Source organism: Thiocapsa roseopersicina, from assembly GCF_900106925.1.
Lineage (GTDB): Bacteria > Pseudomonadota > Gammaproteobacteria > Chromatiales > Chromatiaceae > Thiocapsa > Thiocapsa roseopersicina.
In genome coordinates this window covers 1-55,921 of the sequence record NZ_FNNZ01000015.1, presented here as the reverse complement: position 1 = coordinate 55,921, position 55,921 = coordinate 1, and the positions used below count along the sequence as shown (strand labels likewise).

54 protein-coding genes and 1 pseudogene (1 of these 55 cut by a window edge) are annotated in these 55,921 nt (G+C 64.5%); 10 read left to right on the top strand and 45 right to left on the bottom strand.

Annotation, left to right across the window (positions count from 1 at the left end):
* The 7 genes from aroB to BLV04_RS15695 all read right to left on the bottom strand — a co-directional run.
* Positions 1-355, bottom strand: the 5' portion of a protein-coding gene (aroB, locus tag BLV04_RS15725; protein ID WP_093034168.1) for a 3-dehydroquinate synthase. Its footprint begins 728 nt before the window's first position; only the first 355 of its 1,083 coding nucleotides appear in the window; it begins with the start codon at positions 353-355; its stop codon lies off the left edge, out of view.
* A gap of 65 nt (positions 356-420) precedes the next feature.
* Entirely contained in the window at positions 421-945 is a 525-nt protein-coding gene (gene aroK / locus BLV04_RS15720) for a shikimate kinase AroK (RefSeq protein ID WP_093034165.1), read from the bottom strand.
* A gap of 309 nt (positions 946-1,254) precedes the next feature.
* Positions 1,255-3,570: a type IV pilus secretin PilQ gene (locus BLV04_RS15715; protein ID WP_093034162.1), complete on the bottom strand. Its 2,316-nt coding sequence runs from the start codon at positions 3,568-3,570 to the stop codon at positions 1,255-1,257.
* A gap of 19 nt (positions 3,571-3,589) precedes the next feature.
* Positions 3,590-4,072 carry a pilus assembly protein PilP gene (locus BLV04_RS15710; RefSeq protein WP_175534658.1) on the bottom strand — a complete coding sequence of 161 codons (483 nt, stop codon included), beginning with the start codon at positions 4,070-4,072 and terminating at the stop codon, positions 3,590-3,592.
* Positions 4,073-4,116: 44 nt separating this feature from the next.
* A complete protein-coding gene (locus BLV04_RS15705; protein ID WP_093034156.1) occupies positions 4,117-4,722 on the bottom strand; it encodes a type IV pilus inner membrane component PilO in 606 nt (201 codons plus the stop codon).
* 22 nt (positions 4,723-4,744) lie between these two features.
* Complete coding sequence (locus BLV04_RS15700; protein ID WP_093034153.1) at positions 4,745-5,362, bottom strand: PilN domain-containing protein; 618 nt, start codon at positions 5,360-5,362, stop codon at positions 4,745-4,747.
* Positions 5,363-6,448: a pilus assembly protein PilM gene (locus tag BLV04_RS15695; protein ID WP_093034341.1), complete on the bottom strand. Its 1,086-nt coding sequence runs from the start codon at positions 6,446-6,448 to the stop codon at positions 5,363-5,365.
* Positions 6,449-6,646: 198 nt separating this feature from the next.
* Here BLV04_RS15695 and BLV04_RS15690 point away from each other — a divergent pair, with 198 nt between their 5' ends.
* Positions 6,647-7,255, top strand: coding sequence for a hypothetical protein (locus tag BLV04_RS15690; protein ID WP_093034150.1), 609 nt, complete (start codon positions 6,647-6,649; stop codon positions 7,253-7,255).
* A gap of 27 nt (positions 7,256-7,282) precedes the next feature.
* Here the strand turns inward: BLV04_RS15690 and BLV04_RS15685 are convergent, their stop codons facing one another.
* The 7 genes from BLV04_RS15685 to uvrD form a co-directional block, all read right to left on the bottom strand.
* Positions 7,283-8,578, bottom strand: a complete 1,296-nt coding sequence (locus tag BLV04_RS15685) for a citrate synthase (protein ID WP_093034147.1) — start codon at positions 8,576-8,578, stop codon at positions 7,283-7,285.
* A gap of 213 nt (positions 8,579-8,791) precedes the next feature.
* Positions 8,792-9,730, bottom strand: coding sequence for a malate dehydrogenase (gene mdh, locus BLV04_RS15680; RefSeq protein WP_093034144.1), 939 nt, complete (start codon positions 9,728-9,730; stop codon positions 8,792-8,794).
* A 365-nt stretch (positions 9,731-10,095) separates the two neighbouring features.
* Positions 10,096-10,296 carry a 50S ribosomal protein L31 gene (gene rpmE / locus BLV04_RS15675; RefSeq protein ID WP_007193408.1) on the bottom strand — a complete coding sequence of 67 codons (201 nt, stop codon included), beginning with the start codon at positions 10,294-10,296 and terminating at the stop codon, positions 10,096-10,098.
* Between the two features lie 138 nt (positions 10,297-10,434).
* Positions 10,435-11,643 carry a radical SAM family heme chaperone HemW gene (gene hemW, locus BLV04_RS15670; RefSeq protein WP_175534657.1) on the bottom strand — a complete coding sequence of 403 codons (1,209 nt, stop codon included), beginning with the start codon at positions 11,641-11,643 and terminating at the stop codon, positions 10,435-10,437.
* Entirely contained in the window at positions 11,640-12,725 is a 1,086-nt protein-coding gene (locus BLV04_RS15665) for a TRAP transporter substrate-binding protein (protein WP_093034141.1), read from the bottom strand. The genes hemW and BLV04_RS15665 overlap by 4 nt, the downstream gene beginning before the upstream one ends.
* A gap of 108 nt (positions 12,726-12,833) precedes the next feature.
* Positions 12,834-14,048 carry a 30S ribosomal protein S1 gene (locus BLV04_RS15660; RefSeq protein ID WP_093034138.1) on the bottom strand — a complete coding sequence of 405 codons (1,215 nt, stop codon included), beginning with the start codon at positions 14,046-14,048 and terminating at the stop codon, positions 12,834-12,836.
* 395 nt (positions 14,049-14,443) lie between these two features.
* The gene (gene uvrD, locus BLV04_RS15655; RefSeq protein WP_093034135.1) at positions 14,444-16,624 is read right to left on the bottom strand and encodes a DNA helicase II; all 2,181 of its coding nucleotides are present in this window, start codon (positions 16,622-16,624) and stop codon (positions 14,444-14,446) included.
* 581 nt (positions 16,625-17,205) lie between these two features.
* Here uvrD and hemE point away from each other — a divergent pair.
* Positions 17,206-18,270 (top strand): uroporphyrinogen decarboxylase, encoded by a 1,065-nt coding sequence (gene hemE, locus BLV04_RS15650; RefSeq protein ID WP_093034131.1) that lies wholly within the window; start codon positions 17,206-17,208, stop codon positions 18,268-18,270.
* Between the two features lie 261 nt (positions 18,271-18,531).
* On the opposite strand, the gene BLV04_RS15645 is transcribed toward hemE, so the two are convergent.
* Positions 18,532-19,965, bottom strand: coding sequence for an FAD-dependent oxidoreductase (locus tag BLV04_RS15645; protein ID WP_093034128.1), 1,434 nt, complete (start codon positions 19,963-19,965; stop codon positions 18,532-18,534).
* A gap of 393 nt (positions 19,966-20,358) precedes the next feature.
* Between BLV04_RS15645 and BLV04_RS15640 the strand changes: the two genes are divergently transcribed.
* Positions 20,359-21,294 carry a DNA ligase gene (locus tag BLV04_RS15640; RefSeq protein WP_093034125.1) on the top strand — a complete coding sequence of 312 codons (936 nt, stop codon included), beginning with the start codon at positions 20,359-20,361 and terminating at the stop codon, positions 21,292-21,294.
* Positions 21,295-21,311: 17 nt separating this feature from the next.
* On the opposite strand, the gene BLV04_RS15635 is transcribed toward BLV04_RS15640, so the two are convergent.
* The 5 genes from BLV04_RS15635 to BLV04_RS15615 are packed head-to-tail and all read right to left on the bottom strand — an operon-like array spanning position 21,312 to position 27,517.
* Positions 21,312-21,614, bottom strand: a complete 303-nt coding sequence (locus tag BLV04_RS15635; RefSeq protein ID WP_093034122.1) for a DUF3240 family protein — start codon at positions 21,612-21,614, stop codon at positions 21,312-21,314.
* Positions 21,615-21,669: 55 nt separating this feature from the next.
* The gene (locus BLV04_RS15630) at positions 21,670-22,068 is read right to left on the bottom strand and encodes a hypothetical protein (RefSeq protein ID WP_093034119.1); all 399 of its coding nucleotides are present in this window, start codon (positions 22,066-22,068) and stop codon (positions 21,670-21,672) included.
* A 57-nt stretch (positions 22,069-22,125) separates the two neighbouring features.
* Positions 22,126-25,212, bottom strand: coding sequence for an efflux RND transporter permease subunit (locus BLV04_RS15625; protein ID WP_093034114.1), 3,087 nt, complete (start codon positions 25,210-25,212; stop codon positions 22,126-22,128).
* Positions 25,212-26,300 (bottom strand): efflux RND transporter periplasmic adaptor subunit, encoded by a 1,089-nt coding sequence (locus BLV04_RS15620; RefSeq protein WP_093034109.1) that lies wholly within the window; start codon positions 26,298-26,300, stop codon positions 25,212-25,214. Before BLV04_RS15620 ends, BLV04_RS15625 begins: the two co-directional genes overlap by 1 nt.
* Positions 26,297-27,517: a TolC family protein gene (locus BLV04_RS15615; RefSeq protein WP_093034106.1), complete on the bottom strand. Its 1,221-nt coding sequence runs from the start codon at positions 27,515-27,517 to the stop codon at positions 26,297-26,299. The genes BLV04_RS15620 and BLV04_RS15615 overlap by 4 nt, the downstream gene beginning before the upstream one ends.
* A 163-nt stretch (positions 27,518-27,680) precedes the next feature.
* Here BLV04_RS15615 and BLV04_RS25910 point away from each other — a divergent pair.
* From BLV04_RS25910 to BLV04_RS15600, 3 genes and pseudogenes are all read left to right on the top strand, one after another.
* Positions 27,681-27,878, top strand: a pseudogene (locus BLV04_RS25910) (type II toxin-antitoxin system HicA family toxin); the annotation flags it as partial.
* Positions 27,879-28,028: 150 nt separating this feature from the next.
* Positions 28,029-28,502 carry a helix-turn-helix domain-containing protein gene (locus tag BLV04_RS15605; RefSeq protein WP_217633711.1) on the top strand — a complete coding sequence of 158 codons (474 nt, stop codon included), beginning with the start codon at positions 28,029-28,031 and terminating at the stop codon, positions 28,500-28,502.
* Positions 28,495-29,064 (top strand): nucleotidyl transferase AbiEii/AbiGii toxin family protein, encoded by a 570-nt coding sequence (locus BLV04_RS15600; protein WP_217633710.1) that lies wholly within the window; start codon positions 28,495-28,497, stop codon positions 29,062-29,064. Before BLV04_RS15605 ends, BLV04_RS15600 begins: the two co-directional genes overlap by 8 nt.
* A gap of 356 nt (positions 29,065-29,420) precedes the next feature.
* On the opposite strand, the gene BLV04_RS15595 is transcribed toward BLV04_RS15600, so the two are convergent.
* Entirely contained in the window at positions 29,421-29,630 is a 210-nt protein-coding gene (locus tag BLV04_RS15595) for a hypothetical protein (RefSeq protein WP_093034103.1), read from the bottom strand.
* Positions 29,631-29,830: 200 nt separating this feature from the next.
* Between BLV04_RS15595 and BLV04_RS15590 the strand changes: the two genes are divergently transcribed.
* The gene (locus BLV04_RS15590) at positions 29,831-30,481 is read left to right on the top strand and encodes a DUF2202 domain-containing protein (protein ID WP_093034100.1); all 651 of its coding nucleotides are present in this window, start codon (positions 29,831-29,833) and stop codon (positions 30,479-30,481) included.
* A gap of 108 nt (positions 30,482-30,589) precedes the next feature.
* On the opposite strand, the gene BLV04_RS15585 is transcribed toward BLV04_RS15590, so the two are convergent.
* From BLV04_RS15585 to BLV04_RS15495, 18 genes are all read right to left on the bottom strand, one after another.
* Positions 30,590-31,927 carry a sigma-54-dependent transcriptional regulator gene (locus BLV04_RS15585; protein ID WP_093034097.1) on the bottom strand — a complete coding sequence of 446 codons (1,338 nt, stop codon included), beginning with the start codon at positions 31,925-31,927 and terminating at the stop codon, positions 30,590-30,592.
* A 52-nt stretch (positions 31,928-31,979) separates the two neighbouring features.
* Positions 31,980-33,536: a sensor histidine kinase gene (locus BLV04_RS15580; protein WP_093034094.1), complete on the bottom strand. Its 1,557-nt coding sequence runs from the start codon at positions 33,534-33,536 to the stop codon at positions 31,980-31,982.
* Positions 33,526-33,957, bottom strand: coding sequence for a hypothetical protein (locus BLV04_RS15575; protein ID WP_093034090.1), 432 nt, complete (start codon positions 33,955-33,957; stop codon positions 33,526-33,528). The genes BLV04_RS15580 and BLV04_RS15575 overlap by 11 nt, the downstream gene beginning before the upstream one ends.
* The gene (locus BLV04_RS15570) at positions 33,945-34,868 is read right to left on the bottom strand and encodes a hypothetical protein (RefSeq protein ID WP_093034087.1); all 924 of its coding nucleotides are present in this window, start codon (positions 34,866-34,868) and stop codon (positions 33,945-33,947) included. The genes BLV04_RS15575 and BLV04_RS15570 overlap by 13 nt, the downstream gene beginning before the upstream one ends.
* A gap of 281 nt (positions 34,869-35,149) precedes the next feature.
* Complete coding sequence (locus tag BLV04_RS15565) at positions 35,150-36,484, bottom strand: sensor histidine kinase (protein ID WP_093034084.1); 1,335 nt, start codon at positions 36,482-36,484, stop codon at positions 35,150-35,152.
* Entirely contained in the window at positions 36,481-37,143 is a 663-nt protein-coding gene (locus BLV04_RS15560; RefSeq protein ID WP_093034081.1) for a response regulator transcription factor, read from the bottom strand. The genes BLV04_RS15565 and BLV04_RS15560 overlap by 4 nt, the downstream gene beginning before the upstream one ends.
* A 197-nt stretch (positions 37,144-37,340) precedes the next feature.
* Complete coding sequence (locus BLV04_RS15550) at positions 37,341-37,652, bottom strand: PepSY domain-containing protein (RefSeq protein WP_093034075.1); 312 nt, start codon at positions 37,650-37,652, stop codon at positions 37,341-37,343.
* Positions 37,653-37,902: 250 nt separating this feature from the next.
* A complete protein-coding gene (locus BLV04_RS15545; protein WP_093034072.1) occupies positions 37,903-38,274 on the bottom strand; it encodes a helix-turn-helix domain-containing protein in 372 nt (123 codons plus the stop codon).
* 17 nt (positions 38,275-38,291) lie between these two features.
* Positions 38,292-38,594 (bottom strand): type II toxin-antitoxin system HigB family toxin, encoded by a 303-nt coding sequence (locus BLV04_RS15540; RefSeq protein ID WP_093034069.1) that lies wholly within the window; start codon positions 38,592-38,594, stop codon positions 38,292-38,294.
* A gap of 72 nt (positions 38,595-38,666) precedes the next feature.
* Positions 38,667-39,653 (bottom strand): TonB-dependent receptor domain-containing protein, encoded by a 987-nt coding sequence (locus BLV04_RS15535; RefSeq protein ID WP_281241856.1) that lies wholly within the window; start codon positions 39,651-39,653, stop codon positions 38,667-38,669.
* 209 nt (positions 39,654-39,862) lie between these two features.
* Positions 39,863-40,792, bottom strand: coding sequence for a cation diffusion facilitator family transporter (locus BLV04_RS15530; RefSeq protein ID WP_093034066.1), 930 nt, complete (start codon positions 40,790-40,792; stop codon positions 39,863-39,865).
* A 191-nt stretch (positions 40,793-40,983) separates the two neighbouring features.
* Positions 40,984-42,039, bottom strand: a complete 1,056-nt coding sequence (locus BLV04_RS15525; protein ID WP_093034063.1) for an ethylbenzene dehydrogenase-related protein — start codon at positions 42,037-42,039, stop codon at positions 40,984-40,986.
* A 219-nt stretch (positions 42,040-42,258) separates the two neighbouring features.
* Positions 42,259-42,972 (bottom strand): class III cytochrome C family protein, encoded by a 714-nt coding sequence (locus tag BLV04_RS15520; RefSeq protein WP_093034061.1) that lies wholly within the window; start codon positions 42,970-42,972, stop codon positions 42,259-42,261.
* Positions 42,969-43,547 (bottom strand): hypothetical protein, encoded by a 579-nt coding sequence (locus BLV04_RS15515; RefSeq protein ID WP_093034058.1) that lies wholly within the window; start codon positions 43,545-43,547, stop codon positions 42,969-42,971. The genes BLV04_RS15520 and BLV04_RS15515 overlap by 4 nt, the downstream gene beginning before the upstream one ends.
* 2 nt (positions 43,548-43,549) lie before the next feature.
* On the bottom strand, positions 43,550-44,857 hold the full coding sequence (locus tag BLV04_RS15510; protein WP_093034055.1) for a 2Fe-2S iron-sulfur cluster-binding protein: 1,308 nt from the start codon (positions 44,855-44,857) through the stop codon (positions 43,550-43,552).
* A 108-nt stretch (positions 44,858-44,965) separates the two neighbouring features.
* On the bottom strand, positions 44,966-45,568 hold the full coding sequence (locus tag BLV04_RS15505) for a diheme cytochrome c (protein ID WP_093034052.1): 603 nt from the start codon (positions 45,566-45,568) through the stop codon (positions 44,966-44,968).
* A 16-nt stretch (positions 45,569-45,584) separates the two neighbouring features.
* Positions 45,585-45,941: a DUF1924 domain-containing protein gene (locus BLV04_RS15500; RefSeq protein WP_093034332.1), complete on the bottom strand. Its 357-nt coding sequence runs from the start codon at positions 45,939-45,941 to the stop codon at positions 45,585-45,587.
* 8 nt (positions 45,942-45,949) lie between these two features.
* A complete protein-coding gene (locus tag BLV04_RS15495) occupies positions 45,950-46,564 on the bottom strand; it encodes a cytochrome b/b6 domain-containing protein (RefSeq protein WP_093034049.1) in 615 nt (204 codons plus the stop codon).
* Positions 46,565-46,709: 145 nt separating this feature from the next.
* Here BLV04_RS15495 and BLV04_RS15490 point away from each other — a divergent pair, with 145 nt between their 5' ends.
* The 3 genes from BLV04_RS15490 to BLV04_RS15480 all read left to right on the top strand — a co-directional run bounded on the left by BLV04_RS15490 (position 46,710) and on the right by BLV04_RS15480 (position 49,297).
* Positions 46,710-47,069 carry a PepSY domain-containing protein gene (locus BLV04_RS15490; RefSeq protein ID WP_245731917.1) on the top strand — a complete coding sequence of 120 codons (360 nt, stop codon included), beginning with the start codon at positions 46,710-46,712 and terminating at the stop codon, positions 47,067-47,069.
* The gene (locus BLV04_RS15485) at positions 47,069-47,731 is read left to right on the top strand and encodes a response regulator (RefSeq protein WP_093034043.1); all 663 of its coding nucleotides are present in this window, start codon (positions 47,069-47,071) and stop codon (positions 47,729-47,731) included. Before BLV04_RS15490 ends, BLV04_RS15485 begins: the two co-directional genes overlap by 1 nt.
* 186 nt (positions 47,732-47,917) lie before the next feature.
* Positions 47,918-49,297, top strand: coding sequence for a sensor histidine kinase (locus tag BLV04_RS15480; protein ID WP_093034040.1), 1,380 nt, complete (start codon positions 47,918-47,920; stop codon positions 49,295-49,297).
* A 296-nt stretch (positions 49,298-49,593) separates the two neighbouring features.
* Here BLV04_RS15480 and BLV04_RS15475 read toward each other — a convergent pair whose 3' ends face one another.
* The 6 genes from BLV04_RS15475 to BLV04_RS24980 all read right to left on the bottom strand — a co-directional run.
* On the bottom strand, positions 49,594-49,971 hold the full coding sequence (locus tag BLV04_RS15475; RefSeq protein ID WP_175534656.1) for a hypothetical protein: 378 nt from the start codon (positions 49,969-49,971) through the stop codon (positions 49,594-49,596).
* A 56-nt stretch (positions 49,972-50,027) separates the two neighbouring features.
* Positions 50,028-50,648 (bottom strand): hypothetical protein, encoded by a 621-nt coding sequence (locus BLV04_RS15470; protein WP_093034034.1) that lies wholly within the window; start codon positions 50,646-50,648, stop codon positions 50,028-50,030.
* Between the two features lie 263 nt (positions 50,649-50,911).
* Complete coding sequence (locus BLV04_RS15465) at positions 50,912-51,571, bottom strand: response regulator (protein ID WP_093034031.1); 660 nt, start codon at positions 51,569-51,571, stop codon at positions 50,912-50,914.
* Complete coding sequence (locus BLV04_RS15460; protein WP_093034028.1) at positions 51,568-53,391, bottom strand: two-component system sensor histidine kinase NtrB; 1,824 nt, start codon at positions 53,389-53,391, stop codon at positions 51,568-51,570. The genes BLV04_RS15465 and BLV04_RS15460 overlap by 4 nt, the downstream gene beginning before the upstream one ends.
* A 99-nt stretch (positions 53,392-53,490) precedes the next feature.
* On the bottom strand, positions 53,491-55,173 hold the full coding sequence (locus BLV04_RS15455; RefSeq protein ID WP_139191945.1) for a hypothetical protein: 1,683 nt from the start codon (positions 55,171-55,173) through the stop codon (positions 53,491-53,493).
* 145 nt (positions 55,174-55,318) lie between these two features.
* Positions 55,319-55,921, bottom strand: a 603-nt coding sequence (locus BLV04_RS24980; protein WP_175534655.1) for a hypothetical protein, incomplete at its 5' end; no start/stop codon positions are given.

Genomic DNA, 55,921 nt, shown 5'->3' with positions numbered 1-55,921 from the left:
GCTGATAACAGGCGGCCGCGAAGCCCGCCATGTCCCCCACCACGCCCCCGCCGAGCGCCACCAGGGTGCAGTCACGTCCGAAACGCGCCTGGAGCAAGGCATCGAAGATCCGGTTCCAGACCTCCATCGTCTTATACTGCTCGCCGTCGGGCAGCACCACCTCGCCGACTTGGTAACCCTCCAGCGCCGAGCGAACCGCTTCCAGATACAGAGGCGCGACCGTCTCGTTGGTCACGACCATGACCTGCGAGCCGAGCAGATGCGGCCGGTAGAGATCCGGGTCCGAGAGCAGACCGGAACCGATGTGAATGGGATAAGCACGCGCCCCGAGGGCGACGGTGAGGCTCCAGGACATGGCGTTTCTCCGATCATGCTGCCCGGACGTGAGCGGTGCTCTCGTCCAGGTCTTCGGGGCGCGGTTCAGATCTCTTCGGACTCCAAGCGTCGCGAGATCTCCTTGACCACGGAGCTGGTGCCGCGCTTTTCGGTCGACACGACCATATCGGCGACTTGGCGATAGAGCGGCTCGCGCTCCTCCATCAGCTCGCGCAGTTTTGCGAGCGGATCTTCCGTATCCAACAAGGGGCGATTCCGGTCACGAGCGGTGCGGGCGTATTGCTGCTCCGGGCTGCAATGCAGATAGATGACGACGCCGCGCGCCGCCAAGTCTTGACGATTCTCCGCCGACAAGATGACCCCGCCGCCGGTCGCGAGGACGATCCGCTCCTCGCTCACCAGCTCCTCGATGACTTGGCGCTCGCGGGCACGAAAGCCTGTTTCGCCCTCGAACTCGAAGATGGTCGGGATGTCCACGCCGGTGCGGCGCTGGATCTCCTGGTCGCTGTCTTTGAAGGTGTAGGACAGCGTCTCGGCAAGCTGCCGTCCGACGGTACTCTTGCCGGCGCCCATCGGCCCGACGATAAAAATGTTCTGTGCGCGCATCATAGGAAAGGTATGCCAGATTTTCGGCGCGCGGGCAAGGGCAACGACGCCCGACCCACGCGCGGTAAGAAAGACGACGCAAGCGGGGAGCGAGCGCCGAAGCAGTCGATCACCGCCCGATCGAGACAACGCGAGATCAAGCGCATCCCTCTGAGCTCCATCGGGTAATCGCTGCGAGTTGAGGTTGCCGCTCGAGGGGGCGAGCGCCGCTAGCGCAGCACGGCAGATATGTCGAGACGGTTCGTTGTCGTTGTCGACCATCGATACGACAACGAAAATGATCTCGGACGGTCTGGGAATCTCTGCACTGCTTCACTGGTTTCCAACCAGGTCGCCCTTGAGGATCTTGGGCGTGACGAAGATCAAGAGCTCCGAGTTATTGTCCTCGCGAGCCTCTCGTTTGAAGAGACGCCCGAGGACCGGGACGTCCCCGATCCACGGAACCTGCTCTTTGGCGAAGATCTTGGTGCGCTCGTAGACACCGCCCAAGACGACGGTCTCTCCGTTGTCGACCAGGACCCGTGTCTCGATCTCGCGGGTGTTGATGGTCGGCGTCCCGTCAACGACACGGCTGAAGTCGGGCTCATCCTTGGTCACGATCAAGTCCATGATGATCCGGTCGTCGGGGGTAATCGCGGGTGTGACCGTCAGACTCAGTGTGGCGTTCTCGAATTCGACGTTCGTGCCGTCCTGCGAGACGGTCGAGTAGGGAATCTTCTTGCCCACCTCGATCCTGGCCTCCTTCTGATCGGATGTGATGACGCGCGGACTCGAGATCACCTCGCCGCGTCCCTCGCGTTGCATCGCCGAGAGTTCTAATTGAAGCAGATAGGAGCCGACCTTGCCGATCAGGAAGTTCACCGCACCCGCCGGGTCCGTCGCCGGGAGGTTTACGAGCAGCGAAGGGGTATCGGTCACGACCGGATCGAGGATGATCGCGTTGTTCGGCTCGCCGGCGGTGTCGAGCCCGAAGGGTCCGGCATTGTAGTTGCCGCGCCCGACCAGATTGCCGGGTAAGCCGCCGCCGATCAGCATCTCGTTGTTGTAGAGCGCGCCCATCGAGGTCGCGAGACCGAACCGCACACCCAGATCCCGCGTGAAATCGTTGTTTGCGATGACCACACGGGACTCGATCATGACCTGCCGGACCGGGATATCCAGACGCGCGACGATCTCGCGGATCTGATCCAGACGCGCGGAGGTGTCCATGACCAGCAGGGTATTGGTACGCTCGTCGAAGGTCACGCTGCCGCGCCCGGGCGTGAGGATAGAGTCTTTGGTGGATTCGCTCACGGTGCGATCGAGCTGACGAGAATCGCGGCCGATCGGGCTGCTGCCCCCTTGTGAGCTGACGCTCGATTGCAGGCTGGATGCCCCCCGAATGAAAGCCGCGATCTCGGCCGCCTTGGCGAACTTCACCGGGATGAACTCGGAACGGATCGGCGCCAGCTCTTCGAGGCGCTGATCGGCCGTCAGGGTGCGCTCTTCGTGCCCGACGATCTCGTCGAAGGGGCCGACCATGATGACGTTGCCTTCCTGGCGCTTGGTCAGATTCTTGGTCTTGAGGATGATGTCGAGCGCCTGATCCCAGGGCACATTCTTCAAACGCAAGGTGATGTTGCCGGCCACCGAGTCGCTGGCCACCAGGTTCAAATCGGTGAAGTCGGCGAGCAGCTGGAGAACCGCCCGGACTTCTATATCCTGAAAGTTCAGCGAGAGTCGCTCCCCGTCGTAAACGACCTTCTCGCGCGCGAGACGCTCCTTTTCCGCCGAGGTCAGCGGTCGCAGCTCCAAGGTGAATAGGTCGTCGGTCTGGTAGGCCATATACTCGAAGTCGCTGCCGGTCTGAACGTTGACCTCCACGTTGCGTCCCTTGGGCCGGGACTCGATCGCCACGACAGGTGTCGCGAAGTCCACGACGTCGAGGCGACGAAACAGGCGCTGAGGCAAGGACGCGTCGATGATGTCGACGAGGACGCGGCTCCCCTGCTCCCGCACGGTGACCCGGGTGGTCGCCCTCGGGAGGGTGATCAGGACACGCCCCTCGCCTTCTGGACCGCGGCGGAAATCGATGTCCCGAACGCTCGGCCCGGGGGCAGCGCCTCCGTCGGAGGCGGGGCGATCCCAAGGTGCGGAAGCCGGGGCGCGGGGCTGTCCCCGCGCAGTCGTGGGGGCCGGCGGCACGGGTTGCGCCGCTTCCGGGTCGCTCCGGGCATCGATATCCACGCGCACGCGGTTGCCTTCGGTCGTCACGCGATACGGGACCGAATCGTTCAGATTGATCACGATGCGGGTACGATCGCTCGCCTCCACCGCGACCAGGCTATGGACCGGACCGACCCCGATCGGGACGGCTTTGCGCTCGAGTCGGTTGGCGACGCCTTCGAAGTCGAGCGCGATCCGTGCCGGAGACACCGTGTCGAAGGTCTGAGGCGCGCTGACCGGCCCGGAGAAGATGAGCTGGATCTCGACGCGATTCCCCGGCTGCGCAGCAAATTGAACCTCGGTGAGATCGACGGCCGCAACCTTTGCCGCGCCGACGGACAAACCGAGCAGGGCCGCGCACCCGAGCACCCGTCGGAGGATGCCGCGTGGTCCGCGCAGGCTCGGTCGATAGGGGCTGTTCATCGCGCCATGCCTCTGCCTGTCACGGGGTGAGTTTGAGCTCGGCCGAACGTTCGCGCCAATCGCCGGGTATTTCGGAAACGATCTCCGTCAACCGGACGGCGTCGTCGGTGATGTCCACGATCTGTCCGTTGTTCATTCCGAGATGATTCCCGACCCTCACGCGATAGACCAAGCCTTCGCGCGTTCGAACCAAGGCCCATCGGGTCTCTTGCTGCTGAACCGTACCCACCATGCGCAGCGAATCCAAGGGATAGCTCTCGAGCTCTTCTTTGGGTCGAAGCGGATCCGGGGCGAGGCTGTTGTCCGCACCGGCGGCCGCCGCGGTTTGTGTGTCCATCACGAAAGGATCGCGTCGCCCGTCGGGCTCGAAGACGAAGGCATCGACGGGTTGGATCTCGGGCAAGGGCTCGATCGGCCCGGGGGGGCGGGCCCTGACCTCGTCGACGTAGGACCTCAACTCCTGCGTTCCGCTGCGGTCGCACCCCCACGAGAGCAACGCCATCAGGACCATCGTCCCGGATACGCAGGCCGAGCGAAATCGCCTGCTCACTGTTCGGCGTCCTCGTCGAGATAGCGGTACGTCTTCACTGTCGCCTGCAGCGACAGCTTTGCCGCACCGCTGCCGGTCGTTCCGCCGGCATCGCTGATCTTGGTGTCGTGAACCGTCACGATGCGCGGTAAGGATGCCAGTCCGCTGACGAAGCGTCCAAAATCGTGATAGCCGCCGGTGACTCGAATCTGGATCGGCAGCTCGGCATAAAAGTCCTTGAGCTGCTCGCTGCCCGGTTGAAACAGCTCGAACTCGAGCCCCGCGGCGAGCCCGGTTTGAGAGACGTCGACCAGGAGCGAAGCGACCTCCGTTCGGTTCGGCAGCTGACGGAGCATCGCCCCGAAGGATTCCTTCATCTCCTCGATCTGCTGGCGATACTCCTCCAGATTGGCCGCCTTGCGCTGCTTGGTTTCGAACGAGGCGCGCAGATCACGCTCGGTCGCCTCGGCTCGATCGAGCCGACTCAACTGCTCCTGCGTATCGAAATAGAAGACCGCACCGCCCAAGGCGATACAGGCGAGCAGGATCGCGATGACCTTCACCGCGATCGGCCACTCGCCGACGCTGTTAAGATCGAGTTTATTGAGCTCGCTCAAATCCATCCGGAGGTCTCCGCTCGCGTCGTCATCGGCGACTGTCGGCCATGAGTCGCATCCCCGACCGTCGGTCCTCCGGGGCGTCCGTCTGCGTCGACGCCGGGCTTGTCTCGGGGCTGACCTGATCGAAGGCCAACCGAAACTGGCTCAGGCCGGTCCCGGTCTTGTCCTCGATCAACAGCAGACGAGGACTGCCGATCCACTGCGAGGCCTCGATGCTTCGCATGAAGGCCGAGACACGCGCGTTGGACTGGGCACGCCCTTCGACGACAACGGCCCGTCCGTTCTGCTCGAGCTTGGTGAGATAGACCCCTTCGGGAATCGCGACCACCAACTCGTCGAACAGCCGCACGATCTCAGGGCGGCTCTCCTGAAGCTGTTGGATGATTTCCATGCGCGACAAGAGGTCCGCCTTGATCTTCTCAAGATCCTCGATCTCTTTGATCTGACGATTCAATTGCGCGATCTCGCCCTCCAGAAGCTGATTTCGCGCCTGCTGATTGCCGATCCTGCCTTCGATCTCCAAATGCACCAATACCGCCAGAAGCAGCGTGAAGACCAGCGCGAGACCTCCCGCGGCGGCAAACTCCTTACGTCGCCGTTGCCTCGCCTCTTCTCGCCAAGGCAGGAGGTTGATGCGCGTCATCTAGTCGAACCCTCGCAAGGCCAATCCGACGGCGACCATCATTCCCGGCGCCTCCCGCATCAACTCCTGGATCTTGACGCTCGGCGAAATCGACATGCGGCGAAAGGGATTGGCGACGGCAGCCGGCAGCTTGAGACGTTCCGCCATCAGGACATCGATCCCCGGGATGCTTGCCGGTCGACCTGCAAGCAGGATCCGATCGACGCGATTGAAGCTGGTCCCGGAATAAAAGAATTGCAGTGCACGCCCGATCTGTTGCGCCAATGCCTCCTTGAAGGGCCCGAGCACGTCGGTCTCGTAGCCCTCGGCGACATCGCCGTCGAGGATCTTGCCCAGAGCCACCTCGCGGGAAAGGCCGTAGCGGCGTTGGACTTCGTCGAGCAGTTGTTGGCCTCCGAAATTCTGCTCGCGGGTATAGACGATCTGGCCTTCGTGCATGACATGCAGCGTTGTCGTCGCGGCACCGACGTCGGCCACGGCTACCGTTCGAGCGGCCGCCAGCTCGGTGTCGGCCCCCGCTTCCTCGGCGAGAATCAGCGCGCAGGCGTTCTCCATCGCGTAGGCCTCGACATCGACGACGGCCGGGGTCAGCCCGGACGCCTCCAGCACACCCACTCGGTCGTCGACGTTCTCTTGCCGAGAGGCGACCAACAGCACGTCCACCATCGAAGGGTTGCCCTTCGTCGGGCCCACGACCTGGAAGTCGAGATTGACCTCTTCCAACGGATATGGAATGTATTGATCGGCCTCGAGCTGGATCTGGTTCTCCATCTCGGCGTCGCTCAGGGTTCCGGCCATGGCGATCACCTTCGTGATCACCGCCGAGCCGGCCACGGCCACGGCCGCGCGTTTCGCGCGCGTTCCGGTGCTGCCGACGGCCTTGCGGATGATCGCTGCCACACGATCGACATCCGCGATCTTCTTCTCGATCAGGGCACCCGGCGGAAGCGGCTCGATCGCGAAATGCTCCACCCGAAACGCCGCAACGGTCTGCACGGGCAATCGCGACAGCTCGATGAGCTTGATCGCGGTCGAGCTGATATCGATCCCGATGAGGGGTTTTATTTTGCTGCTGAGGCCGAACATCGCCATTTCGTAGGGTGGTTTCCGTTCTGTTTCGGCTCGCCGCGCGAGTCCCCGAGCCGCTGTGCCGAGGGCGCTCGATCCCTGCACCGGGGGCGAGCCTCGGCTGGGCCCCATTATAGTCACGCTCCACGCCGATGCGCGGGCTTTGAGCGCATGAACGATGCCCCGGTGCGGGAGCGCAAGTGAATGAGGTATGCCATGCCGACAAGAGAACGGATCCATGCCCAGCGTGAGCGACTTGCCTACGAGGCCGCTCGCATCGTCCTCGACCAAGGCTTAGAGGATTACGACAAGGCCAGACGGAAGGCGGCCGAACGCATCGGTGTGCCGGATCGGCGTCATTGGCCGAGCAATGAGGCGGTGCAGGACGCGGTTCTAGCGCAGCGCCGGCTCTTTATGGGTCGGGCCGACGAGGAGGCGTTGCGACGCCTCCGGGCCGCTGCCCTCCAAGCGATGGAGCAACTCGAGCTGTTCGGGCCCAGACTGGTCGGCGGCGCTCTCAGCGGTGCACTCGGCTCCGGGTCGGGCATCGACCTGCTGCTGTTTGCGGACCGCGCCGAAGACGTTATCTTCACATTGCTCGACCTACGCATTCCCTGGAGCGAGGCCGAGCGGTCGATGCGTTATCCCGGCGGCTTGCGCTGTGTTCATCCGGTCTTTCGCTTCATGGCAGGGGAGGTGCCGGTCGAGCTGGTCGTGCTGCCGCGACGGGCATTGCGCAATCCCCCTTTGGATCCGGTAACCGAGCGCCCGCAGCGCGGGGCGGATCGTCACGAGGTGGCTCGCCTCGTCGCGATTGCCGGCTGAAAAAACGCCTGTCGAATCGGCGATTCTCTATCTCTTGGAAATCGGCAGATAGTCCCTCTGGGTCGGACCATGGTAGATCTGGCGAGGGCGGCCGATACGGTTGTTGGGGTCGGACATCATTTCCATCCAATGCGACACCCAGCCGACCGTGCGCGCGACGGCGAACATCACGGTGAACATGTTGCGTGGTATCCCGAGCGCCTGATAGATGATTCCGGAATAAAAGTCGACGTTGGGATAGAGTTTCCGCTCGACGAAATATTCGTCGCTCAGAGCGATCTCTTCCAGCTTCATTGCTAATTCAAACAGGGGGTTGTTGGTGTCGGCGAGCTCTTCGAGCACCTGGTGGCAGACTTCGCGAATGATCTTCGCGCGCGGATCGTAGTTCTTGTAGACCCGATGTCCGAAACCCATGAGACGAAACGGGTCGTCCTTGTCCTTGGCCTTTTCCATGTAGCGCTGCACATTCTTGACATCCCCGATCTCGTGGAGCATGTCCAGGACGGCCTCGTTCGCACCCCCGTGTGCCGGGCCCCAAAGCGAGGCGATGCCCGCCGCCACACAGGCGAATGGATTCGCACCGGAGCTGCCGGCGAGGCGCACCGTGGAGGTGCTGGCGTTTTGCTCGTGGTCGGCGTGCAGGATAAACAGCAGATTCATCGCCTTCTCGGCGATCAGGGTCGGCTTGTAGACCTCGCAGGGCGTGGCGAACATCATGTGCAGGAAGTTCGCGCAATACCGCAAATCGTTGCGTGGATACATGATCGGCTCGCCGATGCTGTGCTTGTAAGCCGCGGCAGCGATCGTCGGGAGCTTGGCGATCAGACGATGCGCCGAGATCTCGCGGTGGCGTGCGTCGTTGACGCTGAGCGAGTCGTGATAGAAGGCGGAGAGGGATCCGACAACGCCGATCAGGATCGCCATGGGATGGGCGTCATAGTGAAAACCGTTCAGGAAGTCCTTTAGATTCTCATTCAGCATGGTGTGGCGGGTGATCATCTTTTCGAACCCGACCAACTCCTTTTCCACGGGCAGCTCGCCGTAGAGGAGGAGATAGGCAACCTCGAGAAAACTCGCCTTGGTCGCCAGTTGCTCGATCGGATAGCCCCGATAGAGCAGGATCCCGTCCTCGCCGTCGATGTAGGTGATGGCGCTGTGGCAACTGGCGGTGGACATGAAACCGGGGTCGTACGTGAAGATCCCGGCCTCCTTGTAGAGAGAGGAGATATCCGCGGCCGACGGACCGACGCTGCCGGAGCGTAACGGGAAGTCGAAGCTCTCGCCCGTGACGTTGTTGGTGATGGTGATCGTTTGGTTCGCCATAAGCTCGCTCCTGGCCGTCTTCGGGGCGTCGCGCCCCGTCGGCGTTGGTGTTGTTGGTCTCGAGTCTCGACTGCGGCGTGACGACAAGCAAGGCCGATGTGCCGGGGCGGTCGCGACATCATGCGCGGGTGCAGATCCGCGCTGCCGTTGCGAATAAGATGCGTCGACCCGGCCCGTCAGGCTCGACGGACCCAAGCAATTATCGGCCCAACGTCAAGACAGGGACAGGCTGTTCAGGCGTTCGATGTCGGCGCGCACCGCGCTCGCCGAGCGGTCGAAATCCGCCCGTTCACGGGCATTCAGATCCAGCTCGATGATCGATTCCATGCCCCGCTCGCCCAGGACGCAGGGGACGCCCATCGCGATGTCGCTCTCGCCGTATTCACCTTCGAGCAGGGCGACACAGGAGAGCAGTCGCCGGCGATTGTTGACGATGGCGTCGACCATCGCCGCAACCGCAGCGCCCGGTGCATCGTAGGCGCTCGAGTTCTTTCGCAACGCAAGGATCTCTGCGCCGCCTTGGCGCGTGCGCTCCATGATGGCCGCGATACGCTCCTCGGAGATGAAGTGCGAGATCGGGATCCCGTTGATGGTGCAAAAACGCGGCACGGGCACCATCGTGTCGCCGTGACCGCCGAGCACCATGGTCGTGATGTCGAGCGCCGAAAAACCCGTTTCCTGAGCGATGAAGCTGGCCATGCGCGCGGCGTCGAGGACACCGGCCTGTCCGAAGATCCGATTGCGGTCCCAGCCGGTGCGTTGTGCGACCCGATAGGTCAGTGTATCCACCGGATTGGAGACGATCAGCACCATGGCATCGGGCGCATACTGCATGATCTGATCGGTGACGCCGTCGATGATGCGGACATTCGCCTCGAGCACGTCCGAGCGGGACATGCCCGGTTTTCGGGGAAGTCCGGCAGTGACGATGACCAGATCGGAATCCCTGAGGATCTGCGGATCGCTGCTGCCGTTGATCGAGCAATCGAATTCGAAGAAGGGGGCCATTTGGAGGATGTCCAGAGCAATCCCCTCGGGGATCCCCTCGCGAACGTCCATGAGTGCGATCTCGCGACAGAGCTCTTCCTCGGCCAGGATCTGCGCGGTCGTCTCGCCGACTCGGCCAGCGCCGATGATGGTGATTTTGTTCACGTGACTGTTTCTCCGATCAGTGGTCTGTTGACCACGGTCGCGCGGACCAGCCTTGTCGCCGTGGCCTCTAGGGGATCAAACGGACTGGACCCCGGCCCCTATCTTACACTGCAGTAGCGTGCGTGACCCGCCACCGGGGGTAGCCGATCGAGTCGGGCAATCGACCGGCTGTGCGGCGGAGATTCGACCGAAGCAGGCACCCGCGCAACTCGCGGCTGGCCAGGATCGTCCTCGGGTGGGATGGGCGAGTGGCGCGGATGCGCCTGGCGGCATATCCGAAACGACCGAGCGTCACGCTCGGGGAAGGAGCCGGCTCGGTCGACGAGCCGGGAGCGCCGGGCGGGACAGCGCCCGGTGCATTCGCATCAGCGCGCGTATTTGCGCCTGAACTTATCGACGCGCCCGGCGGTGTCGAGGACCTTTTGCTTGCCGGTGTAGAAGGGATGGCAAGCGGAGCAAACCTCGACGTGCATTTCCTTGCCCAAGGTTGAGCGGGTCGTAAACTCGTTACCGCAGCTGCAGACCACCTTGACGTCGGCGTAGTTGGGATGGATTCCTTCTTTCATGATGACCCTGGCGTTGGCATTGGCCCCGATCGGGCGCTGAAAAATCAATGGAACGCAGTAGGATACAACTCCGGCCACCACCCCGCAACCATGTGTTGCGCCTCGATCGTCCTTTCCCGACCCCGACCCCGACCCCGATCACGACTCGGCCGCGAAGCGCGCGACAAGGTCGTCGAGGAAACGACGACCCTGGACGGTAGGCTCGACGCGGTCGGCAAGGATCCGGACCATGCCGTCATGCTCCGCGCCTCGGACGATGTTCGAGATGCGCGACCAAGGCAGTCCCGTGGTGTTGGTGAAGAGACCGCGCGGGAATCCCCCCGTGAGACGCAGGGCATTGAGTGCAAACTCGAAAATCAGATCCTGCTCGTCAAGGATGCGGGTGCTGCCGACCAAGTTGTCCGTGGAGGCGTTCAGGTAGGCCGAGGGATGGCGGTGTTTCGCGGTTCGCGACACCTGCCGACCGCCTCGTTCCGGGCGCTCTTGCGTGAGCTTGCCGTGGGCGCCCGCGCCGATCCCGAGATAGTCGCCGAACTCCCAGTAGTTGAGGTTGTGACGACAGCGCGCGCCGTCCCGCGCATGGGCGGAGACCTCGTATTGACGGTAGCCGGCCCGCGCCAGGTCCTCGAGGCCCTGCTCGGCGATGTCGGCGGCCAGGTCGGGATCCGGCACGGGAGGCGGATGCGCATGGAACGCCGTGTTGGGCTCGAGCGTCAGCTGGTAGTAGGAGATGTGCTCGGGTTCCAGAGCAATCAGCGCTTCGAGATCCTGCTTCGCCCCTGCGAGGCCCTGTTCGGGCAGCGCAAACATCATGTCCAGATTGATAGTGTCGAAGCCGGCCTCGCGGGCCATCCGCAGGGCCTCGTACACCTCGTCGGGCCCGTGGATCCGCCCGAGCGCACGTAAGCGGGCCGCCGAGAGGCTTTGCGCCCCGATCGAGAGCCGATTGACCCCCGCCTCGCGGTAATCCGCGAAACGGGCCGCATCGCGCGTCCCGGGATTCGCCTCGAGGGTGATCTCGATCCCGGGGAGCAGGTCGGCATGCTCTCGAATGCCGTCGAGCAGTCGCCGCACGGCCGGGCCGGGAAACAGGCTGGGTGTTCCTCCGCCGATGAATACCGAGCTCAGCGGCCGTCGTGCAGCGGGCCGGCCGAGCTCAAGGTCCAGATCCGCCAGAAGGTGTGTCACATAGGGTTCGAACGGCGGGGCGTCCGCGGCATGCGAGTTGAAATCGCAGTAGGGACATTTGCTGACGCACCAGGGGGTGTGAACGTAGAGCGAAAGCGGCAACGCCTGCGCGCCGCCGCCGCCGCTGCTGCTGCTGCTGCTGCTCGCGGATTCGGTCACGCCTGATCGCGTGCCTGCAGGTAGGTCAACTCCCCGATTCCGCTCCACTCCTTGCTTTGGCTGAGGAATTTTTTGTAGGAGCTGTAGACCTTGGAGGAGAACTCGTCCTTCTGCGCAATCTCGGCGACGACCTCATCCGAGAGTGCTCGCAGCTTGAGGATGACGTCGTTCGGAAACCGTCTCAGGTCGACGTTGTGCTTGGTGATGAGGGTCTGCAGGGCGACGGGGTTGCGGGCGGTGTACTCGGCGAGCATGTCCTGATTAACGACCTTGCAGGCATTCATGACGATGGATTGCAGATCCGCCGGCAGCCCGTCGTAGACCTTCTTGTTGATCATGGCCTCCAGGATGGTGCCGGGCTCATGCCAACCCGGATAGTAGTAATACTTGGCCGCCTTGTAGAGACCGAAGGCGAGGTCGTTGTAGGGCCCGACCCACTCAGTGGCATCGATCGTACCGTTCTGCAATGCGGTGAAGAGCTCCCCTCCGGGAAGGTTGACCGGGGTTCCGCCGGCCCGCGCCAAAACCTCGCCACCTAGGCCGGGGATGCGCATCTTCAGGCCTTTCAGATCCTCGACCGAGTTGATCTCCTTGTTGAACCAACCGCCCATCTGAACACCGGTGTTCCCTGCGGGCGCAGGCACCAGGCCGAACTGCGCGTAGAGCTCGGTCCAGAGCTCCATCCCGCCGCCATGGTAGATCCAGCCGTTCATCTCCTGTGCGGTTAGACCGAAAGGCACGGTGGAGAAGAACTGAGCGGCCTCACTCTTGCCTTTCCAGTAATAGGCCGAGCCGTGGCCCATCTCGGCGGTCCCGCGCGAGACCGCATCGAAGATTTCGAAAGCGGGGACCAGCTCGCCGGCGCCGAAGACCTTGACCTCGATACGACCGCCGCTCATCTCGCCGATCAAGGCGGCGAGGTTGTTCGCTCCCGTGCCGAGGCCGGGAAAGTTCTTGGGCCAGGTCGTGACCATCTTCCACGAGTACTCGGCCTTGGCATGCGCCGAGCGCATCCCGCCGGACAATGCCCCGACCGCCAACGAGCCGGCACCAACCCCTTTGATGAAATCGCGGCGTTGCATCCACTTCCTCCAGTCTGCTTGTTGATGTTTTGCTTATCGTATTCCGGGGCCGATGGCGGAACGCCACGTCGGTCGCAGACTGCATTTCGCGTACTGGCCCGAGGAGACTTAGGATTGGCCTTTCTTCAAAGACTCCTGAAGAAGCGCACCAAAGCTGCCCATGGTCTTCTCCGGGGCCTCGGCAGCAGGGGTGCCGGGCATGACGGCAGGCGTCTGCGCTCCGGGATCGATCCCCTTGGTCTCGTCGAGCGACAGGCTGATCCGACGCCGCTCCGAATCGACTCCCAGGACGGTTGCCTCGACAGGGTCGCCGACGTTCAGCACCTCGCTCGGATGGTTCACGCGTCGTCCGGCGCCGAGCTCGCTGATATGCACCAGCCCGTCGATCCCCGGGGCGAGCTCGATGAAGGCCCCGAAGGGTTGCAGCCGACTCACCGTGCCGCTCACGCGTTGACCGACGGGGAAGTTGCTCGCGGCCTCCTGCCACGGATCGCGGGCGAGTGCGCGAATCGAGAGCGCGATCTTCTCCCGGCTCTTCGGACCGGTCGGCGGCTCGATCCGCAGGACCGAGACCTCAACCGGCTGCCCGACGCTGAGGATCTCGCTCGGATGCTTCACATGACCGAAGGCCAGTTGACTGATGTGGATCATGCCCTCGAGACCGCCGATATCCACGAACGCCCCGTAGTCCTTCAGCGAGCTGACGACCCCGGACAGTACCGCGCCTTCGTGCAGTTGCGCCCGCGTCTCCTCGGCACGCTGACGCTGCTCCTCTTCGAGCAGGACCTTGCGCGACAGGACGAGATTCGGACGTCGACCGCCTTCGAATTTGGTGATGCGGAAATCGAGCCGTTGCCCGACCAGCTCGGAGAGGTCGTCGATAAAGCGGATGTCGACCTGAGAGGCCGGGCAGAAGGCACGCACCCCTGCGACCTGCACTTCGACCCCGCCTTTGACCGCCGCACTGACTTGACCTTGCACGGGCAGACCTTGCCGGTAGGCGCCCTCCACCTCCTCGATACCGTGATAGCGGTGTCCGTGCTGACTGCCGAGCAACAGCATCCCGGAATCCTCGTCCTTGCCCGTGACATGCGTCTCGATGGTGTCGCCGACAGCGGACTTGAGATTGCCTTCGGCATCCTTGAGCACCGAGACCTCGATGCGGCCTTCCGATTTACCGCCCAGATCGACGAAGGCGAACTCCTCGCCGATCGACACCAACACACCGCGCACCTTATCGCCGACGGCCGCCTCCCCGGCGCCGGACTGCGGATGGGTCTGGTCGAATTGCTTGAGGAGGTCTTCGAAGCTGGGTTCGGACATGGTTGCGGAGTGCCGTCGTCGGGTTGAGGGTCGCGGCTAAGCCGCGTCCGGAGTGAGATGCGTCGTCTCGGGATCATCGCTGTCTCGGCGCAGACCAAGGGTGTCGGCGAGACGCGGTTTAGGATTCAAACCGCGCCCGGTGCGGTATGCGTAATTTGTTGGATGGCTTGGCCGCGCCGGCTCCGACGACTGTCGGAGCCGGCGCGGTTTAAAGTATTAAAAATCTTAAATTCTAAACCGCGTCTCACTGGGATCAAGGATATCTCCGAAGCTAAAAGTACAATGAAAAATACGCATGTCGCTCTGGACGCGGTTTAGGGGATCAATGTAGAACAATTCGAGCGCGTGTCACAGCAGTGGTCGGATGATCCGTCGTCGAGCCCGAGCACAGTGCGTCAACCCGCTGGCTCGAGCCGAGCATAAGCCAGGACCAACCACTTGGCTCCCGCCTTCTGAAAATTGACCTGAATCCGGGCCGCGGATCCGCGACCCTCGCTGTTCAGGACCACGCCCTCGCCGAACTTCGGGTGGACGACGCGTTGGCCGAGCCTGAAGAGGCCGGCATCGCCGCTCGACATCGACGCCAAGCTCGGACTCGGAGCGGAGCTTGCTGTAGTGCGGTGGGTTGAGCTGCGCGCCCGGACCTCCTCGACCAAGCCAGGCGGGACCTCGCGCAAGAACCGAGACGGCATGGGGGCCTCTTCCCGTCCATAGAGCCGACGACTTTCCGCGTGGGTCACATAGAGCTCGCGCATCGCGCGTGTCATGCCGACATAGCAGAGTCGGCGCTCCTCTTCGAGCCGGCTCGGATCCTCGGCCGACAGACTGTGCGGGAAAAGCCCCTCTTCCAGCCCGACCAGAAAGACGACCGGAAACTCCAGACCCTTGGCGCTGTGCAGGGTCATGAGCTGAACGCTGTCCTCGAAACCGTCGGCTTGGGTATCGCCCGCCTCCAGTGCCGCGTGTGCGAGAAAGACCGCAAGCGCATCGGTCTCTTCCTCGTGCAGCTCTTCCTCGAAGCGCGCGGCCGTGTCGACCAACTGCTCCAGGTTCTCCACCCGGTCCTGGCCCTTGCCGTCCTTGTTCTTCTTGTAGAAATCAGGCAAGCCGGCCGCTTCGATCAGGGCAGTCACCAGCTCATGCAACGCCAGACTCTCCCGCGCACGCCGTTGATCCCTGACCAGATCGATGAAGCCGAGCAGCGCGGCACCGCCTCTCGGGCCCAGGACCGAGGTCCCGGTCAGATCGGCCGCCGCCTGCCAGAGCGAGACACGTGTCTCGCGCGCCTGCTGGCGCAACAGATCCAGGGTACGGGCGCCGATGCCCCGGTTGGGTGTGTTGACCACACGCTCGAAGGCGGCATCGTCGTCCGGGTTGGCGACCAGGCGCAGATAGGCGAGCGCATCGCGAATCTCCGCGCGCTCGAAGAACCGCAGCCCGCCGTAAACCCGATAGGGGATCTGGGCCTGGATCAACGCCTCTTCGAAGAGACGTGATTGGGCCGTGGTGCGATAGAGGATGGCGCACTCATCGCGCCGATGACCCTCGGTCTGGGTGAAGCGGCGGATCCGCTCCACGACGAAACGCGCCTCGTCGACCTCGTTGAAGGCCGTGTAGCGGCGGATCGGCTCGCCCTCGCCGTCTTGGGTCCAGAGGTTCTTGCCGAGACGCGTCGGGTTGTGGGCGATCAGCGCGTTGGCCGCGGCCAGGATGTTGCCGCTCGAACGGTAGTTCTGCTCCAGGCGGATCACTTGCGTGTTGGGATAATCACGCTGAAAGGATTGGATATTCTCGACCTTTGCGCCTCGCCAGCCGTAGATCGACTGATCGTCGTCGCCGACTGCGAAGAGATTGTCGTTCGCCCCGGCCAAGAGGCGCAGCCAGGCGTACTGGATGGCGTTGGTGTCCTGAAACTCGTCGACCAGGATGTGCGCGAAGCGCCGCTGGTAGTGCCCCAGGATATCCGGACGCTCGCGCAGCAGCTCCAGGGTCTTGAGCAGCAAATCGGCGAAGTCGAGCAGGCCCGAGCGCGCGCGCTCCTCCTCGTACTGACGATAGACCGCGATCATCTTGTCGGTGAAGAAATCGCCGCCGCCGTCCAGGTGGTTCGGCCGCAGACCCTCGTCCTTCTGCTTGTTGATGAAGCCCTGCACCTGACGGGGCGGCCAGCGTGCCTCGTCGAGCTGCATCGCCTTAAGGATCCTCTTGATCAGGCGGAACTGGTCGTCCGAATCCAGGATCTGGAACTGCTGCGGGAGCGCTGCGTCCTGCCAATGGGCGCGCAGAAAACGATGCGCGAGCCCATGAAAGGTGCCGACCCACATCCCGCCGATCGGCACGCCGAGCATGGTCTCGATTCGACCCCGCATCTCGCGTGCCGCCTTGTTGGTGAAGGTAACCGCCAGCACGGCGTAGGAGGGCACCTGCTGCACCTGGACCAGCCAGGCGATGCGATGGACCAGGACGCGGGTCTTGCCGGATCCGGCGCCGGCGAGCACGAGAAGGTTACCGGACTCAGCGGCGACGGCCGCGCGCTGAGCGTCGTTGAGGGGATCGAGAAGGGCGGAGACATCCATCGCCTGGATTCTACCCAACCAGCTCAGGCATGACATGTGTTCTTGTCGGCTGGCGCCAAGCGGGGAAGGGCGAGACCGGACGCAGGGATTCGGCAAAAAACATTTTAATTCAGTCTATTAGATGATCATCGGAGCTATGCGAGCGGGATCAGCCGGTTTCCCGGACGGATCCTTATTTAAAATAATTTAAATAAAAAGACAGTAATCTTAATAAGCGTTGTGGATAACTCCGCCGTGCCTAAAAAATAATCAAAGTCAACTGCTTGAGTCGATTCCTGGCTGTTTCCCGATGGTCGCTCAACCTGTGCATAACCGGTGTGCAAAAAGAGGCCGTCAAGGTGAACACACCTTATCCACAGACTTCTAGACCCTGTCGTGAACAGACTTATACAGTCGTCCGATCCTTGGTCCTCCCCCCACGAGCCGTCGCTGTTCGGCCTGCGTGCGACTGAGTGCTCGCACCGGAACGGCGAACTTCGGCACCTGCGTCCTTAGCAACCTCGTCATGAGCGAAACCCGTAGTAGAATGGGCGCCCGAACCACCGAGACTCCTTCTTCCTCGACTGCCCAGGTCCTGCTTCATGACGCCACTCATCAATGACACCTTCCTCCGTGCAGTGATGCGCGAACCCGTTGAATACACGCCGGTTTGGATGATGCGCCAAGCAGGCCGCTATCTGCCCGAGTACCGTGCGACGCGCGCGAAGGCCGGCAGCTTCATGGATCTGTGCAAGAACCCGGAGCTGGCCTGCGAGGTCACGCTGCAGCCGTTGGAGCGTTTTCCGTTGGATGCCGCAATCCTCTTCTCGGACATCCTGACGGTCCCGGACGCGATGGGGCTGGGTCTGTATTTCGCGGAAGGGGAGGGGCCGCATTTCGAGCGGCCGGTGCGCACGCAGGCCGATGTCGATCGGATCGCCGTGCCGGATCCGGAGGACGAGCTGCGCTACGTGATGGATGCCGTGTCGACGATTCGACGCGAGCTCGCCGGACGCGTGCCGTTGATCGGCTTCTCGGGCAGCCCCTGGACCCTGGCGACCTACATGGTCGAGGGCGGCGGCGCCAAGAATTTCTCGCATGTGAAGGGGATGATGTTCGACCGCCCGGACCTGCTCCACGCCCTGTTGGCCAAGACCGCGGATGCCGTGATCGCCTATCTGAACGCCCAGATCGCCCGCGGCGCGCAGGCGACCATGATCTTCGATACCTGGGGCGGTGCGCTGGCGCCGGCCAACTATCGCGAGTTCTCCCTGGCCTATATGCAGCGGGTGGTCGAGGGTTTGAACCGCGAGGCGGAGGGACGCGCCGTCCCGGTGATCCTCTTCACCAAGAACGGCGGTCAGTGGCTCAATCACATGGCCGACACCGGTTGCGACGGACTCGGCGTGGACTGGACGACGGATCTGGCCGACGCGCGCATCCTCACCGGCGACCGCGTCTCGCTGCAGGGCAATCTCGATCCCTGTGCGCTCTACGCCTCACCCGAGCGGATCCGCGAAGAGGTCGCGCGTGTACTCGCCAGCTACGGCAAGGGTCCGGGCCATGTCTTCAATCTCGGGCACGGGATCACGCCGGACGTGAATCCGGAGCATGCGGGGGCGATGGTTGCGGCGGTGCACGAGCTTAGTCGGCCCTACCACCGCTAAACCGCGTCCGGTGCGATAAAGGACGTTTTTGGATTGGGCTTGCGGTTGCGCGAGCCCATGACCTTGGTTGAGACGCGGTTTAGGATATTTTTTCGAAAGTGCGTCTATGGCTCCGCTCGAGCTCACCGACCCAGTGACCGATCCGCTTCCAAACCCTTCCTCGTTTTTCACCTCTGAATCGCGTCCCCTCGGACGTTGTTGGTGACACGGACGCCGAAACGGCCTCCAGCCCAACATACGCCTGCAAGGACGCGATTCATTTTAGACCGCCTCGGCTAGCGGCATGGCCTCGGATTCCGCGTCCACCTCTGCAGTCGCGTCACCCTGCCCGCGCGTATCCTCGTACCCCATCAGAAGCTCGCGCGCCAAGGATTGCTCGTCGATTCGGGCGCCTAAATAGGCCGCGATCGAGCGCATATCGGCCTCTCCGCTGCCCAGACAACTCGTCCCGCCGGGCGACGGGGTCATGTTGAAGATAAGACCGGCGTCGTTGGTGATCTTGGCCTCGCCCATGCGCAGCTTGCCGGACGTCTTGTCGATCAACTGGGGTCGCAGCCCGCCGAAGCGTTCGGCATAGGTGATGTCGGCCGCCTTGATGGAGGGGACGATCTTGCGGATCTCGCGCACGAAGAGATGGCGGTTCAGTCCCGGTACCTCGTAGAGAAGGTTACGCAGGATATAGTGGCGGATATCGCGCTCTTTGAGCATGGCCCAGAAGGCTGCGGCAACCTGCCGATCGAACCTCAGGACCTTGAAGAACTCCGGAATGCTGTCGCGGTTGTAGCGCTCGAGCATCGGCAGCATGAAAGCGGTCGGCCCGAAGCGGGTCTTGCCGGTTTCCTTGATGTCGTGGTCGCCGTGGACCGCGGCGAACGGCAGGCTTGGATTCTGGACGGTGTAGACCTTGCCGTTCAGTGCCTCGGGGGCGAAATAGAAGGATCCGGCGACCGGCATGCAGGAGTATTCCAAGCCCAGCCCCATCTCCTGCGCCATCAAGAGCGAGTGTCCGCCCGCGCAGACCACGAGTGCCCGCGCCTTCAACAGACCCCGGTTGGTCTCCAAGACGTAATCCTGGCCGTCGCGGCGGATCTTATCGACCTTGGTCGAGAACAACTGGGTGATCTGCTTGGAGGTTTGTCGGTCCAGCCGCACGCAATCGGCCGAGAAGGATTGGGCCAGGGCCTGGAAGTCGACGGCGCAATAATCATCCCGTGTGCCCGTAGCGACGATCTCCTCCTTGCGCCACGCGCCGTCCACCAGGGCGACGTTGGGCTCGATGTCGGCGATGTCCTTGCGCTCGAGCAGCTCCATCCGCGGGTAGAGCCCCTTGAAGCGCTCGTAGCGGTCGCGGATGTAGCGACATTCGGTCTCGCCCACGCCCAGCACCATCTTGGGCATCCGGTGGACGATCCGATCGCGATCCCGGGGCGCGAGCTTGGTCGCGTAATTGATCACCATGTAGGCGGTACGCTTGATGGCGCGCGCCTTTTCGAGCGTATAGTTGGTCTCGATGTCGCCGCAGTGAATGGTTTGGCTGTTGTTGTGCGCGTGCGAGTTGACCGTGGCGATGCTGTCGTATTTTTCGACCAGGCAAAGGCGGTTCAGGTCGGTGTATTTCGCCAGTTGGTAAAGGAGTGCGGTCCCTGTGACACCGGCCCCGACGATCAAGACGTCATAATGGGTAGAAGCAGTCATGGTGGTGTGTTCCTGACGTGCGGCGGTTAAGCCAAGCGCCGGGGCAGATCGTTCCGACCTGTTCGGGACGATTTTTTGTGCGGCGCAACAATTACGTCACACTAGCCGATGTCGAGACAGGAAAGAACGCCGCCAGGTGGATTTATAGTATTGAGTAAAACAATCGGATTTAGGCTTGGTGTTGTCGGTCGAGGTTTCGTGGGACCCTGATGGCGAGCCGTGCCGACGGATGTATCCGAACAACGGCGATCGATCACGGCCGCATCCGCGAGCGACCGCCGGGTTGCATCGGCGGCGCCAGCGCCCTTCTCGATTCGATCTGTGTACAAATCACTTGCGTGAAGCAAGTCTAACGCTAAAGTAGACGCATCGAAAATAATCGGGATGTGATCGATGCCGCATGGGACGCGTCTTCGCTTCGGCCTCTCGCTGCTGCTGCTTGTGTCGGTCGTGCCGCGCGGCTATGCCGGCGTACCCGACGAAGTGTCGGGAGCTGTCGCTGGTGTCCCCGCATCGAGCCTCGACTCGGCGGGCCTCTCCTCGACAACGGCAGAGGCATTGCCCGATCTGGCGTTGGCCGAGGTCTATCGTCCGGGCCTCGATCTCGGCGATTACCTGGTCAGCGAGAAACTCGACGGCGTGCGCGGCTACTGGAACGGCCGCCGTCTCATCACGCGCGGCGGCCTCCCGGTCAAGGCGCCCGTCTGGTTCACCAGCGGTTTTCCCGCGGTTGCGCTCGACGGAGAGCTCTGGATGGGACGCGGGACCTTTGCTGTCCTGTCGGGCACGGTACGACGATTGGAGCCGGATGAGGACGCATGGCGTCGTGTCCGCTATATGGTGTTCGACCTGCCCGACCATCCGGGGGGGTTCGAGACGCGCCTGAACGCGCTGCGCGCGCTGATCGCGGCCACACCGAGCCCCTATATCGGTCTGGTCGCGCAAAACCGCGTCGCGGATCATGACGCCTTGATGGCCGCCTTGAACCAGGTGGTTGCCGCGGGGGGCGAGGGCTTGATGCTGCATCGACGCGATGCGGCCTACCGCATCGGACGCTCGGCCGATCTGCTCAAGGTCAAGCCCTACCTGGAGGCCGATGCCCGGGTGATTGCGCATCTCCCGGGTCGAGGCAGACACGAGGGCCGGTTGGGCTCGCTGCTGGTCGAGGAGGCGGACGGCACCCGCTTTCGGCTCGGCACCGGCTTCAGCGATGCCGAGCGCGAGGATCCACCACCCGTCGGCAGTCTCGTCAACTTCAAGTATCACGGGCGCACGACGAACGGCCTGCCGCGTTTTGCGAGCTTCCGGCGCCGGGCAGAAACGCTGTAGGCAGACCCGCACGAGGCTCAAGCTAGGCGACCTTGTGCGATGGCGGGTACCAACCAGAAATGAATACCGCTGCCGCCGAAGTCCTCACCCAAGCCAGCGAGCACCCCTTGAGCAGTCTCCTCCGGGAGCAGCAGCATGAACATCACTCGGCGACTGCGCCCGGCGACCTGCTCGGCGGTGGTCATGGACCGTTCTGAGGAGCCGTGTCCGGCGACCGCGCTGCTGGTGAAGCCCGGGATGTCCTCGCGCTCCAAAAGCCACTCGACGAGAGCGTCTTCCGCCTGTAGGGGGACAATTAGATGAAGTAGTTGGTGCGGCATGTGTCGGTCTCGGATCGGGGCTGGGATGGCATGGCATTGATGCGCCTGACGGCGATCAGTGTTCGGCCGTGATCTTGCCGACCCGATGGGCCACCTCGATTGCTGCGGTCCCGGACGGCACGTCGGGCACCAGCGTGCTGAAGCTCGCCTTTTGCGGATTGGATCGCGTCGGTGAATAACGGACCATCGAGGTGTCTTTCTGCGCGAGCAACGAGCCGTTCTCGTCGAGCAGCCGGATCTCGACATGGCCGAGTATTCGCCCGGAGTGGGGTTGGCGCTTCGCGACCCAGCCCTTCACCTCGAGTCCTTCGGGCGAGAGTCGGTACGTGACGTCGGTCGGGATCACCGATGTCGTCTCGTCGATGAGCAGCTTCAGATCGGCCGCATGGCTCGGGATGACGGCTGCGGTCATCAGGAACAGGGCCGCGAGTGCGTTTAAGGTTGGCTTCAACATGGTTGCTGTCCTCCTAAGGGTCATGAGTCCCTGTTGTCGGGCGTCGCCCTCGAACGATTAGATCCGCTCCGCGCCGAAACGTCGGTAGAGGATCGGCAACAGGATGAGTGTGAGCAGGGTCGCCGAGACCAACCCGCCGATGACGACGATCGCCAGCGGGCGCTGGATCTCGGATCCGGGTCCGGTCGCGAAAAGCAGCGGCACTAGGCCGAAGGCCGCGATGCTCGCGGTCATGAGCACCGGGCGCAGGCGCCGCCGCGCACCTTCGACGACCACCTCCTCCATGGGCCGGCCGAGTGCACGCAGCTGGTTGAAATAGGTGACCATCACCACGCCGTTGAGCACCGCGATGCCGAGCAGGGCGATGAAGCCGACCGAGGCCGGCACCGAGAGATATTCGCCGGTGAGGGCCAGCGCGAAGACGCCGCCGATCATGGCGAAGGGCACGTTCGACAGGACCAGCGCGGCCTGTTTCACCGAGCCGAAGGCCGAGAAGAGCACCAGGAAGATCAGCACAAGCGCCACCGGCACCACCAAGGCCAGGCGGGCCGCAGCGCGCTGCTGGTTCTCGAACTCGCCGCCCCATTCGAGCCGATAGCCGGGCGGCAGCTCCACCTGCTCGGCGACCGCCGCACGCGCCTCGTCGACGAAGCCCACCAGGTCACGCCCGTCGACGTTCGCGATGGCGACCGCCATGCGGCTGCCGCGCTCGCGCCCGATCGCCACCGGTCCCTCCATACGCTCCATGTGCACCAGGTTGTTCAGAGGCACGGCGCGCCCGTCTGGCAAGGAGACTTGGAGCCCGGCGAAGCGTGCGGGCGACTCGCGCAGCGCCTCGGGACCGCGCACCAGGAGCGGGCGGCGTTTGCCTTCGACATCCAGCGTCCCGACGGTGAGCCCCTCGACCTGGGCCCGCAGCAGATCGGCCAAGGCGTCCGCGTCGACCCCGAGTCGCCCGGCCTCGAGACGGTCGACCACCAGATTCAGGTATTGGGCGCCGTCGTTGCGCGGGGTGTAGACATCCTGTGAGCCGGATATGCCTTCCAGCACACCGACGATCCGCTCGGCAAGCCCGTTGAGCGTGTCCGAGTCCGGGCCGAAGATCTTCACCGCAAGATCGCCGCGCACCCCGGTCAGCATCTCGGAGACGCGCATCTCGATCGGCTGGGTAAAGGCGTAATCCATGCCGGGGAAACGGTCCAGCACAGCGCGGATCGCGTCCATCAGCTCGTCTTTGGTCGTGAAGCGCCAGGTCTCGTGCGGCTTGAGCACCAGGAAGCTGTCGGTCTGATTCAGCCCCATGGGGTCGAGACCGAGCTCGTCCGATCCCGTGCGCGCGATGATCGACTCCACCTCGGGCACCTCGGCAAGGATCGCCGCCTGGACCCGTTGATCGATGGCGATGGACTCGGCCAGGTTGATCGAAGGCAGCTTCTCCAACTGGACGATCAGATCGCCCTCGTCCATGGTCGGCATGAAGGACTTGCCGACCTGGGTGTAAAGTGCGCCCGCTGCGATCAACAGGGCCAGCGCGCCACCCAGCAGAACCCATTGATGGCGCAGGCTCCAGTCGAGCACCGGGACATAGATCCGGGTCAGGATGCGCACCAGCCAGGGTTCGGCGTGCTCGGCCTCACCATGCCCCGCGCCCTTGCCCAACAGGTAGGAGGCCAGGACCGGGATGACCGTCAGCGAGAGCAGCAGGGAGCTGGCGAGCGCAAAGACGATGGTCAGCGCCACCGGCATGAAGAGCTTGCCCTCCAGTCCCTGCAGCGTCAGCAAGGGCAGGAAGACGATGATGATGACCAGGATCCCGGAGGAGACCGGCAACGCCACCTCGCGGGTGGCCCGATAGAGGATGTGCAGACGCGGCAGGCGTCCGCCCGCGCTGCCCCGATTGAGCTGCGTCACCAGGTTTTCGACCACCACCACGGCCGCGTCCACCAACATGCCGATGGCGATGGCCAGGCCGCCCAGCGACATGAGATTGGCCGACAGCCCGAACTGCCGCATCAGGATGAAGGTCGCCAGGGCCGACAGCGGCAGGATCAAGGCGACCGTCAGGGCAGCGCGCAGATCGCCCAGGAAGAGTACCAGGAGGATCAGGACCAGCACCGTTGCCTCGATCAGCGCCTTGGTGACCGTGTGCACCGCCTTGTCGACCAGGACACCGCGATCGTAGAAGACATCGATGCTCACGCCCTCCGGCAGCGCCGGCGCCAGCTCGTCGAGCTTGGCATGGATGCCGCGCACGACCTCGCGCGCATTGGCACCGCGCAGGGCCAGCACCAGACCCTCGACCGCCTCCCCGGTACCGTTGCGCGTGACCGCGCCGTAGCGGGTCAGGGCCCCGAAACGCACCTCGGCGATATCGGCGATCCGCACCGGTTGGCGGGCATCGCCCCCGACCACGATGGCGCCGAGATCCTCCAGCGTCTTGATTGCCCCTTGGCTGCGCACCAGCAGCACCTCCTCGCCGGCGCTCAGTCTCCCGGCGCCGTCGTTGCGGTTGTTCGCCGTGATCGCGGCCGTCAGATCCGCCAGTCTGATCCCACGTGCGGCCATGCGGGCATTGTCCGGAACCACCTCGAAGCTCGTGACCAGGCCGCCGAGTGCATTCACATCGGCCACGCCGGGCACGGCGCGCAGGGCCGGGCGGATAGTCCAGTCGAGCAGATCGCGACGCGCTTCCAGGGTGAGATCGCCGCCCTCGATGCTGAACATGAACATCTCCCCGAGCGGCGTGGTCATGGGCGCGAGCCCGCCTTCCACGCCGTTGGGCAAGTCGCCCCAGATGGCGCCGAGCCGCTCGGCGACCTGCTGACGCGCCCAAAAGATATCCGTGCCCTCGGCGAAATCCAGGGTGATGTCGGTCAGGGCATACTTGGCGATGGAGCGCAGCATCGTCTGGTTCGGGATGCCGAGCATCTCCAGCTCGATCCGATTGGTGATGCGCGTCTCCACCTCCTCGGGCGTCATCCCCGGCGCCTTCACGATGATCTTCACCTGGGTGGTGGAGACATCCGGGAAGGCATCGATCGGGGTGGCTTTGAAGGCCAGCCAGCCGCCGCCGATGAGCGCCATCATGGCCAGCAGCATCAGAAGCCGCTGGGTCAGCGCGAACTGGATCAGACGGGCGAGCATTATTCGGCGCCCCCGAGCCAGGCCGCCTTGACGGCGACGACACCGGTGACCGCGAGGCGGTCGGCCGTGCTCAGGCCGCCTGCGACCACGGCACTGCCTTCCTCCTCGGCGAGCACCCGCACCGGGAGCGCTTCAAAGCCGCCGTCCCGATTCACGAACACATAGGCGTTACCCGCATGGCGTACCACGGACTCCAGCGGGACGCGCCAACTCTCGCCTTGGGCCTCCGCGCTCAATTGGACCTCGACGAACTGACCCGGACGCAGACGCTCGGTCCCCTCGGTGATCTCGGCGCGCACCAGCACGCCTTGGTCCTGACCATGGACCATCCGCCCGATGGTCACGATGGTCCCGGCGGTGTCCTCGCGGGGCAGGAGGACGCGCCCGCCTTCCTGCACCCCGACGATGCGTTCCACGGGAACATGGATCTCGAGCCACAAGGGATTGAGCTCGGCCACCCGGTAGAGCGGGGCGGCGGTCGCGACCGACTGACCCGTGCTGACCATTTGCTCGAGCACCACGCCGCCGATCGGCGCGCGTACCGGCAGCCGACTGGTCAGCCGTCGGGTGCGCGCGAGCGTCATGATGTCCTCGCTGCCGAAACCGGCCAGCTCCAGCAACTGAAGACGCTGCTCGACCATCGTCGTCAGCTCGCGCTGCTTGGACTGGCTCTCCAGCAGACGCCGCTCTGCGATCACGCCTTCGCGGAACAGGGTCCGGTCGCGGGCCAGCTCGGTCTCGATCAGCTCGAGCCGCGTCAATGACTCCAGATACTGACTCTGGGCGTCCACCAGCTCGGGACTGCGCAGCTCGGCCAGGACTTGGCCGACTTCGACCCGCTCGCCCTCGGCGACCAGAAGACTCTCCAACACGCCGCTCTGCGGCGCCGCCACCACCCGCATCTGCCGGTTCGGCACCGCCACCTCGGCCGGGTAACGCCGGGTCAGGGTCTCTGCGGCCGGGAGCGGGGCGGTCAACGTGATGCCGAACGCGCTCTGCTGGTCGGCATCCACGGCGATCAGGCTCGCGGCGTAGACGGTGCTGCCCGGCGCCAGCATGGCGAGGAGCAAAAAGAGGGTCGGCTTCATTCCGGGATCACTCCTAAGGCTTGATTGAGCCGGGCCAGGGCGCGGCCCTGCTCCAGGCGGCGCAGCTCCAGATCCATGCTCGCCTCGCGAGCGCGCTCCTCGGCACGCAGCAGCTCGGCGAGATCGGTCTCGCCGAGATCGAAGGCGCGGTGCATCAGACGCAACGCGTCCTGCGCGAGCGCGTGACGGCGCTCGGCAACGGAGAGGGCCTCGGCCGCGCCGAGACGCTCGATGTCGGCGCTGGCCAGGGCCTGCTCGGCTTCCAGACGGATGCGATGCAGCTCGGTGAGCCGCTCGGTGTAGGCGCGTTCGGCCGACGCCAGGGCAGGCGCGGATTGGCTGGCCAGACCGAAGGGCATGCTGACCTCGATCTGCAATGCATCCAGGGCGTCCTCGCCGCGCAGCTCCTGAGCGCGCTTGCCGCCAAGGCTCAGGGTCGGATGGCCGCGACGGTCCGTCTCGACCTGCTTGCGATCGGCACGCGCACGGGCCAAGGCACCGTCGCTGTCGGCCAGCAGCGGATGGTTCGGCGGCAGCACGGGGGCTGTGTCGGATGTCGGCAGCGGGGATTCGGTGAGGGGCTCGGGCAGGCGGTCGGCGCCGGTCAGGTGCCGATAGGCGTCATGCGCACGTCGGGCCTCGACCTGGGCGGACTGCAGATCCACCTCGCGGCCGAGTGTTTCCTGCCGGGCCAGCAAGAGGTCGACCCGCGCAAGCTCCCCGGCATCCGTGCGTTTGGCGACCGTTGCCTCCAGGGTCCGCGACGCATCCAAGGCGATCTCGGCCTGACGCAACCGTCCCTGGGCAAAGGCGGCCTCCCAGGCGGCCTGTCGAACCCTCCCGGCCATCTCCCACCGCAGCAGACGGTCGAGCGTTCCGGCTTGGCTGTCGATCGCACCGGCCACCTCCCGCCGGGCACCGCGCTGACCCGGCAGCCAGAGCGGCAGATCGACCATCGCCTCCCATTCGTTGGCCCCGCCGCCCTCGGTCAGTTCATCGGATAGATATTTCACCCGCAGCGCGGGATCTTGCGCGACGAGACTTCCCGCCTGCGTGCGGATCGCATCCGCCTCCCGCCGAGCGGCGGTCACCCGCGGCGTCTGCTCTGCGAGCGCCAGCGCGGCGCCGACCGCCTCGGCGAGGGTCGTCGCTGCGGCACTGCCGGCACCGGTCAGCAGCAGACCGATCAACGGGATGATGAGAAGGGGACGAGACATGGCTCCGATCGCGACCTGCGTGAGGTGGACACGAGGGAGAGACTAGGGGGTCAAACTGAATCGGTGCTGAATCCCGGAGTGCGCTTGAGAAAGACGGGGTTTAGATGCGAAATGGAGATCTGCTATCGTCGTGGGATGAGCCGGCGACTGACCCGATTCCACGATCTTCACGGACCCCGTTCCCGCGGACATCCGATGGAGCGAGATCGAGGCACTGTTCCAGGCGCTTGGCGCCGAGGTTGGCGAGGGTGCCGGAAGCCGAGAGCGGGTGGCCCTCAAGGGTGTCCGCGCGGTGTTTCACCGCCCGCACCCGAGTCCACAGACGAAGCGTGGGGCCGTGCGGTCCGTACGGGAATTCCTCGAAGCGGCGGGTACAACACCTGCCGGGGAGCAAGACGATGCTCGACTATGTGCGGACTCGCAAGCTCTCCGGCTCATCAAAGCGTTTCTCATTTTCGACAGTAGTTTCTCTTTGCCTAGAATGGGAAACACTATGCCCGCTCGATCTCCCGTGACCAGCTCTGCCGCAACCGCTAAGCTCAAGGTGCTCGGCGAGCAGATTCGTGTGCGCCGCAAAGCGCTCGGGGTGAATGCTACGGAGGCTGCCGAGGCTGCCGGTATGTCGCGGGTCACGCTGCATCGGATCGAAAAAGGCGAGCCTGCAGTCACGATCGGTGCCTATCTGAATGCCATCGTGGCATTGGGCCTGGATTTCGGCATCCTCGCGCCGGATCAACCGGCCGACGCCGTCGGTGACCACGCGAAGCCAGGCTGGATTCCGGTTCGCATTCGGCTCCAGGACTATCCGCAACTCAAGCGCTTGGCTTGGCAGATTCATGGAACGGACGCTTTGACGCCTGTCGAGGCACTGGGGATCTACGAGCGCAACCGGTGCCATTTGGACCTCGACGCCTTGGAGCCACGCGAGCGCGAACTGATCGATGCGCTACGCCGCGCGCTCGGGGAGACGCACAGTCTTGTTTGAGCGGCCACATCACCAAAGCGTCGCGCAGGTGTTGTCCGCGCTCGACGGACCCCTGTTGAGAGAGAACAAGTGCCTGTTCGGCGGAGGCACCCTGATCGCGCTGCGTTACGGAGAGTATCGCGAGTCTGTCGACATCGATTTCATGGTCTCGGATCTCGCCGGCTATCGCACCTTGCGCCAATTGCTCACCGGGCCTCGCGGCATCGCAGCGATTGTTCGTCGAGACGCGATACCTTTGAAGGAAGCGCGAGCGTTGCGGGCCGATCAATACGGCATCAGGACAGCGCTGCTGGTGGGCGAGGAGCCGCTCAAATTCGAGATCGTCTTGGAAGGGCGCGTGGAGTTGGCCGCGCCGACCCCGAGCGACGCGATCTGCGGCATTGCAACCTTGACTGCGCTGGACATGGTCACCGGCAAGCTGCTGGCCAACTCCGATGACTGGGCCAACGATGCCGCCTTCAGCCGCGACCTGATCGATTTGGCAATGATGAGCCCACCGCGGTGCTTACTGCGAGAAGCGGTCGCGAAGGCGGAGCAAGCCTACGGGGGATCCATCCTGTAGGACCTCGAAAAGGCGATTGACCGGATGCAGAACCGCGACGGATGGCTGGAGCGCTGCATGCTGGCCATGGCGATCAACCTGCCCAAAGCGCAGATCTGGCAGAGAATCCGCGCGTTGCGGCGGATCCTGCCCTCGAAATGACGCCTATCCTGTCACGCCCTAGCCGAGCAGGCGCGGCACCCGTCCGACCGCGCACAGACGGAATTCCGTTAACGGTTTACTTAATCTTACCGGGGGGTTGCAGAATCCAAAATGAGTAAACTATCACCGGAATCTGCCAGCGATAATGTCGCCGGGGCGGCGACCATGGCCGCCCGAACCGGGCTCCGTTCAATGTCGTGCCGGCAGCGCAAGAGTTAAGTCTCGGCCTGCGGATCTTGCGCGACCAGACTCCCCGCCTGCGTGCGGATCGCATCCGCCTCCCGCCGGGTGGCGGTCACCCGCGGCGTTTGCCCGGCAAGCGTCAGCGCGGCGCCGACCGCCTCGGCGAGTGTCGTCGTCGCGGCACTGCCGGCACCGGTCAGCAGTAGGCCGATCAACGGGATGATGAGAAGTGGACGGAACATGGCTCCGATCGCGACCTATCCGCCGCGGCGCGCCGAGGTTCCACTCGACAATAGTGTCGAGCCGAACGGTCATTGTCGCCCGCTGTCGGCGGCGAAATAGCCCAAAGCCATGATGTCGAAGCATTATTGCGAGTGGTGCAGCTTTTGCCTTCGTTATGTGCGGGATCCAATGCAGACCCGCACTCAAACGGAGCATTCGAATGAAATCTTACAGAACCCTCGTGATGGCGACATTGCTCGGCGCATCCATGACCCTGCCTGTTCTCGCCGGGAACGGCGGACCCGGGAAGGGACCCGGGGTCGGCGCTCTGCCGCAGATCGATGCGAACGAGGCGGCGACCCTGAGCTTCATGCGCGAGGAGGAGAAGCTTGCGCGCGACGTCTATCTCGACATGAACGATCTGTGGGACGCCGTCATCTTCGTGAACATTGCCGCGTCCGAGCAGCAGCATATGGACACCCTGTTGCAGTTGCTCGACAAATACGGTCTGCCCGATCCGGCCGAATTGGATATCCCCGGATGGTTCTCCGACCAAAACCTGCAAACCCTGTACGACGACCTGGTGGATCGCGGCCGGGCATCCTATGCCGAGGCTCTGCAGGTCGGCGCCTTGATCGAAGAGGTAGACATCGAGGATCTACAGCTGGCGATCGAGGAGACCGACAACGCCGATCTGCAAAATGCCTACGAGAACCTGATGCGTGGCTCGCGCAACCATCTGCGTGCCTTCGTTGCCGAGATCGAGCGTGCCGGGGTCGTCTACGAGGCGCAGCATCTTGACCCGGCGATCGTCGATGTCATCCTCGACAGTCCGGTGGAGCGTGGCGGATCGAGCAAGAAACGCAACTGAGGGCTACAACCGGTCAATATCCGGAAGCGAGCCGTTTCCCGACGCGAAGCGGCTCGACCGGAGTGCCGCGGCCGATCCCCCGAGACGGTCCGTCGGTGCAATCCGCGCTCAAACCTCGCGTCGTCGGATCCCGTATTTTCCCATCTTGTAACGCAGTACCCGTTCACTGATCCCGAGCATCTCGGCGGCCCGGGTCTGTATCCAGGCCGTCCGCTCCAAGGCGGACACCAGCATTTCGCGCTCCACGGCCTCGATGCGCTCCTGCAGCAGGCCGTGGTCGATCATCTCGGCACGTCGGACCTCGGGCGGCAGATCGGCCGGTTTGATCAGACCTCCTCGCGTCAAGGTCAGGGTGCGCTGAACGATATGCTCGAGTTCGCGCACGTTGCCCGGATAGGCGTACTTGACGAGGACATCCATGGCCTCGTGCGACAGGCGCACGGGACGATCCGCGTAGCGCGCGAGGAAATGCTCGATCAGCGCCGGGATGTCTTCGCGCCGCTGGCGCAAGGGCGGCAGGTCGATCTCCAGCACGTTGAGACGAAAGAAGAGATCCTCGCGGAACCGCCCGTCCTCGACCATGATGCGCAGATCGCGGTTCGACGCGGTGATGATACGCACATCGGCGGTCAGATCGCTCTCGCCGCCGACCCGGGTGAAGCGTCCCTCCTGCAGCGCCCTCAGCAGTTTCGATTGCAGGATCAGGGGCAGCTCGCCGACCTCGTCGAGGAAGAGGGTGCCGCCGTGCGCCAGCTCGAAACGCCCGCGGCGCTGTTTCGCCGCGCCGGTGAAGGCGCCTTTTTCGTGGCCGAACAGCTCGCTCTCGAAGAGGTTCTCGGGGATGGCTGCGCAGTTGACCTCGATGAAGGGTGCGTCCCGTCGTGTGCCCAAGAGATGGATCAGCCGCGCGATCATCTCCTTTCCGGTCCCGGTTTCGCCGCCGATCAGGACGTTCCACGGGCTGCTCGACACCCGGTGAACGACGGACAAAACCTCCAGCATCGCGGGACTCTTGCCGATCAAGCGAAGCGGCAAACCGGGATTCTCCTCGAGCGCATCCTCCACCGCGGCGACCTCTTCATCGACCGCCAGCACAATCTCGACGCGTTGGATCTTTTCGAGCAGGCTCGGCAGGTCCAGCGGCTTTTCGAGGAACTCGTCGGCCCCGAGCTTCATGACGCTCACGGCGGTATCGACCGCGCCGTAGCCGGTGATCATGAAGGCGCGAATCAGCGGATTCAGCGCCTTCATTTCAGCCAGCGCCAGATCGCCGCTGAGCTTCGGCATGCGTTGGTCCAGCAGGACCAGCTGCACCGGCTCGGCACGCACGATCGCGACGGCTTGCTCACCGTCGGCGGCACAAAGGACACGGTGGCCCTGCCGTTCGAGGAAGCCTTGCAGCAGCTCGCGCTGCATGGGGTCGTCGTCGGCGATCAGGATGTTCATCGGCGGCACTCGATCGTGGTCAATCTGAAGGTGGATGCAGGCCCAAACGGCCTCAGTCCGGGAGCAGGACGTCCACGCGCAGTCGGCCGGGGCTCGGGGAGTCCACCAGCAAGTGACCGCCGTGGGCCTGGATGATGCGCACGCAGATGGCGAGCCCCAGGCCCGTGCCGTCGGTCTTGGTGGTGAACCAGGGCTCGAGGATACGCGCCAGCGTCTCGGGTGCGAGCTGCAGACCGTCGTTGGTCATGGTCAACCGCGCGCCCTCGGTGCGCGAGGTCAGACCGATCTCGAAGCGGCCGCCCGCCGGCAGGGCATCCAAGGCGTTGCGCAGCAGGTTGTCGAGCACCTGCCGGAGCAGATCCGGGTCGCCGCGGACCTTGGTGGAGCGCGCCAACTGTTCGGTCAGATGCACATCCAGATCGCGGATGCGCTGCCGGTAGAGACTCAGTTGCTCGCCGATCAGCTGGTCGAGCCGTACGGGCTCCCGACGCGGTCGATAGGCTCGGGCATAGTCGAGCAGGCCCCCGACCGTGTCGTTGGTGCGCCGCAAGGCATCCATGACGACACTCAACAGCCGCTTTTGCCCCTGATCAAGCCCGTCGGCCTCCATCTGCAGACGTTGCAGCCCCATCGCCATGGCGTTGAGCGGGTTGCGGATCTCATGGGCGATGCCCGCAGCGGCACGACCCAGGCCGGCCTCCTCGCGTTGTTGGGAGAGCTGCCGCTCGTAGGCCCGAAGCTGGCGATCGTGTGCCTGCTGGTGGCGGTAGAGCAACCAGGTACCGAGCCCGCCGGTCACCACCAACACCAGCAGGAAGCCGGCAAACTCCAACCATATCCGACGGTGCTGCTCGACCAGGCGGTCGGCATCCATGAGGAGCACCAGCTTGCCTCCGTCGACGGGTGTCAGCGCCTCGGCGACCAGCCGTCCGCCGGCTTGGCGGCGAATGCGTACCGCCGGGGTACCCACACCGCCGGCTTGGGCGAGCGTCGCATTCGGCTCGCCCTCCATCTCGACCGCCAACACACCGGGTAGGGTTGCCAGGTTTTCCAGTGCGCGCGTCAGACCGACCGCGGCCTTCAGTCGGTCGAGGCCGCGGCTGTCCAAGCCCACGAGGACACAACCGTCGGTGCCGGCCCGCGGGACGCCGAACATCAGGGTTTGGGTGTCGGAGACGGGGATCAGCCGTTGTAGGACCGCGCATCCCGGCCCGACCTCGTCGCGCCCGCCGGGCGATCCCTGAATACGGCGATCCGGCCCGATCACGCGGATCATGGACAGGCCCGCCTGCGTGGCGAAGGCGCTGAGCTCCTCCTCGGTGAAGGGCTCGATGCCGTCGAGATAGTCGACGAAACGTGCGGAGCTGCCGAGCAGATCGGTCAAGATGGAATCGATGGCGTCCTGCGCCAGAACGGCGCCGCGGGCCTGCAGCGCCACCGCATCCGAAAGCAGCCGTGCATGCTCCTCCATATCGGCGACGAAACCCTGCTGGCTCTGTCGTGCCTGGATGAAGAACCAGCCGGCGGCCATGGCGACCAAAAGCCCGAACACCAAGAGGTGGCCGATCCAGGATGGCGGAAGTCGGCGGGCTGCGACCTCACCGACCATGCCGACCGCCCCCGCCGCTGCCTGCGCCCTGTCCTGCGCCAAAAGGATCCTGTCCGGCACCGCGGCCGATGCGCGATCGCACGCCGGTGCGGTCAGCGTCGAGGGTGCCGACACGGCCTCCGGCCTGTGGAGCGAGGCGCCAACCCGGTCCTCCCGCGGCGAGGTCCGGATCGGACCAGAGCCGCACCCGTGCGCCTGCGGAGAGGTCGCCCGGAATCTTGCCCGGCTCGACCGGCAGACGCACGGGTTGCGCGCCGACGCCTTCGGGCTGAATCAGAACCGAGCTCTTGTCCACCGAGACGACTCGACCGATCAGAGGCGTCTCCGCCAGCGCAGGTGCAACAGCGAGGAACACGCCGGCAGCCAACAGCATCGCGTGCCAACGATGTCGATCACCAACGTTGTCGATCAGAAGCGCCATACCAGGCCACAACGGGTCACCGTCTGTTGGAAGGACTTGATCGCGAGATCCGACTGGTTTTCGAGCCAGCGTAGCTCGCAAAGAACCTCGCCGGGTCCCGCAGTCCATTGCAGCGATGCGCCGAGCGCATATCCCGTGTCTTGCCGTCTAAACCCGCTCCTGGTGCGTTCATAATCGGTCCGATACCAACCCGCGTCGATCCGAGCCTGCCACCGCGGCGCCGGCATGAGCGTGAAGGACAGGTCGGCCGCGCAGGCGTCGTATCCATCCGGGACGATGGACGAGCTGTTGCGGGCGCAGCTCAATGCCAGCGCGCCGGATGCGTCGGCCGACAGATGCCAGCGACCCTCCACCCCGAGGCTGGCAAGCCAGTCTTCGCGATGCTTGACCCCGCCGCCCCACTCGGACGGCGTGGCCGAATGCGCACCGCCCGAGCTGCCGGCCCGAGAAGGCCCGGTTCGACCGGGGCCGGGTCGTCCCTCCCAGGGATAGGCCGGGTCCAGGAAATCGAGCCAACGTAGCTCGCCGAACGACATCAGATCCAGACGCGGCGTCAGAATGCGGTCGAAACGGCCAAGCACGGCGAGCTCGTGGCGCGAGTCCGTGGGGATGATCTCGTCCCGATACAGAACCGCCTCGGTCGAGACGGCGAGTGCGCCCGGGATGCGCTCGAGCGTCCTCTGCCAGATCCCCGTCGCCGCAACCCGCCCGATGTCGTCGGGGCCTTCGTAGTCCTGGTACCAGGCATCGAGGCGCCAATCCAGTCCGCTCATCCTCCGGTCCATTTGGCCTGCAAGGCTCAGGGCGACGTCGGCGAAGAACAGACCCGAGCCGTCGCTGCTCTGTGCCGGGTTGCTGTCGTACCCGGTGCCGATGGCGCCTTCGATCAACACGGACGATGGCGGCTGCATGTCCGTTGCACCGGCGCTACACATCCAGACTGCCAAGAGCCATGCGGGGGCCGTTCCCGACCGTCGGCATCGCGACATCCCGTGGCGGTTCCCCGAGCGCACCCTAAGCGTGCCGCTCAATGATCGTCGGGCGCCCCTCGGGTGCTCGGTTACAGGTGAGTAAGCAAGTTTTCATCCAACAACGATGGGTTCCGGTTACTCCAGCGGTTTGGGGCCGCGGTGGCTGTTCAGCATTCGACGTCGGTCGTCGGCATCGACGAAATTGTCGCGCCGTCGAAGCCTCATTCACTCACCGGCAATCTGACCTCGGCGCACAAACCGCCAAGCGCGGACGAGCGACCGAAGGCGATGCGCCCCCGATAGCTCTCGACGATCTCCTTGGCGATCGCCAGGCCGAGTCCGTGACCGCTGACCTCCTCGTCGAGTCGGACCCCTCGACCGGTAATGTCGGCGATCTCGGCATCGGAGCAGCCGGGTCCGTCGTCCTCGACCCTGAAGACCAATTCTTGCGCGTCCTGCGACAGGCTGCACCGTACCCGCCTGTCGGCCCACTTGCAGGCATTGTCGAGCAGGTTGCCGAGCAGCTCCAGCATGTCCTCCCGGTCGAGATCGAGCGGGCCGGAGGTGCGGATGTCGAGCTGGATGTCGAGGATCTTCGGCGCGTGGATGCGGCCGAGGAGCCGGGTGAGGGTCGGCAGCTCCTCGTCGGGGTCGAAGCGCAGTCCCGCCCCGCCGGCACCGGCGAGGCGTGCGCGCTTGAGCTGGCGCTCGGCGAGTCGGCGCAGGCGCTCGACTTGCTCGATCAGTGCCTCGCGCGTCTGCGCATCGACCGACAGAGCTGGGTCATGCAGCTGTTGTCGCAACAGACCGAGCGGACCTTTGATCGCGTGCGACAGGTTGCCGGCCGCGGTCCGCGAGCGCTCCAGGCGCTGAGCGAAGAGCAGCAGCAGCCGGTTGAGCTTGCGCACCAGAGGGAGGATCTCGCTCGGCACCTGCTCGGTCAGGGCAACGGTCTGGCCGGACTCCAGACGGCCGATGTCGCGGTAGACGGGGATCAGGGTCGCGAAGGCCCGGCGCACGACGAGCCGCTGGACCAGCAGCATCAGAATCAGACCGCCGAGCGCCAGCGCGGCGAACAGCCGTTCGTAGTGCACCAGGGCATGATCGAGCGGCGTGACATCCTCGGCGACCGCCAGTGAAAAATTGTCGTTGTCCAATCGATAGCCGCCGCCCAACACCAGCAGTTGCTGCTGCTGAGGGCCGACGGCGCGCCAGTGCCCCGTCAGGCCCGGCGCAAGCGGTCGGCCGGCAAGATCCTGATCCCAGAGCGAGCGCGATCGGATACGTTGTCCGTCGTGTGTCTCGATCACGAAATAGTGGCCGGAATAGGGCTGGTGATAGACCGGCGTCAATCGCTGTTGACCGAGCTCTAGTTGCCCGCCGGCATTCCGGGACAAGGCGCCGACCAGGCCCTCGGCATCATGCGCCAGTCGCGAGAGTACGAAGGCGTCGGCGGTGCGATGCAGGGCCGCGTGGCCGAATCCCCAGAACGCCCCGATGAGCACGACCAGGCTGGCGGCTAAACCAAGTTGAAGACGCGTCTCCAGCGATCTCATCGGCGCGGGAACAGATAGCCTTGACCCCGCAGGGTCTGGATGCGGTCCTTGCCGATCTTCTCGCGCAAACGCCGCACATAGACCTCGATCAGATTGCTGCCGCGATCCGCATCCAGATCGTAGACGTGATCCATGATTTGGGGTTTGGAGAGGATCCGGTCGGGATTGAGCATCAGATAGCGGAGCAGTCGAAATTCGGTGCCGGTCAGATCATGGGTGCTGCCGTCGGCGAGGACCACGCGTTGCAGATCCTCGTCCAGACACAGGCCGCCGACCTCCAGGCCGCTGCGCAGATTGCCCGCCGCGCGTCGCGTCAAGGCATTGATGCGCGCGATCAGCTCTTCAATGTGGAAGGGCTTGCCGAGATAGTCGTCGGCCCCGGCCTTGAGTCCGTCGACGCGCTCGTGCCAGGCATCGCGTGCGGTGAGCACCAGGACAGGTGTCGTCACACCGCGCACGCGCCAATTGCGCAGCACCGTCAATCCGGGCCGCCCGGGGAGTCCGAGGTCCAGGACGATAGCGTCGTAGGGCTCGCCGGCGCCTAGCGCCTCGCCCGTGACTCCGTCGGCGGCGTGATCCAAGACAAAGCCGGAGGACTTGAGTGCCTTTTGCAGCTCGGACGCGAGGGCCACGTCATCCTCCACCAGCAGCAGGCGCATTAAATCGCGTCCGGAGCGACAAACGGCGTCGGCCTAGCTCTCCGACTCCGGAGCGACAGGAGAGCCTTGGAGTCGACGCGATTTAAGATCAAAGAATTCAATATTCTGAACCGCGTCTGCTGCGGCGTCTGTTGGTGACCGAAAGATTGCAAAAGGATACAGGAGCGCATGTCGTGCCGGACGCGGTTCAGCAAGGCTTACTTCTCCTTCCGCTTGATCACCTCACCGGTCGCGGCGTCCAGCTCGAGCTTGTGGACCGTCCCGTCGGCGGCCAGGATCTTGATCTCGTAGAGATAGGCGCCGTCCTCGCGCTCGAGCTCGGCCTCGACGAGCTGGCCGGGTTGCACCGTCTGGGCGCTGGCCATCACCTCGCCCATCGGCAGGATCTGCCCCGTCTCGCGCAGTTGCTTGATCTCGTCGTGGTCGAGCCGATCACCGGCGATGGCACCGCCCGTGACCGACAGGAGTCCAACCGAGACGGCGATGGCCGTCAGCCGTGGTCTCTGCATGCGCCTGGTCCCCTTGGTTTGGATGAGTAGCCTTTGTGGCTCGTCTTCCCTTTGAGGCAGAGCAAGCCGACTCGGTCGAAGGCGACCCATGTGTCGCCTTCGACCCGAATGCAGTCTCGTTCCCGAACCTGAATTGGCGCTGAACTGGATCTCGAATCGAGCGAGGAGGAGAACGCGGGTGGGTTGGGTGTCCACGCCTCGGCGTTCCAAGGTTACCCGGGGGTCATGCGTTTTGCCGCTGCGTTGACGATCACCTGGTCACCGTCTCAGCGATCAGTACCTCCGCGGGAATACCGAGGTGCCGGTGCAGCCTGCGAATCATGGGCAGCGTCAACGGCCGTTTGCGATTGAGGATTTCGTAGACCCGGTTGCTCTTGCCGATGAGGGGTTCCAGGTCTTTGACGGACAGGCCACTCTGCTCCATCCGAAACTTGATGGCCTCGACCGGGTCGGGAGGATCGATGGGGGCGTGCTTGGCTTCGTATGTCTGAACGAGCGTTGCCAAGATGTCCAGTCGATCGCCCTCGGGAGTGCCCCAATCCGGATCAGCCTCCATGAGAGCCGAGATTTCGTCGAGGGTGGCTTTGTAATCGGCTTCGGTGTGAATCGGGCGGATGTCCATGGTGTGCTCTAGGTCGATTAGGTGCTGTCAACCGTTTCCGCGTCCACGGCATCGTATTCCTTGTGAGTGCCGATGAACTTCACGTAGACGATCTGTAGCTTATAGGCAATGGCTACGATCAGCCGGTAGTCATTGCCCTTGATGTTGAAGACGACGCGACGGTTCTTGAGGATACTTGCGCTACGATACAGCGCCTTGATGTCGGATGGCTGCGTCCAAGAGGCATTGGCGGCTTCCTCGAACCAAACCCTCAGCGGCTGCTCGGCATCTGGATGCCGCTGCCAGAAGGCGCGGAGCGTGGAGACGGCAATGACTCGCATGCAGGGCAGAATAGTCCCGAAATGGGACTAATGCAATCGATGAAGATACCCCGGCCAGGATGACGCGTTTCGTCAAAAATCAAGCGACGCCCGAGCCCACAGCTGCTGTCCAGGCTCGTTGACCTGCACCGGACCCGGGTTGAAGGGATCGACGTTGGCGCGGTTCACGGCATAGGCGTAGGCGCGATCGAAGAGGTTGTCCACCCCGAGACTGAGTGTTGCGAACTTGGTGATCTGCGCCTGACCATAGATGTCGAGGATCCACCAGCCGGCCGTCGGGCCGACGTCCAGACCGCTTCCGGTGAGCGGGTTTTCGTCCACACGGTTCTGGGTGTCGTTCCAATTCACGGTGGTGCCGACGGACCAGCGCTCGGCGAGATAATCGAGACTGACGGTGCCGCCGAGCGGCGGGGTTTGGGCAATGGGTGTGGAGTCGGTGCGATCCTGTGCATAGACATAGGCGAGCGAGGCGCCGGCTCGCCAGTGGCGGGCAAACGCGATCGAGTCGGTCCATTCACCGCCGGTGAGCTCGGCATCGATATTTCGATAGATGAAGGTGCCGTCGGCTAGCAAGATCCCCGGCTGGCCATGGGCGCGATCCCGCAGGATGAAATCGTCGACCCGGTCGTAAAAGAGGTCGAGCTGGGTGTTCCAGTGCGTGGCGACCTTTGCCAGCGTCAGGCCGATCTGATGATGCGACTCGGGATCCAGGCCGGGGTTGCCGACCCAGCGTTGATTGTTTGCGACCGTCGACGGCATGGCGTTGGATGCGATGTAGCGTTCGGTGGCATCGGCGGAGCGAAGGGTCCGGCTGACCCCGACGGAAAAGGAGAGGCCGTCGCTCAGGTTGTGCGCATAGGTCAGGAATCCGCCCAGATTGTCTTCGTCCTTGTGTTCGGCGCCGACACCAAAGTAGGCACGATAAAACTGCTCGGCGGAACGCACCCAGGCCGGGCCGACGGGCACAAGCTCGGCACGCGACTGCGAGACGCTGGCCTCGGTGCGGTCGTAGCGCAGCCGGGCGGTGAGTCTGGATTGCTCGGTCAAGGGGCGCTCGATCTCGACGAAGACAAGTTCTTTCCCCGGTTGCCGGGATTTGAGGGTTTACTGATCGGAGACAGACGAGAGCAGGTGATATCGCCGAGCGTGTGCCCGGATATCCCGCAGGGTCCTGCCTGGCCGCTGAGAATGAGGTTGCTCGGCGATGTCCAGGCTCATCGCTTCTCTCGATCTCAACGGAGGGCAGAAGCTGAACAGACCGCGCGTCGTTAGGCAGGCAAGCTCTCTTCGCCGAGGCTGACCGGATCCTGATGGATGGTGATGTCCGAGTCCGGATGCAGATCGCGAATGCGCGCCTCGACATCGAGGGCGACCTGATGGGCGGCGAGCAGGGGCATGGCATCGTCGAGCGCCAGGTGTAGCTGGATGATCAGGGATTGTCCGGATCGACGTGTCCGCAATCCATGTACCCCCAGCACGCCGGGCACCGAAGCCGCAAGGTCAAGGATCTGTCGGCGCGCCTCTTCGGGAAGCTCGCGGTCCATCAGGAGCTGGACCGCATCGAAGCCGATCCGCAAGGCGCTGTAGAGGATGTAGGTTCCGATCGCCAGGCCGAACAGCGGGTCGAGCTCGGACCAGCCGGCGGAGGCAAGCAGTAACGCCACGACGGTCGCGGCATTGGTGGCCAGGTCCGTCGCGTAGTGCAGTGCGTCCGCCCGGATCGCCGCCGATCCGGTGCGGCGGATGACGTGCCGTTGGAACGCCAGCAACGCCAAGGTGACCAGGATCGCGAAACCGATCACGAGCAGGCCGACTCCGGCCTCCGCGATAGGTTGCGGGTGCAGCAGACGGTCGACCGCCTGGAGGCCGAGAAACACGGCCGACGCGGCAATCAAGGTCGCCTGTCCGAGTGCGGCCAAGGCTTCGGCCTTCCCGTGACCGAAGCGGTGCTCGGCATCCGGCGGCATCAGCGACCAATGCACCGCCAGCAGGTTCACCAGCGAGGCGCCCGCGTCCATTGCCGAATCGACCAACGACGCCAGTACGCTGACCGATCCCGTGACCAACCAGGCCCCGAGCTTGGCCAGAATCAGCAGGCAAGCCGTCGCGACCGAGGCGTAGGTGGCCAGACGCAGCAGCCGGTCGTTCGAGACTCCGGGTCTGGTTGATGCGGTGGACTCGGGTGTGCGTGGACCCACTGCGGTGCTCCTTGTAGGATGACAAAAGCCTCCGGCCTCCAGCGGCAAGCTATCAGCGTTCGGCGTTCGATGTCCGGGGTCGGATCCGGGCGGGTTATTGCACCCGCCCGGGTATGAAATCCACGCCGGCCACCTGCGACCCGAAGCGGGAGGCAGGCGGCTCTCTCAAGAAAGCGAACGCCCCGCGCGCCCTATTCCTCGAACACCAGCGCGACCGGCTTCTGCATGAAGGCGTGCCTGACCTGGGCATTGTCGAACACCGAGACGGCGAAGGGGTAGGCCGCCGTCAGATCCTCGAACTGCACGTCGGCCTCGCTGCCCGTGACCAGTTTCCGCCGCATCTCCATGGTCCAGACCCCGTCGTTCCAGGACAAGCCCAAGGCGATGTCGCCGCGGTCGCCTTGGAAGGGTGCGATCATGATGGAGGCGACCTCGTCGCCGGGCTCGAATCGACTATCGTCGAAAGGGGCCTTGTCGGCCGCCATGACCCAGTAAGTACCGCCCTTGTTCGCGGCTTTACCGTCACTGCTCATGACTGCGGGTTTGCCCTCCACGAGCTCGATGTCCTCATAGCCGCCGCCTGTCTTGGCGTCGCTCTGCCGCCCGGCACCCTTCGCGGTCTCCGGATCGAAGCGCGTGTGGTCCAGCCAGCCGTCGTCGACCTGTCCGACGGGGCCGGTGCGCACGGTCTTGAGGTGCCACAGATCGCCTCGCTCGCCCTCGTTTTCCGTGTATTTGTTGCCGTAGGGCTTCGGTGGCTCGTCGTCGTGACAGGCCCCGAAGCAGCCATCCTCCTCGAAATCGGCAATGGAGTTGCCGATCGGCCAGAGGAGAGCCGCCTTGTCTTCGTAGTAACGGTTGTTGTCGCCGCCCTTATCCTCCGGATCCTTGAGCTTCTTCCAGGAGCCGTCGGCCTGTTTGACGTAGGGGGAGCGCTGCTCGGACTGTGTCGGATCCTCGTATTGCAGCAGTAAAAAGAGCTCGTCGCCGACGCGCGCCGCGCGAATCGTGCCGTCGGTGCTGCCCTTGTCGCCGAAGTTCGCGCCCTTTTTGAAATGGAGCTTCGCCGGGGCTGCTGCGGCCCAAACCGCATCGTCGGCGACGCCGTCCAGGGTCGGCGCCGTGTCGAAGGCAATCGCCGTCACCGTCTCCAACGGCCGGGCGGCATATCCCGGAGTGGCCATCGTGCAGGTGGCCGCAAGCATTGCGGACAGGGCGGACAGTCGGCTGTTACGGTTGGTCATCATCTTCGGTTCCTCCGGGTGGTCGTTCTTGTTGTGGCTCCGTTCGGAGCTGCGGTGGCCGAGAGCCCTCGCACATTGCGCGTTCGCGCTGTCTCTCCGGCCTGGCCTTTCGTGCTTGACGATCGAGCGACGGCCGACCTGTCCAGTCGGCTGTCGCTATGTTTCTTGTACCGCCGACCAGGCCGCAACACAATCCCGCCGGCGGGTCCCGAAGCATCCGGTTCAGTCGTCGTCGCCTCCCTCCTCGCCGTCCTCGGCATCGCCGCTGCGATGACATTCCACGCAGTCCTCGAAGTCGCGGATGCCTTCTTCCAGATGCTCCTCGCGGATGCCGGAGCGTGAGTGCTCATGGCATCCGTAACAGGTGTAGCGACTGTAGTTGTCGCTCATGTGGCAGGTTGCGCAGGCGGTGGTGTGGTCTTGGTCGAATCGGAAGAACCGATCATGGTCGAGCGTCGCCGGTGCCCAGCGATCCCGGGAGTGGCACTGGCCGCACTCGCCGAGGATCTCGCGATGAAGGCCGTCGCCGGGGCGCAGGTGACACCCGGTGCACTGGTCCCGCAGACCCGTGCGCAACAGGTCGTGCGAGAACTGTCCGATCGGCCGAAACGCCTGCACGCCCCGATGGTCGCTATGGCAGGCGACGCAGTCCTGCTCGATCAGATCCTGATGAAAGGCGACGAGCTTCTCTTCGTCGGCGATCGGCACGCCTTTGGTCGTGACCAGGCCGATTTCCGCCGGCTTGTGGCATTGGGTGCATCGGCCCGGTGTACTGCCGATAAAGGGCTGATGACAGGCGAAACAGTCGGTTTCCAGCGCGCGATGAGCCTCGATCAGGTTGCCCGGCGCAATCATCAGGTGCGGATAGACAAGCGCGAGTACGAGTAAGACCGCTAGGTTGGCAGCGACGAGATAGGCGATCGTTTTACCGTTCATTGCCACTGCCAGAAGAAGAGGATGCTGAGGATATGGGCGAGGCCGAGAACGCCGAACGCCATCGTGATCGGGATATGGATCGTCCGCCATTGCTTCATCACGTCGACGGTGACGGCGTCCCAGAAGACCTCTTTTTCGACCTCTCCCGCCGCGACACCGCGCTGCGAATAGGTCTCGCGCTTCGTGCCCAAGCGGCGTCGGGAGCGGTCCAGCAGGTACTGACCGGTCATCCCGCTCGCCACATTGATCAGCATCGCGATGAGGGCAAGCCAAGGCAGGATGGCGTAGACGTGGACACCGGCGTGAACCAGGATCATCAGGACACCGAGCCACGCGAGAATCTCGTGTAACTGCAACAGCCGCTTGGGCTGACCGAACCGAATCAGCTTGCGCTTGCGCATGGAGTAGCCAAACGACAACAAGATCAGGATGGTCCCCGGGATGCCGAGATAACGCCCGATCCAGTAGAGATCGAGTGCATGGAGCAGGGCATCCGTCATGGCGGTGGCAACGATCAGCGAGCCGAACATCACCAGGAAGGGCAAGACCTCTCGACGAACGATCGAACGGTTCATGGCTAGATATCCAGGGTGAGGTCGGTCGACGGTGTTGCGATACACAGCAGACAGTGGCCGGGTTTCACATCGGCGTCGGGCTGCTGCCGATACAGCACCTCGCCCGCCTCGATGCGTGTTTCGCAACAGCCGCAGCTGCCGGCGCGGCAGCCGGAATCGACACGAATCCCTTGATCTTCGATCAGCTCCAGAAGGGACTCGCTTGCGGCAGGATCCCACGGCACGGAGGTGCCCGATTTGCCGAAGCGCACGGTGATCGGGCTCTCGCCCTGCGCTTGGGTCAACGTTTGGCCCCGATTCAGCGAGGCGGGGCCGAAGGATTCGTAGTGGATATTCCAGGCCGGCACGCCGGCGGTTTCCAGCGCGGGAACCAACGCCTCCATCATCGGAGGCGGGCCGCAGACGTAGTATTCGTAGCGACCGAGGTTCAGGACCTCTTGCAGAAGTCGGATGTCGATGTACCCCCGATGGTGATAGTCGATCCCGGGGATATCCGCGTCGGATGGATTGGCATAGACGACACGCAGATGAAAGCCAGGATGGGTGTCGCGCAGTGTCTCCAGGTGCTCCTTCATGATGTGCTCGGTGCCGTTGCGCACGCCGTAGAACAGCCAGACCTCGCGTGGATCGGCCCAATGGGCCAGGGCGTTGAGGATACTCAGCATCGGGGTGATGCCGATGCCGCCGGCGATCAGCACGATCGGCAGATCCCCGTCCTCGATCAGGTGAAAGTGCCCCGACGGTGCCCTGACGGCGAGGCGCGTGCCTTCCCGAACCAAGTCGTGGAAATGGCTCGATGCCACGCCGCCGGGAAGTTCGGCCCGTCCGGGCGGAGCAGGCACACGTTTGATGGAGACACGATAGAGGTCGGATCGTGGGCGATCCGAGAGCGAATAACACCGCACGACGCCCTTGGTCGATCCGGCATCGCCGTTCGGGATCTCCAGCTTGAAGGTGAGATATTGGCCGGGGCGGAAGGCCGGGAGTCGTGCGCCGTCGGCGGGAGCCAAATGGAACGAGCAGACGTCGCCGTTGCGGTCTTCCGGGGTTCGCCGTTGAACGACAAACTCCTTGTACCCGGCCCAGGCCGAAGGAAAGACGTCGAGCTCGTCAGGATCGACGTTGTCCTGGTTCTCCTCCTCCGCATCCGAGGGCGTCCGATACGGCGGCGCGCCCGGTCCGCCGCCGAGCGCCTGGGTTTGCAGTGCGCGGAACTTGCCTCGGTAGCGATGACGGGCGACCAGCGCAAAACCGGCCACCTGCCCCAGAATCAGAACGCCGATCAGGCTTGAAAGGGTTGCGGTACTCATGATGCCTGTCCAATCAAAATTGTCCCCGGCGGCCGGCTCAGGTACATACCGCACCCGGCCACCGGGGATGAGGTCGAGGCCAAATCTCGACGTAGCCCGAGCAGGCGCTCAGTCCTCCCAGCGTCCGTAACCGGGGATGGAGACCTGCTTTTCGTTGAAGACACCCTCGGCGGCCCCGCGGTGGCAACTGTTGCATTGGCTGAAGCTGCCGACCTCCGGGTTGCCCGTGACCAGACGTGCCGGGATCTCGTCATGCTCGTGCATGAAGTAGCGGGTCTCGGTGATGCGCGGGAGCGTCGTCCCCGGGCCCGATGCCGTTGGGTTCGCGCTCACCGCAAAGGCCCGCGAGCGCGAACGCTCGGCTTGGTCGGCCGAATTGTTCAGCAGAAAGGCGGTGATATCGGCGCGGACGTCATCGGCCAGCGAGGCGTCGTCGCCGTAGTGGTCGCTCAGCCCGGCGGGACTCATGATCTGCGTCCAGGCATCGCCGGGCAGCAGACCCGGCTGATAGGCCATGTGGCAGGAGCCGCATTCCGCGCTGTAGGTCGCATTCGCGACCGGGGCGACATCGGGGCGCGACTTCACCCAGCCGCCGCCTTTCTCGTGTTTTTCGTGATCGTCGTCGTCTGAATCGCCGAGGGCCAAGCCGACGGCGCCCAATGAGAGGATTGCGACGGCCAGCATGGCGACCGTCTTTGTCGATGTGCGCATGGGGGGCAGCTCCTGATTACCGGGTTTGGATGTAACTGATGAAATCGGCCTTCTCCACGGGGGTGCATTCGCGCCCGAGGGTCCAGCGACAATTGCGCAGCAGCCATTTCTCGACCTTGGCTTGATCAGTCAGGCGCTGCGGATTCACCGATGGCGCCAAGGGCTCGATGACCTTGTTGGTCACCGCGTGTTGGCCAGGTTTGGTCAGGTCACGGCCGTGGCAGGTGACGCAACTGCGCGCCGGCGAGCCGTCGGTTTGCGGGTATTCCTTGGTCCAGGCCGCAGCACCTGCCGCGGCGTCGCCGGCGAAGGACGCGGTCGGGCCTGCCGAGGCGCCGCACACGAGGATCAGAACGGCCAGATTCGTTTTCATGTCGGGTTTCATTGGATGTCCTTCCGCTTTAATCCGGTGATCATGCCGCCGATCAGGTTTTCCCGATGGGACAGGCTGGAGAAGATGACGCCGGCCACATGGGCGACGATCAGTGCGAGGGTGAGATTGGCCATAACCTCGTGGACCTCCTCGAAGAAGTGGCCCCAGGACCCCGGAAGGCTGCTCATCATCGGCGCCAGCGGGCCTGAGAGCTCTTCCGCGCCGTAGACCGCCAGCCCGCTCAGTCCGGTCAAGGCGACCGCAATCATCAGGGCGATCACCATGGCGCCGCCGGCTGGGTTGTGTCCGAGATAGCGCGGGGCGCGCAGCCGCAGAGCGTCCCGGACATAAGCCAGGACGTCGCTCGGCTTGCGCACGAAATCGCTGAAACGGGCGTGACGGGTGCCGATCAGGCCCCAGACCAGGCGCACGGCAATCAGGCTCAGCACCAGGTAGCCGGCCCACACATGCACGCCGAGGAGGTCGTCCTCGACGATGAAGGCGGTGGCGAAACCGCCGACCAGTGTCCAGTGGAAGATTCGCACGAGAGGATCCCAGACGCGGATGCGTTCCGGGCTTTCGTGTCGGGTGATCGCCGGTGCGATCATGGTCTCGGTGGTCATCTGCTTGCTCTCCTGATCTCTGCGTTGACGATGGCTCGGCCGCGATCGATCGCGGCTTGGGTGCAGATTACGGGGGAGTGCCTGACGAAACCCTGTGCGCCCTTGTCAGCAAACGGTCAGCTTGGTTCGGTCCATAATGGGCTCCATGCACACCCAGCCGTTCTTGCGTCGTCGATTCTTGGCCGCCGTCTTGATGTCGGCCATGGCCCCGGCCATGTCACTTGCGGATCCGTCGGGACACGAGGGCATGGGCGCGGCGCGCCATGATCACGACCGTGCCCGACACGCCTTGCAGCAGGGCGAGGTCCGACCGATCGCCGAGATCCTGCGACGGGTCGCGGACGAGGTGCCGGGGGAGGTCATCGAGGTGGAGCTCGAGCGCGAGAACTGGCTCGGCAAGCGACTCTGGGTCTACGAGATCAAGCTGATCGCGCAGGACGGGCGATTGGTGGAGGTGCTGGTCGACGCCGCGACGGCCGAAATCCTCGCGGTCGAGGAGGACTGATGCGCCTGCTTTTGGTCGAGGACGACGTGCGGCTCGCCGAGGGCTTGGTTGCCGCGCTGGCGGGTGCGGGCTTCGTGGTCGATCACGAGACCGACGGCGAGGTCGCCTGGTTCAAGGGCGATACCGAGAGCTATGCGGCGGCGATCCTGGATCTGGGCCTACCGAGCATGGACGGGCTCTCGATCCTGCGCAAATGGCGGGCGAACGGGCAGCGGTTTCCGGTGCTCATCCTGACCGCGCGGGGTGATTGGAACGAGCGGGTCGAGGGCATCGACGCCGGGGCCGACGACTATCTGCCCAAGCCTTTCCGAATGGAGGAGCTGCTGGCGCGTCTGCGCGCCCTGGTGCGTCGGTCCGCGGGGCAGGCCAGCGCGGTGCTCGTCAACGGCCCGGTCGTCTTGGACACCCGGCGGATGGCCGTGACGGTCGATGGTGTCCCGATCCATCTCTCCCCGCAGGAATACCGTCTCGTCAGTTATCTGATGCAGCACGCCGGGCGCGTCGTCTCCCAGCTCGAGCTGACCGAGCAGCTCTATGCGCAGGACTTCGAGCGCGAGTCCAACGCCGTCGAGGTCCTGGTCGGGCGGGTGCGCCGCAAGCTCGGGGTCGATGTGATTCAGACGCGGCGGGGGTTCGGGTATCTGGTCGAGGAGGCGTATTGAACCGCGTCCGGAGTCCAAGCATGTGTTGGAGTGAGCGTGATCGCTTGAGGTCCGGCGCGCGGTCGGCGCGACGCGGTTCAAGTGAAGATCTGAAAAGACTTAAACCGCGTCATCTCCAAGAGGCTTGGTCGCTGCGGTGTATGGCCTTCAGTCGAACCCAATGTGTCGCGCGCGACGCGGTTTAACATGACCCGCCGCTCGCTGCGCGCCCGCCTCTGGATCGGTGCCGCACTCTCCATCACGCTGGCCCTGGTGGTCGCCGGGCTCGGTCTTCTGACCCTCTTCGAGCGCCATGTCGAGCGGCGCATCGGCGAGGAGCTTCGGGCGCAGCTCAACCAGCTCGCCGCCGCGGTGACGGTCACGCCGGAGGGGGAGGTCGAGCTCGCGCGCGAGCCCGCCGACCCGCGTTTCGGACAGCCCTTGAGCGGGCTCTACTGGCAAATCGACGGCTCAGCCCGGCCGGGGCTGCTGCGCTCCCGCTCCCTCTGGGATCATGTGGTCGAGCTGAGCGACGATGATCTGGATCCGGGCACCGTCCACGCCCATGAGGTCATGGGTCCGGACGCGCAGCGCTTGTTGGTGCGCGAGCGTCGCATTCGCCTGCAGGCGGTTGACGGGCTCACGCCCTTGCGGCTCATGGTGGGGGTCGATCGGGCGGAGCTGATCGCGGCGCGGGATGCCTTCGCCGCCGACATGCTGCCCTATCTCGCCCTCATTGGGCTGGTGCTGGCGCTGGCGGCCTTCGTCCAGATCCAGACCGGCCTCGCGCCGCTCGACGCGGTTCGACGCGGTCTCGGCGAGATTCGCACCGGCCGGACGCGGCGGCTCGGTGAAGCCTACCCGGACGAGGTCATGCCGCTGGTCGGCGAGGTGAACGCCCTGTTGGAAGCCCGTGAGCAGACGATCGAGCGGGCGAGGGCCTGGACCGCGGACCTCGCTCACGGACTCAAGACCCCGCTGAGTGCGCTGGTGGCGGATGCACAGCGTCTGCGCGAGCAGGGCAACGCGCCCCTGGCAGACGATCTGGAGCACTTGGCGATGGCCATGCGGCGGCGGGTCGAGCGCGAGCTGGTGCGCGCCCGGCTTCGCTCCGGTGCGGGTGTCCATCCATCCCATGCCGACGTGGTCGAGACCATTCACCGACTGCTGCGCACGCTGCAACGCACCCCGGAGGGCGCGCGGCTGGACTGGCAGCTGGTCGCGCCTGCGCAGGCCCGTGCCGCGGTCATCCAAGACGATTTGCTGGAGCTGCTGGGAAATTTGCTGGAGAACGCCGCCAAATGGGCGCGGACCGAGGTGGACATCCGGGTGAGCGTCGGCGATCGAATCGAGATCGGCATCGAGGACGATGGTCCCGGTGTCCCGGCGGAGCAGACGCCGCGGCTCGGCGAGCGTGGTTTACGTCTCGACGAGCGCAGAGAGGGCAGCGGATTGGGACTTGCGATTGCCCGGGATGTCGTCGATGCCTACGGCGGGGTACTCGTCTTCGAGACGGCGCCCAAAGGGGGGCTCGCGGTGAGCGTGCGGCTGCCCGTGGGTTCGACGAGCCCCATGATGCCCGCGTGATCGGGGCGCAAAGCGACTCCTTCACCATATTGCGACCCGCACTGGCATGCGTCTTACTCCTCGCCGCCGAGATTTTCGTGACGAGGCCCTCCGGCGCGGCATTATCCTAGATCCGGCAGTTGAACGGCCCCTGGAGTGCGTCCCGCGCGGTGTCCGGCAAGGCGCGACGAGGCGGCGTAGTGGTTCTACGCCAACGAGTTGCAACGCAGTCGGGCGCCGCGCGGGGCGTGCTCCAGGGGTCGTAGCGGCCTTCACCCGGCAGGTGAGCCGTCAGACGAGCACGATCGTCAAGGCCGTCAAGACCTTGCATGAAGCACGAAGCGGTCAACTGCCGGATCTAAGATTATCCACGGCGGGCGCTTCGACATGCTCCAGGGGATTATATTGTCGCGTGTGCCAAGCCGCTCGCCGAGCTCGAAGTCGCTGCTGCGTCGGCGCGCGCCGCACTGCAACAGGCCGTCGACGCCCCGGCGCAACAAGTCGCGGAGCAGGAGATAGGTGGGGAAGAAGGCATCGCCGAACAGGATGTCGCTTGGCTCAAGATGTTTGCGCAGGCCACGGAACAACATCTGCTCGTCGCTGCCTTGCCCTCGCACTGCCCAGTGGCGGCGTCGTGCAAGGCGCCGCTGGCCACTCGCCACGAGCATGCCGTAGGAGTCCTCTTTTGGAAACAAGAAACCGCCCTGAGGGCGGCTAAGGGGAGGAGTGACTGGATTCCTCGGTAGCGTCGCTAGAAGTCGCCCTGCAGAACCGGCCAGATCGCATCGACGGCGATATCGATGACGTCACCGAGTTGAACATCCGGCAGTTTCGGCGCATCCGCCATATCGGCACATCCACCGGTCCCGTCGACCAGACCGGTCGGGTCTTCCTTCAGAGAAAGAGAATAGACGGCGTAATCGCCCACCCCGTCGCCGTCGGTGTCGATGACGTCATCGAACACGAGGTTGCACGTTGCGTAGTACTGGTTGGCGTCAGGCGTCGCGTATCTGAAATAGGCGCCGACCGCATTTACTCCATCGGTCAGTCCCAGCGATTCGTTGGCTACTGCCCCGTTCTTCGTGACGAGTCTCAGGCGAATGTTGATGTTGAGCACCCGGCTCACCAGGGTGTCGCCGTCGAACAGGCTGTATCTTGCCCAACCGCCTCCCAGGAAGTCCGGCAGCGGATTCAGTCGTGCCGCGAGTTGATCGACCTGGTGACCGGAGGCCAGCTCGGCCTCCACCGCGGCCGTCTCTTCGGTCAGGAAACGGTTCGTGGTGTCGGCGCCCTCGCCGTACTGCACGAAGTCGCGGAACGCATCGTTGTCGTCCCGTAAATCAATGCGCGTGTTGTGGATGTCGTTGGGCATGTTTGCCCATCCCGGCCCCCACGGACTCATGTGGTCTGCCTGGGCCGTCGTCAGAAGAGCGGACGCTGCGACGAGGAGTGTTCGCAATAGCTTCGAGTACATGGTTCGGTCTCCTTCGTAAGGCCAGGGCGTCTGCCGCCAAACCTCAACCTGCGCCGGGCGCGCTGCCCTGGAACGTTCGGACTCATGTCCTTTATAGGCCGCGGCGGGCGCGCCGAACATGGGGCGTATACCCCCCAGGGCGCCGCCAGGGCGCGATGGGCTCACGGCGCGACCAGCCCCTCGCGGATCGCGTAGCGGGTCAGCTCGACTCGGTCGTGCAGGTCCAACTTCTCCATGACGTGCTGGCAGTGATGATCGACTGTCTTGACGCTGGTGCCGTCCAGGCGGGCGATCTCCTTCTTGGACATACCGCGGGCGAGATAGGAGAGGATCTGTTTCTCGCGCGCGGTCAGCAGCTCCAGCCGGCTTCGGGGCTTCTGGGCCAGGCGGACGCCGCCCGGACCGATCTCGAGACGACTCTCCACCTCGGGCGCAAAGCAGGTGCCGCCGCGGATCACCGTGCGGATACAGGTGATCAACGCCTCCGGATTCCGGCCCTTGGTCAGGTAGCCGCCCGCACGGACCTCCAGGGCCTGAGAGATGAAGCCGTCGTGCACATAGGCGGAGAGAAACAGGATCCGGGTGTCGGGCAGCCGGTCCCTCATAAGATGAGCGGCCTTGAACGCGGAAAGGCCGGGCATGTCGATGTCCATCAGGACCAGGTCCGGCCGGTGCGCGAGGCACGCGTCCAGGGCCGCGGAGGCGTCCGCGACAGTGCCGATCACCTGAAGGTCGGGTTCCTCCGCGAGGCGGCGCGCGAGCATGTCGCGGAGCAGGTCGTGGTCGTCCGCGATGAGCAAGGTCGCAGGGCTCCGGCTCATGGGGGTGTGCCGCCCTTCGCGATCAGGCTCACCAGCTCCGCCAGCGGCAGCGGCTGCTCGAGGACCATAAATCCGGCGTCCTCGTACTCACGCACCGCGGGAGAGTCGCGCTCAGTCATGATGAGCACGCGGGGTCGCACCCCGGCCGCAGCGAAGGCCTCGCTGCAGTCGTGCGCCCTGCAGTCGGTGAAATCCGCGTCCAGCAGGACTGTTAAAGCCAACTCACGATGCCGCAGCAAGGCATCGAGCAGTTCACGCCAATCGACCATCTGCTCGGTCTCGAGGCCGAGCCGGCCGACGGCGGAGGCCAAGAGTTGTGCCCGATAGGCGTCGTGCGAGGCGATCAGCAGCATTCCCTGAAGGTCTGTGGCGTGCGCCGGGACCGCGACCGACGCCGACTCGTCGCGCGGGAAGCAGAGCCGGAAGGTCGCGCCTTCGCCGAGGAACGAGTCGACGTCGATGGTCGCCCCGTGGTCGAGGGCGATCGCGTGCACGATCGCGAGCCCGAGTCCGGTGCTCTGCCCGCGTCCCTTGGTGGTGAAGAAGGGCTCGAAAATGCGTCCCCTGATCTCCGGCGGTATCCCCTGGCCGGTGTCCGACACGGAGAGACAGATGACCGAGCGGGCTGCGGCGCGCGCGGGGCCGGCGTCTCCGGCGTCGCCCTCGCTGAGCGCGACGGTGAGCCGCCCGCCGGCAGGCATCGCGTCTGCGGCGTTGGTCGCGAGATTGAGCAGCACCTGCTGCAGCTGGTTTCTGTCTCCGATGATCCGGCACTGCCCCGGCGGCAGATCCGACCGCGTCAGGATCTCGATGGCGGCCGGCAGCGTCTGTCGCAACTGACGGGCGGTCTCGGTCAGGAGGAGGCAGAGATCGAACGGCGCCCGTTCAGGTCCGGTATTGTGACTGTAGGTCAACAGCGCGCCCGTGACTGCGGCGCCTTGTTGGGCCGCGGCGTGGATACCATCGAGGCTCGCGTGGTCGATCTGCCCCCGCGCGGCCGCCCGCGAGGCGAGATCCGCATAGCCCTGGATACTGCTCAGGAGGTTCTTGAAATCGTGCCCGACTCCCGCGGCCATCTGGCCGAGGGCCTCCATCTTTTGGGCCTGACGCAGATGAACCTCGGCGTTGATCCTCTTTCCCAGCTCGGAATCAGCGCGCGCCTGCCAGTTGTGCAGGCGCACACCCAACAGCCACCACAGTCCCCCGGCGAAGAGCAGCACCGCGACGTCCACCGAAAAGAAGACGAGCTCGTTCTCCCCGTGGGACCGCAGCCGCCCCCGCAAGCGGTCGTAGACGGACTTGGCGAAGGCATCCATGGTCGCGCACAGCACACCCGTGCCCTCCACATAGTCGGGCGAGTGAAGCAGGTTTAGGGCCTCGTCCTTGCGGCCCTCCAGGGCCGCCACCATGGCTTTCGCCTCGATGGTGCGGAGCCTCCGCGTGAGGTCGACGAGCCCCCCGAGCCCGGCCCGCTCCGGGGCCTGCTCCGGCAGCCCGAGGTCCGCGTCAAGCTCCGCCTCCAGACGCCGCGTCGCATCGTCGTAGTCCGTTCTCCGGTCCTCTCCGCCGCCGAACAGCACGACATGGTGCGCCGCTTGAGTCAGCTCCCAACGGAGCTTACGGACCTGTGCGACCGCCTCGGTCTGCCCCACGAATTCGGTCGCGATCTGGCCGAAGAAACGGTGGGACTCGTAGATATGCCAACCGAGAAAGGCGATGAGCAGCGCCGCGACCGCGTTCGCGAGCAGGAACCCTCCCGGGAACGGCATTCGCCGCTCAGAGGGCGGATCCTCGGGATAGGGCGGAGCCAGGTGTTTCATGGCGTCAACTCAAGCTCGCATCGCCGGTCGCAGTCTCTGCCCGAGCGTCCTGATGCCCGAGCGACGCCGGCCACTCGGGTGCCGGGTCGTCGGCGGACCTTATTCAGGCACCTCGGTCAGATAGATACCGGCCCAGCCCGTTTCCTCGGTGCCCATGCTGGCGTTGATGACGAGCGAGTTTCCGCGGAAGCCGTCGCGCTCGATTCCCATCTCGGTCACCGGTAGGGCGGCACCAAGGTCATCGACGGCCTCGGGGTCGATCAGGGATCCGTCCATGTCCGTCTCGACCAGGGTGAGCAGTGAGGCCTTCCCGGGTCCCTCTCGAAGGTAGATGCCGTCCACCGGTTCTGCATAGGTGCCGCTCATCAGAATACCCGTCCTGGCCTTGAATGCGGCGTGGAAGGTCGCGTCGGTCAGAGTCCCGTCGACCAGCCCCGAAACGGCCACGAAGCTCGCCGAGCGCCAGCGCGCCAGCTCGCCGTCATCGTCCCCTTCGCCAGTTCCCGGGGTCCGTCCGGAGAAGTTCCAGTAGACGAAGTCGTCATAGTCGGCTGGCGTCTTGGCAACCACCTGGGTCTGTCTGGTTCCGAGGTCGTGGACAAAGATCCCCTGGTTCACCGGGACCGTCGTTATAAAGCCGTTCGGGTGCTGCTGATTGCAGAAAGCTACGCGGTCGGCGTTGCCTTCGGTCCTGCACTGCAGGACCAGGGTCTTTTTCTCAGTCCCCCAGGCGCCCCAGAAGGCCACGAATCGGCCGTCGAAGGAGACGCCCTCTCCCAGCCTGTTGAAGCGTGCCTTGCTGTTTTCCCCGGGGACCTGGCCGCCAATCGCGACGAGCGTCCTGAGCGGAGGCTGCGTCGTCCCATTCAGCGGAGCCAGGTAGATGCCGCCGAGGGTCGGTTTATCCTCGTTGTCGAAGCCGGCAAACACCATCTGGCGGTTGGCTGCGCTGGGCGGCGCTGTGGAGCCGAAAATCGTCCTCGTGCCGGGGATAAAAGTGTCGAGGCTGTTGGCGATCAGTACCACGGGGTTGGAGCCGCCCGCGGGTTCCAGGTTGTCCGCCGATAACGGGATCGGGGCGTTCTCAAGGTCGCGGTAGTAGACACCGGTCTTGCCGACGCCATTCACCGGGTAGTTACCCTTGAAGGCGATGGTGGCGCCGTCGGTCACCGCTGGGGCCCCGGGGAAGACGTCGAAGGGCGTGCCGGGTGCCTCGGGGACCTCGAAGAACGAGAAGTCCGGGACCGCGCCGAGCTTGCTTGCGCCGGCGATCAGGTCCCCGAAGGGGTTGGTGTAGACGCCGGTGGTTCCCGCCCGCGTCTCTGTGACATCGTCAAGGAAGTATCTCCACACCGGCTGGTGGTTGCCCCGCGTGGCCACGGTATCCATCCCGATGTCGATGCGCGGGAAGGACGGCGGCTCGATGAAGGTGCTGTCCAGATTGTTGGGCTGGGGCACCAGGGTGCTGCGGTCGAGAATCCTGACCACCGGACCCGCCGCCGCCATGTCGCGGGTGTAAACGCCGTGGACGGCTTGTCCCCCTTGACCGCCGCGACTGCGCGCCCGGATCACCACCACCTGGTTGGCGTTGACCGAGGGCTGGTTGTAGCTGTTGAAGGTGCGGCACGGGGGTGTGCTGGGAGCTGTCGGCACGCATGAGTCGGTCGGCATGAAGTCGCCGTTGTTCACCACCGTGGTCCAGGTGAACCAGGGGGGCGCAGGCGGTGCGCCTTGTGTTCCTACCGCAGTGATCGCAAGCGTCGCAACTCCCAGGGCGGTCATGGCGAGCTGCCGTTTTCGAGTGTTCATTTCACTCCTCCCGTATTCTTGTAGAAGATGAAACGGCCGGGGAGGTCTGCCACTCCTGCCCCGGCCTGCTTGCGGCGTGCTGCTATGGCGCTCGACGTTTGTACGAGCCGAGAGTCAACTACCTCGGCTTGCCACCTCCACCGCCACCACCCGTGACCACGTTGATGTCGATGTAAACGTTGTTGGGGTCGGACCAGACTCCAGCGTCAACACCGCCGAATTGGACAAGGGCTGAGCTGGTGAATTGGATCCTGTAACGTCCTGCCACGCCGACGCGCAGGTTGTAGCCGTACACGACCTTGCCGGTCGCGTTGATCTCGGCCGTCGGGCTCGTGCCCGGTGGGACCGCGTACATGCCGGTGTCGAGGTTCAGGACGCTGAACGTGATGTCAGCGTCATGCACCAGCCACTGCCCCGGCGTGAAGCCAACCGGGAAGTCGGTGGGGAACGGCAAGACGTCTGGGGAACCAGCGCTGTGCCCGTAGGCGGATTCCCGGTCGAGCTTGCTCGGCTCCAGCTTGGTGACCGTGTAGCCTTGCAAGCTCGCAAGCTGCGGATAGTCGGTCAGGTTCTGGAGAACGATCTCGACCCGGATCGGGCTGCCGACCTTCAGCTGCGCGTCGCCGTGAGTGCGGTCAGCGATTTTGATGGTTTCGCGATCAAGTTGCGTGATAGGGGTCGGCGAAGCGCTCCCCCGGTCTCGCGCGGCCGGGGTGTGGGC

What these genes read in the sequence shown, in the direction of transcription:
- aroK (WP_093034165.1), bottom strand. Translation starts at nt 945, where the DNA reads ATGATGCGCGCACAGAACATTTTTATCGTCGGGCCGATGGGCGCCGGC.
- BLV04_RS15715 (WP_093034162.1), bottom strand. Translation starts at nt 3,570, where the DNA reads ATGAACAGCCCCTATCGACCGAGCCTGCGCGGACCACGCGGCATCCTC.
- BLV04_RS15710 (WP_175534658.1), bottom strand. Translation starts at nt 4,072, where the DNA reads ATGGCGTTGCTCTCGTGGGGGTGCGACCGCAGCGGAACGCAGGAGTTG.
- BLV04_RS15705 (WP_093034156.1), bottom strand. Translation starts at nt 4,722, where the DNA reads ATGGATTTGAGCGAGCTCAATAAACTCGATCTTAACAGCGTCGGCGAG.
- BLV04_RS15700 (WP_093034153.1), bottom strand. Translation starts at nt 5,362, where the DNA reads ATGACGCGCATCAACCTCCTGCCTTGGCGAGAAGAGGCGAGGCAACGG.
- BLV04_RS15695 (WP_093034341.1), bottom strand. Translation starts at nt 6,448, where the DNA reads ATGTTCGGCCTCAGCAGCAAAATAAAACCCCTCATCGGGATCGATATC.
- BLV04_RS15690 (WP_093034150.1), top strand. Translation starts at nt 6,647, where the DNA reads ATGCCGACAAGAGAACGGATCCATGCCCAGCGTGAGCGACTTGCCTAC.
- BLV04_RS15685 (WP_093034147.1), bottom strand. Translation starts at nt 8,578, where the DNA reads ATGGCGAACCAAACGATCACCATCACCAACAACGTCACGGGCGAGAGC.
- rpmE (WP_007193408.1), bottom strand. Translation starts at nt 10,296, where the DNA reads ATGAAAGAAGGAATCCATCCCAACTACGCCGACGTCAAGGTGGTCTGC.
- BLV04_RS15665 (WP_093034141.1), bottom strand. Translation starts at nt 12,725, where the DNA reads ATGCAACGCCGCGATTTCATCAAAGGGGTTGGTGCCGGCTCGTTGGCG.
- BLV04_RS15660 (WP_093034138.1), bottom strand. Translation starts at nt 14,048, where the DNA reads ATGTCCGAACCCAGCTTCGAAGACCTCCTCAAGCAATTCGACCAGACC.
- uvrD (WP_093034135.1), bottom strand. Translation starts at nt 16,624, where the DNA reads ATGGATGTCTCCGCCCTTCTCGATCCCCTCAACGACGCTCAGCGCGCG.
- hemE (WP_093034131.1), top strand. Translation starts at nt 17,206, where the DNA reads ATGACGCCACTCATCAATGACACCTTCCTCCGTGCAGTGATGCGCGAA.
- BLV04_RS15645 (WP_093034128.1), bottom strand. Translation starts at nt 19,965, where the DNA reads ATGACTGCTTCTACCCATTATGACGTCTTGATCGTCGGGGCCGGTGTC.
- BLV04_RS15640 (WP_093034125.1), top strand. Translation starts at nt 20,359, where the DNA reads ATGCCGCATGGGACGCGTCTTCGCTTCGGCCTCTCGCTGCTGCTGCTT.
- BLV04_RS15635 (WP_093034122.1), bottom strand. Translation starts at nt 21,614, where the DNA reads ATGCCGCACCAACTACTTCATCTAATTGTCCCCCTACAGGCGGAAGAC.
- BLV04_RS15630 (WP_093034119.1), bottom strand. Translation starts at nt 22,068, where the DNA reads ATGTTGAAGCCAACCTTAAACGCACTCGCGGCCCTGTTCCTGATGACC.
- BLV04_RS15625 (WP_093034114.1), bottom strand. Translation starts at nt 25,212, where the DNA reads ATGCTCGCCCGTCTGATCCAGTTCGCGCTGACCCAGCGGCTTCTGATG.
- BLV04_RS15620 (WP_093034109.1), bottom strand. Translation starts at nt 26,300, where the DNA reads ATGAAGCCGACCCTCTTTTTGCTCCTCGCCATGCTGGCGCCGGGCAGC.
- BLV04_RS15615 (WP_093034106.1), bottom strand. Translation starts at nt 27,517, where the DNA reads ATGTCTCGTCCCCTTCTCATCATCCCGTTGATCGGTCTGCTGCTGACC.
- BLV04_RS15595 (WP_093034103.1), bottom strand. Translation starts at nt 29,630, where the DNA reads ATGTTCCGTCCACTTCTCATCATCCCGTTGATCGGCCTACTGCTGACC.
- BLV04_RS15590 (WP_093034100.1), top strand. Translation starts at nt 29,831, where the DNA reads ATGAAATCTTACAGAACCCTCGTGATGGCGACATTGCTCGGCGCATCC.
- BLV04_RS15585 (WP_093034097.1), bottom strand. Translation starts at nt 31,927, where the DNA reads ATGAACATCCTGATCGCCGACGACGACCCCATGCAGCGCGAGCTGCTG.
- BLV04_RS15580 (WP_093034094.1), bottom strand. Translation starts at nt 33,536, where the DNA reads ATGGTCGGTGAGGTCGCAGCCCGCCGACTTCCGCCATCCTGGATCGGC.
- BLV04_RS15575 (WP_093034090.1), bottom strand. Translation starts at nt 33,957, where the DNA reads ATGGCGCTTCTGATCGACAACGTTGGTGATCGACATCGTTGGCACGCG.
- BLV04_RS15570 (WP_093034087.1), bottom strand. Translation starts at nt 34,868, where the DNA reads ATGCAGCCGCCATCGTCCGTGTTGATCGAAGGCGCCATCGGCACCGGG.
- BLV04_RS15565 (WP_093034084.1), bottom strand. Translation starts at nt 36,484, where the DNA reads ATGAGATCGCTGGAGACGCGTCTTCAACTTGGTTTAGCCGCCAGCCTG.
- BLV04_RS15560 (WP_093034081.1), bottom strand. Translation starts at nt 37,143, where the DNA reads ATGCGCCTGCTGCTGGTGGAGGATGACGTGGCCCTCGCGTCCGAGCTG.
- BLV04_RS15550 (WP_093034075.1), bottom strand. Translation starts at nt 37,652, where the DNA reads ATGCAGAGACCACGGCTGACGGCCATCGCCGTCTCGGTTGGACTCCTG.
- BLV04_RS15545 (WP_093034072.1), bottom strand. Translation starts at nt 38,274, where the DNA reads ATGGACATCCGCCCGATTCACACCGAAGCCGATTACAAAGCCACCCTC.
- BLV04_RS15540 (WP_093034069.1), bottom strand. Translation starts at nt 38,594, where the DNA reads ATGCGAGTCATTGCCGTCTCCACGCTCCGCGCCTTCTGGCAGCGGCAT.
- BLV04_RS15525 (WP_093034063.1), bottom strand. Translation starts at nt 42,039, where the DNA reads ATGATGACCAACCGTAACAGCCGACTGTCCGCCCTGTCCGCAATGCTT.
- BLV04_RS15520 (WP_093034061.1), bottom strand. Translation starts at nt 42,972, where the DNA reads ATGAACGGTAAAACGATCGCCTATCTCGTCGCTGCCAACCTAGCGGTC.
- BLV04_RS15515 (WP_093034058.1), bottom strand. Translation starts at nt 43,547, where the DNA reads ATGAACCGTTCGATCGTTCGTCGAGAGGTCTTGCCCTTCCTGGTGATG.
- BLV04_RS15510 (WP_093034055.1), bottom strand. Translation starts at nt 44,857, where the DNA reads ATGAGTACCGCAACCCTTTCAAGCCTGATCGGCGTTCTGATTCTGGGG.
- BLV04_RS15505 (WP_093034052.1), bottom strand. Translation starts at nt 45,568, where the DNA reads ATGCGCACATCGACAAAGACGGTCGCCATGCTGGCCGTCGCAATCCTC.
- BLV04_RS15500 (WP_093034332.1), bottom strand. Translation starts at nt 45,941, where the DNA reads ATGAAAACGAATCTGGCCGTTCTGATCCTCGTGTGCGGCGCCTCGGCA.
- BLV04_RS15495 (WP_093034049.1), bottom strand. Translation starts at nt 46,564, where the DNA reads ATGACCACCGAGACCATGATCGCACCGGCGATCACCCGACACGAAAGC.
- BLV04_RS15490 (WP_245731917.1), top strand. Translation starts at nt 46,710, where the DNA reads ATGCACACCCAGCCGTTCTTGCGTCGTCGATTCTTGGCCGCCGTCTTG.
- BLV04_RS15485 (WP_093034043.1), top strand. Translation starts at nt 47,069, where the DNA reads ATGCGCCTGCTTTTGGTCGAGGACGACGTGCGGCTCGCCGAGGGCTTG.
- BLV04_RS15480 (WP_093034040.1), top strand. Translation starts at nt 47,918, where the DNA reads ATGACCCGCCGCTCGCTGCGCGCCCGCCTCTGGATCGGTGCCGCACTC.
- BLV04_RS15470 (WP_093034034.1), bottom strand. Translation starts at nt 50,648, where the DNA reads ATGCCCAACGACATCCACAACACGCGCATTGATTTACGGGACGACAAC.
- BLV04_RS15465 (WP_093034031.1), bottom strand. Translation starts at nt 51,571, where the DNA reads ATGAGCCGGAGCCCTGCGACCTTGCTCATCGCGGACGACCACGACCTG.
- BLV04_RS15460 (WP_093034028.1), bottom strand. Translation starts at nt 53,391, where the DNA reads ATGAAACACCTGGCTCCGCCCTATCCCGAGGATCCGCCCTCTGAGCGG.
- BLV04_RS15455 (WP_139191945.1), bottom strand. Translation starts at nt 55,173, where the DNA reads ATGACCGCCCTGGGAGTTGCGACGCTTGCGATCACTGCGGTAGGAACA.